This is a genomic window from Polaribacter sp. PL03 (assembly GCF_033875165.1).
In the GTDB taxonomy this organism is placed as follows: Bacteria; Bacteroidota; Bacteroidia; order Flavobacteriales; family Flavobacteriaceae; genus Polaribacter.
The window spans coordinates 403,701-461,371 of sequence record NZ_JAWZSV010000002.1 but is presented as its reverse complement, the minus strand read 5'-3'; the positions used below and the strand labels follow the sequence as shown (position 1 = coordinate 461,371).

Genomic DNA, 57,671 nt, shown 5'->3' with positions numbered 1-57,671 from the left:
AGGATATAACATAAGAAGTGTAACACCAGATGCTAGTTTGGTTACTGTAAATCAGCATCATTCTTTTGTAGAGTTACCAGATAATAAGTACAAACCAAGAAAATTCGATCCACGTTCTGGTGGTTATGCTATGTCTTATTTAGATTATGCGACCCCAGTTAATGAATCTATAACAAAACGATTTATTTACAGACATCGTTTAGAAAAGAAAAATCCAAATGCTTTAATTTCTGAAGCAAAAGAGCCAATTATTTATTATTTAGATAGAGGAACGCCAGAACCGGTTCGTTCTGCTTTATTAGAAGGAGGAAGTTGGTGGAACCAAGCTTTTGAAGCTATTGGTTATAAAGATGCATTTCAGATGAAAATGTTGCCAGAAGGAGCAGATCCTTTAGATATTCGTTACAATATGGTACAATGGGTACACAGATCTACGCGTGGTTGGAGTTATGGAGGAAGTATTTCTGACCCAAGAACTGGTGAGATTTTAAAAGGTCATGTAAGTTTAGGAAGTTTAAGAATTCGTCAAGATTTTTTAATAGCACAAGCTTTGCAAGCACCTTATAAAAACAATTCTGTAGAAGATGATTTTGCTTTACAAATGGCAATTGCAAGAATTAGACAACTATCTGCTCATGAAATAGGACATACTTTAGGTTTTGCACATAACTTTGCTGCCAGTACTAATGGTAGAGCTTCTGTGATGGATTATCCGCATCCTAAATTTACTTTAAAAGGTGATAAAATTGATTTTTCTAATGCTTATGATACTAAGATAGGAGCTTGGGACAAAGTAATTGTGGCTTATTTTTATCAGAACTTTAATGAAGATGAAGATAATAATCTAAATAAAATTTTAGAAGATGCAACTTCAAACGGATTAAAGTATTTATCTGACCAAGATGCAAGGTCTCAAGGAAGTGCAAGTGCTTCTGCACATTTATGGGATAATGGAGGTAATATTTATGACGAGTTGTATAACGTTCTTAAAATTAGAAAAAAGGCTATTACTAATTTTTCTACAGATAATATTAAAACAAATCAACCGTATTCTGTTTTAGAAGATGTTTTTGTACCGTTGTATTTTTTCCATAGGTTTCAAACAGAAGCAACTGTAAAATTAATTGGAGGTTTAGATTATTCTTATGCCGTTAAAGGCGATAACCAAACTATTGTAAAAAGAGTTTCTGGTACAACAGAAAGAATAGCTTTACAAGCAATTTTAAAAACAATTGCTGTAGATGAAATTGCAATTCCTAGAGAAAAGTTAGCATTATTTCCACCAAGAGCAATTGGTTTTGGTAGAACTAGAGAATCTTTTAAAAGTGATTTAGGAGCAGAGTTTGATGCTTTTGGTGCTGTTGAAACCGCCTCTGAAATGACATTGAATTTGTTATTGAATCCGCAAAGAACATCAAGATTAATAGCACATAAAAGTTTAAATAAAAACCAATTAGGTTTGGTCGAATTAATTGATGAATTGGTTTCTAAAACCATTAAAAAAACGCATAAAGATTCTTATTATCAAGAATTACAAAACGTAATAAATACAGCTGTTTTAGAGCAATTATTTTATTTGGCTGCTTATAAAAATCAGTATAAACAAGTAAACGCAATTGTATTCTTTAAATTAGAAGAAATCAAATCAATTTTAAAGAATAAAAATGCTGTAGGAATTCAGAAGATTTACGATAATTCTATGATTAAAATGATTGATAGTTTTGTGAAAAATCCTATTTCATTTAAAAAATCGAAAGCACCAAAAATTCCAGATGGTTCTCCAATAGGAAGTGGTTATTAATTATTTCTTGAATAAACCTTTAAAAATGTTAATTAAATAAGGAAAAGAGCTTTCATAATCTTCTTTTTGTTTGTCTAAATTCCCAGAATAATCGTGTTCTGTATGATTTACTTTTTTGAAGAAATAAACAAATAACACAATTATAAAAATTATTAGAAATAAGCCTAAAAGTGTTTCCATAATTAAAAATATAAAATAAATGATAATAGACCTAATTTCAGATACGGTAACAAAACCAACACCAGAAATGTTGAATGCAATGATGACAGCAAAGGTTGGTGATGATGTTTTTAAAATGGATCCTACAACAAATGAACTTCAAGAAAAAGCTGCAAAATTATTTGGAATGGAAGATGCATTATTTTTTCCTTCTGGAACCATGGCAAATCAAACTGCCATTAAATTACATACGCAACCTGGAGATAAATTAATTTGCGATAAATATGCACACGTTTATAATTATGAAGGCGGAGGAGCAGCATTTAACTCTGGTGTTACTTGTAAGTTAATTGATGGAAATAGAGGCATGTTTACTGCACAACAGCTAGAAGAAGCCATCCTAGAAGGTTTTGGTATTCATACACCATTTGCTAGTTTAGTTTGTATAGAAAATACCACAAATAAAGGAGGAGGAGCGTGTTGGGATTTTTCTGAATTAGAAAAATTGCAGAAAATATCGAAAGAAAATAATTTAGCATTTCATTTAGATGGCGCTCGTTTATTTAATGCCTTAGTAGCAAAAAATGAATCTGCAAAGCAATATGGCGAGTTGTTTGATACTATTTCTATTTGTTTGTCTAAAGGTTTAGGCGCACCAATTGGATCTATTTTACTTGGTTCTAAAGAGCATATTGCAAAAGCACTAAGAATTAGAAAGCTGCTTGGTGGTGCAATGAGACAGGTTGGGTTTTTAGCTGCTGCAGGTATTTATGCATTAAACAATCATATAGATAGATTAGCAGAAGATCATAAAAAAGCCAAAGAAATAGGAGCCGTTTTAGAGGCCGTAACTTATGTTACAAAAGTAGAAACCATAGAAACAAATATTGTTATTTTCTATGTTGATGCAAAAATAGGTGCAGATAATTTTATTGAAAAAATGAAACAAAAAAACATTCTATTAACTCCAATGGGACAAGGAAGAATTAGAATAGTTACACATTTAGATTATACAGATGAAATGCATAAAATTCTTTTAAAAGAGTTAAACCTTTTTTAGAAATAGAAACGTACAACAGGTGAAATTGGCGAACCAAAAACACTTTTTTTAGAGTCATATAAAACATCATAACGAACACCAACCGCAAATCTACCTTGGTTGTATGCAACTCCTAGATGTAAAGCAGGAAAGTTGGTGTTTATTGTACCAAATTGATCTTTTTGGTTCGCAAAATTATAATCAAATTCACCAGAAAGCTGAATACCTAATTTTGTTTGATACAAAGAAATGATACTTGCGCCATAAACACTGGTAGAGAAATCGTTAATTTCTGAATACAAGTAACTTAAACCTGTTCCTAAAGAAAAACCATTATCGAAGTTGTAAATAGCACTTGGTGAAATACCAATAGTAGTTTGACTTCCAAAACCTAAAGTAAAACCACCTCCATATTGTACATGGCTCCAAAAATCTGATTTCTGAGAAAATGAAACCAATGAAAAACTTAGAAAAATAAATAGTATAACTTTTTTCATAAAAATGTGTATTTAATTTACGTTGTCTAATTTAGCCAATTCTTTGTAGTTCTTTTTTAATTTTCTTAATAAAAAACCATACAGTAATCTGTAAAATAACCAAAAGACAACAAGTATTACCGTAATTAATAGAAGTATAAGTAAACAGAATAATAAAATTTGTTTTACACTTAAGTCTTCGAAGTTTACATTTATTTCAGCAAACATTATAATTATAGAAATTATTGCTGTGTAGGCCAAGTTAAATATAACGTAACTACGAACTGTTTTTCTTGTCTTAATAATTTTTTTCATTAAAACTCTAGTAGAGTCAGACGTTGATATTTTTTTATAATTTAAATAGAACTTCACTAAAAAGTATAAAATTATAACATAAAATATAGTTTGTGAAACGTAAATAAAATTTTCTAATCCTAATTTTTTATACTCCTGCAATGCTTCTTTAGCATCAATAAAAAGGTATAAAGAATTTAAAACTACAAATTCTAAAATACCAATAATAAATATCCATTTTACAATAGATATCGATCTCGATTGCGCTAATTTATATATTTCTACAGCAGAAAATTTATCTTCCTCTTCCGGTTGATTTTTCCAAGCTTTTTTATAGTTGTCTAATAAATCCATATTTATGGGTTTAAGATATTTTTTAATTTCTCTTTGGCTCTATTCATTTTTACTCTTGCATTTACACTAGTTATACCTAGTGTTTCCGATATTTCTTTATAAGGTTTGTCTTCCAGATATAAGAAAATGAGCGCTTTTTCTATGTCATTTAACAGATGTATTGCTTTGTAAAGTGATTTTAATTGCAATTCTTCTGTATCGTCATAATCTGTAGCTTTAATTTTAAATTGAACATCACTAAAATCTTGTGTTTTTACTCTTCTTGTCGATTTTCTATATAGTGATATTGCGGTATTTAAAGCCACTCTATACATCCATGTACTAAACTTAGAATCTCCCCTAAACTTTGGGTAGTTTTTCCAAACTTGTATGGTTATTTCTTGAAACAAATCGTTATGAGCATCTTTATTTGTAGTGTAAATTCTACAAATTTTATGTGCAATATTTTGGTTTGTTTCAAAGTCTAATAAAAATTTAGCTTCTAAATCTTTTTGCACTTTGTAAATAGGTTAGTTACTTATTAGTACGGTAAATGTATAAAATGTTACAATTATTATAAAAAATAATTTTTTGATGTTAAAATAATTATATTTGTTGAATAATAAATTATAAACATTGAACAATATTAAGCAAGATTTCACGATTAAAGACCTTGAAAATATTTCAGGAATTAAAGCCCATACAATTCGTATATGGGAAAAAAGGTATAATTTATTAGAACCACAAAGAACAGAAACAAATATTAGATATTACTCAAATCAAAATTTACAAAAATTATTAAATGTAGTTTTATTAAGTAAAAACAATTTTAAGATTTCTAAAATTGCAAAAATGTCTGATGAAGATATTATACTGCAATCTAGAGAGGTTGCTTTTGCTACTGGTATAAAAGATGATGCAATTAATGCTCTTAAATTATCGATGTTACAGTTTAATAAAACGTTATTTAATGAGACTTATAATAAATTGATAGAAATAAAAACTTTTAAAGAAGTTTTTAAAGAGGTCTTAATTCCTTTTCTAAACCACATTGGTTTACTTTGGCAAACAGATACTTTACTACCTGCTCATGAGCATTTTATATCTAATTTAATAGCGCAGAAAATACATATAAATACAGCAGATTTAGAACGTAAAAATAAAGACTTTAACAAAACGTATGTTTTATTTTTACCAGAAAATGAAATTCATGAACTTGGGTTATTGTATTTAAATTATGAACTTGTTTTAAAAGGAAATAAAACAATTTATTTAGGTCAAAACTTACCTTTAGACAATTTAAATTATTTTTTTGAGAACAAGAGTGAACTTACCTTTGTAACCTCTTTAACGGTGCAGCCTTATGATGATAAAATAGAAAGTTACTTTAATGAGATAGAAAGCATCTTAGAAAAATCTAAACATCAATTTATAGCTATTGGTAAAAAGACTTCTTTGATAAAAAATAATGATTATAAATTTAATATTTCTTTTTTTGACACTATAACAGATGTGTTAAAAGTGATATAAAATTTTTTATCATAAAGATTTTGTTTAGTTTTTTTATATATTTGTTAAACAATTAAAAAATTAATGAAAAAAGACATTCATATTATTGGTTCTGGTTTTTCTGCTTTGGCAGCATCTTGTTATTTAGCAAAACAAGGTTATAATGTTCATGTATTAGAAAAAAATGATACGTTAGGTGGAAGAGCAAGACAATATAAAAAAGAAGGATTTACGTTTGATCTTGGTCCGTCTTGGTATTGGATGCCAGATGTATTCGAACGTTTTTTTGCCGATTTTGGAAAAAAACCTTCAGATTATTACACATTAGATAAGCTAAGTCCTGGTTATGAAGTTTATTTTGGTGAAAATTCGTCATTAAAAATTTCTGAGAACTTAGAAGACATTTATAAAATGTTCGAAGCAGAAGAAAAAGGAAGTGCTAAACATTTGAAAACGTTTTTAGATTCTGCAAAATCTAATTACGAAACAGCAATTCTAGATTTAGTTTATAAGCCTGGTATTTCTCCTTTAGAATTAGTTACAACAACTACTATTGCAAGGGTTACCCAATTTTTCTCTACCATAAGAAATCAAGTTAGAAAAAATATTAAAAGCAGTAAATTAATTAAAATTTTAGAGTTTCCTGTTTTATTTTTAGGAGCTAAACCAAGTAATACACCTGCTTTTTATAATTTTATGAATTATGCAGATTTTGGTTTAGGAACTTGGCATCCAAGAGGAGGAATGTATAAAGTTATCGAAGGTATGGTTTCTTTAGCGACACATTTGGGTGTAAAATTTGAAGTAAATGCGAACGTAGAAAAAATTATTACAGACAACAATAATAACGTTTCTGGTTTATTAGTGAATGGAAAAGAAATTAAAACAAATTTAGTTTTAAGTGGCGCAGACTATCATCATACAGAGACTTTACTAAATGAAAACCTAAGGCAATATTCAGAGAAATTTTGGAACAAGAAGACTTTTGCACCATCATCTCTATTATTTTATGTTGGTTTTGATAAGAAAATAGAAAATGTAAGTCATCATACTTTATTTTTTGATACAGATTTCGATTTGCATGCAGAAGAAATTTACGATAAACCTAAATGGCCTACAGATCCTTTATTTTATGCAAATTTTACTTCTATGACAGATAAAACTTCTGCACCAGAAGGTAAAGAGGCTGGTTTCTTTTTAATTCCTTTAGCACCAGGAATTGAAGATACAGAAGCATTAAGAGAAGCATATTTTCATAAAATTTTAGATAGATTCGAGAAATTAACAAACCAAGAGGTTAAAAAACACGTATTATTTAGTAGATCATTTTGTGTAAATGATTTTAAAGAAGAATATAACTCTTATAAAGGTAATGCATACGGAATGGCAAATACTCTTTTACAAACGGCTTTTTTAAGACCAAAAATTAAAAGTACTAAAGTAAATAATTTGTATTTTACGGGCCAATTAACAGTTCCTGGTCCAGGAGTTCCACCAGCATTAATTTCTGGTAAAATAGCATCAGAGTTAATTATTAAAAATCAAAAATAATATGAAAGAACTATTTGATAGTGTTTCTAATGATTGTAGTAAGTTGGTTACTAAAAAATATAGCACTTCGTTCTCTATGGCAGTAAAAATGTTATCGCCAACAATTAGAACAGATATTTATAATATTTATGGTTTTGTTCGTTTTGCAGATGAAATTGTAGATACTTTTCATGATTATAATAAAGAACAATTAATGGAACATTTTGAAAGAGATTATTATCTTTCAAAAGAGCAAGGTATTAGTTTAAATCCTATTTTAAACTCTTTTCAGCAAACGGTAAATAAGTATCAAATACCAGATGAAATGGTACAAGCTTTCTTAAAAAGTATGAAAGCAGATTTACACAAAACAGAATACCAAACCAAAGAAGAATATGATGCTTACATTTATGGTTCTGCAGATGTTGTTGGTTTAATGTGTTTAAAAGTTTTTGTAAATGGAGATAATGAAAAGTATGAAGAGTTAAAAGATGCTGCTATGCGTTTAGGATCTGCTTTTCAAAAAGTAAATTTTTTACGTGATTTAAAAGATGATTTTGAAGTTTTAAATCGTTCTTATTTTCCTAATATAGATTTAGGAAAATTAGATGCTGCTTCTAAGCAAATTATTATCGATGAAATTGAAGCAGATTTTGATTATGCTTATATACACGGTATTTTAAAATTACCTGTTGAAGCAAAATTTGGAGTTTATACAGCATTTAGATATTATAGAAGATTGCTTAAAAAACTTAAAATGGTTCCTTCAGAACAAATTATGGATTCTAGAGTTAGAATCTCTAATCCTATGAAGATAAATTTATTAGCAAGAAGTTACGTGAAGTATAAATTAAATATTATTTAATGATTTTACCATTTATAACATTAGCAGTTTTTTTATTAATGGAATGTGTTACTTGGTTAACACACAAGTATGTAATGCACGGTTTTGGCTGGTTTTTACATGAAGACCACCACAAACCAAAATATAGTGGCTTCGAAAAAAACGATGCTTTCTTTGTTGTTTTTGCAATACCAAGCATTGCCTTGTTTTATTTTGGTACATATACAGAGCACACATATTTATTTTTTATAGGTCTAGGTATTTTGTTTTATGGTATTGCTTATTTCTTAGTTCATGATATTTTAATTCACCAAAGATTTAAGTGGTTTAAAAATACGAATAATAATTATTTAAGAGGTTTAAGAAAAGCACACAAGATTCATCATAAAAATATGGGGAAAGAGGAAAGTGAATGTTTTGGAATGTTGTTTGTTCCTTTAAAATATTTTAAACAACCTAAATTGAAATAATCAATTTAAGATTCAATAAAAAAAAAGCAGCTATTTTCTAAATAGCTGTTTTTTTATGATTTTTTTTTCTACAATATTTATAAAAGTATTTTTAGTTTTTCACAAAGTATTCGCATAATAACGATGTTAGTGTTATTATTTAATCTTTCTTTTAAAGAACTTTTACTCTTTATAATTTATCGATAATATTTAGCTATTAAAGGTAATAATACAATATTTAATATTGACTATAACTGTGCCTTTAAGTCTATGGAATCAACATTAATTTTGCTTTATTTTATATAATTGTAAGGTCATATTTTTTTATCGTCTATACAATCAATAAATTTGTTCTAACTTAAAAAATAGAGATAAAATAAATGAAAATATTAAAAATTATAGCATTAATTGCTATTACATTAACCTTTACAAATTGCGATCATTTATTTGAGTTTAGCGTTTATGAAGCAAATGTAAAACCAGGACAAAAAAATACTACTGCAAAAAATTTAAAATTATTAGAAGATATTAAAGCTGAATCTCAAGATTTTAAATTCGCCTTTATTACAGATGTTCATTACTTTTATGATGATCTTAAAGCAGTAATAGACGATATTAATAAAAGAGACGATGTTTTATTTGTAATTTTTGGAGGCGATATTGCAGATCAAGCATTATTAAAAGAGTATGATATTTTTCATGAGATTATGACAAAACTGAAGAAACCATACTTTACCGTTATTGGAAACCATGATTATAACTCGAACGGAGCTTTTATCTACAAACAAATGTTTGGTGATTATAATTACTCTTTCGAATTTAATAATAACAAGTTTGTTCTTTTTGATAATATATATTTAGAAAGTGATGAAGAACCAGATTTTGATTGGCTATCATCTGAGTTAAGTGATAACAGTAAATTTAATCAAGTATTTTCTTTTGCTCATATTCCTCCTATAAGTGATGATATTACACCAGAAATGCAAGAAACATATAAATCTACAATGATTGATAATAATGTTTCGCTTTCGGTACATGGTCATACTCACACTTATTCTTATGAACAAGGTGATGTTAGTTATTTAACAATACCTGCTCTTAAAGATACTGCTTATGGTATAATAAGTGTACAGAACAATGCTTTTAATGTTGAACTTATTGAATTGTAAATAGAAATGAAGATTAAATATATTTTAATAGTACCCATAATAGTATTGTTTTTTATAAACACTCATGCACAAGAATCTAGTGTAGTGAAAACTAAATCTTGGTACGTTCCAGATTACGTAAAAGCTCAATTTGCAGGTAACATAGGTCTTCTTTCTGTTGGTGCTGGTTATCATGTTTTTAATGATGTATTATATACAGAGTTATTATACGGTTTTGTACCAAAATCAATTTCTAAAGCAGAGAATATTCACTTAATTACTATAAAAAACACATTTCCTATTTATAGAAAAAAAATAGGAAAGAACTTAACAATAACACCAATAGCAGGTTTTGCAGCAACTTTAGATATTGGTACAACTACTTTTACAACGCTTCCAAGTAAATTTCCTGACGGGTATTATGTTCCTACTGCTTTTCATGCGACTCTTTTTGGTGGAGTTATGGTGCATAAAGATTTTATTAAAGCTAAAATTTTTAAAGGAGCAGATTTTTATATAGAATTTGGTACTGTAGAGTCTTATTTATGGTATGCAATTACATCTAAAGAAGTTAGTTTAAATAATATTTTTAGTGCAGATATTGGTGTGAATTTTTATTTTTAATAAAGAGTAAAGTTTCATTAAATAAAAAGCCTTGTTTACAAATAGTAAACAAGGCCTTTTATTTTAATATTCTTAGTAGAACAGTTCTTAGTTTTTTGGATATTTCTCTTTAATTTTATCTAAAGATAAATTATGAATACTACCCACATGAGAATGTTGTTTTCCTAAATCTGGTTTATAAGTTCCTGCTTGTACTTGACCACCAATTTGTTGATATGCTTCTCTAAAAGACATTCCTTCCACTACTAAATTGTTAATGCTATCTACTGTAAATAAGTATTGATATTTTTCATCATTCAAATCGATATCTTTTACAATTACTTGCTGAATAGAGTAGTTAAAGATGTCTAAAATATCTTTAACATCTTCAAAAGCTGCAATAATATTTTCTTTTAATAATTGATAATCTCTGTGATAACCTGTTGGTAAGTTATTTGTAATCATTACCATTTCTGTATGTAAAGCCTGAATTTTATTACATTTTCCACGGATTAATTCAAAAACATCAGGATTTTTCTTGTGCGGCATAATGCTACTTCCTGTTGTTAATTCATCTGGAAAAGAAATAAAATTAAAATTCTGACTCATATACAAACAAACATCCATTGCAAAACGAGACATGGTGTTACACAATCCGCCTAAAGCAGATGCTATAGAACGCTCACTTTTTCCTCTACTTAATTGTGCAGCAACCACATTGTATTTTAACGTAGCAAAATCTAATTCTTTGGTTGTTAATTCTCTGTCTATCGGAAAAGAAGAACCATAACCAGCAGCAGAACCTAAAGGATTTTGATCTACAATTTTAGCAACTGCATTTAACATATATACATCATCAATTAATAATTCTGCGTATGCAGAAAACCATAACCCGAATGAAGATGGCATTGCAACCTGTAAATGTGTATAACCGGGTAATAAACTTTCTTTGTGTGTTTCTGCTAAGCCTAAAAGTGTATCAAATAAGGTCTTCGTTTTATCATTTATAATGGCTAAGTTCTCTTTATAATATAATTGAAGAGCTACTAAAACTTGATCATTTCTAGAACGAGCTGTGTGAATTTTCTTACCAACCTCACCTAATTTATTTGTTAATTCCCATTCAATTTTAGAATGAACATCTTCAAAAGAAGCTTCTATAACAAATGTACCGTTTTCAATATCTTCAGCTAATTCTTGCAAGCCTCTTTTTAAATCTTTTAGTTCATCAGCAGTAATAATACCAATAGATTCTAGCATTATTGCGTGTGCTAAAGAAGCCTGAATATCATATTTTGCAATATGTATATCAATTTCTCTATCATTACCAACGGTAAATTTTTCTATTTGTTGATCTATTGAAAATCCTTTATCCCAAAGTTTCATATTTTTAAATTTTATTTTTAAAATCTAGAATTAAAACCAAATTAGTCAGTCTTAATAATTTTCTCTTCTTGCGCCTTAATTCTTGTTTCTATTTATATTCTCTATTTAATTACTCTATTCAGCAACTCAACATAAATTTGTATTCCTTCTTCAATTTCAGCTAAGTAAATAAATTCATTAGCAGAATGTGAACGTGTACTATCTCCAGGGCCTAATTTTAAAGATTGACAAGTTAATACAGATTGATCAGATAATGTAGGAGAACCATACGTTTCTCTTCCCATAGCAATACCTGCTTTTACCAAATCGTGCTCTGTTGATATTGATGACGAATTTAAGCGTAAACTTCTTGGTGTTATGGAGGTACAAGGAGATTCTTTTTGTAAAATGTCTGCAATTTCTTGATTAGAATATGCATCATTTACACGAACATCCACTACCAAATCTACATGTGCAGGTACAACATTATGTTGAGAACCAGCAGAAATTTGAGTAACCGTCATTTTTACATCACCTAAAGCAATAGAAGGTTTATCAAATTTAAAATCTTTAAACCATTGTAAAACTTCAATAGTGTTGTAAATGGAATTGTTATTATTTGGGTGTGCAGCATGACTTGGAGTTCCTGCTACTACGGCATCAAAAACTACTAAACCTTTTTCTGCAACCGCTAAATTCATTAAAGTTGGTTCACCAACAATAGCCACATCAATATGAGGTATAATTGCTAACATACTATTTAATCCATCCGGACCCGAATTTTCTTCTTCTGCAGAAGCTACAATAACGATGTTGTATTTTAAGTTTTCTTGTGCGTAGAAATTAGTAAAAGTTGCTATTAAAGAAACTAAACAACCACCAGCATCATTAGAACCTAAACCGTATAATTTACCGTCTTCTACAAATGCTTTTAAAGGATCGTTTGTGTATGCCGAATTAGGATACACAGTATCATGATGAGAGTTTAGCAATAAGGTAGGTTTGCTTTCATCAAAATATTTGTTAGTTGCCCAAATATTATTTTTAGTTCTTTTAAAAGGTATTTTATTTTCTATAAACCATCCTTCAATAAGTTTGGCTGTGTTTTCTTCTTCTGTAGAAAATGATTGAGTTTCAATCAAATTTTTTAAAAGAGAAATTGCGTTTTCTGTTAATTTTTCGATCATCATTTTTATAATGTAATGGTTGTAAAATTATCGTTTTCTTTTGTCAACATAGACGTGTTTCCAATATGCACTTTTGATACTCCATTGTTTAAAGCGTCAAAGCAATTGTCTATTTTAGGAATCATTCCGTCAGTAATAATTTTAGCAGCTAATAATTCTTTATATGTTTTAGAATTGATAAGTTTTACTACAGATTCTTTATCGTTAAAATCTTTTAAAACACCATTCAATTCAAAACAGTAATAAATGGATGTTTCGTATATTTCACTCATTCCAACAGCAATGGTACTTGCAATTGTATCTGCATTTGTGTTTAATAATTGTCCGTTTCCATCGTGCGTAATAGCACAAAAAACGGGTGTAAAAGCTGCTTTAATTAATTTATCAATAGAATTAGAAGCTACTTGTTTTACATCACCAACAAAACCAAAATCGACGTCTTTTACCGGTCTTTTTTCTGATTTTATACTGTTGATATCTGCACCTGTTAAACCAATGGCATCAACATGTAAAGCTTGTAATTTAGCGACTACATTTTTGTTGACTAATCCTCCGTAAACCATGGTGATTACTTCTAGAGTTTCAGCATCCGTAATACGTCTACCATTAACCATTTTAGATGCTATGCCTAATTTAGAAGCAATATGTGTAGCACGTTTTCCGCCTCCATGAACTAAAATTTTATTTCCCTCTAAATTAGAAAATAATTTTAGAAAAGCATTTAAAGAAGTTTCATCTTCTATAATGTTTCCCCCAATTTTTATGATTGATAGTTTTTCCATTTTTATATTGAATTTGTCATTGCGAGGTACTAAGTAATCTCTCTATTATTAAACAGATTGCTTTGTAACTTGTAATTACTTTATAAATTTTCTAAAATCTTCTTTAAAACTAATTGCGCTGCATACGTTCTGTTATTTGCTTGTTCAATTACTAAAGAAGCATCGCTATCTAAAACGGCATCTTCAACGACAACGTTTCTTCTAACGGGTAAACAGTGCATGAATTTAGCATTAGCTAATTTTTCTTTTGTAATCATCCAATTAGGATCAGTATTTAGTACTTGTCCGTAATCTTCATAAGAGCTCCAGTTTTTTGTGTACACAAAATCGGCATCTTTAAACGCTTCATTTTGGTTATGAGAAATAGTAGTATCTTTTGTAATTGCTGGGTTTAAGTTATATCCTTCCGGATTAGCAATAACAAATTCAACATCCATTTTTTGCATTGCCTGTACAAAACTATTTGCAACGGCATGTGGTAAAGCTTTTACGTGTGGTGCCCAACTTAGTACAATTTTCGGTCTCTTTTTAGTGGAGTTTTCAGCAATAGTAATTGCATCTGTTAGTCCTTGTAATGGATGGCCTGTAGCACTTTCCATACTTACAACAGGTACAGAAGCAAATTTTACAAATGATTTTAACACTTGCTCAGATTCGTCTTTTTCTTTGTCTGTTAAAGAAGGAAAAGCTCTTACAGCAATAACGTCACAATATTGAGAAACAACAGCAGCAGCTTCTTTTATATGCTCTGCAGTATTGCCATTCATAATCGTTCCATCGCCAAATTCAATTCCCCAAGCATCTCCAGAAACATTCATTACAATAGGATCCATGCCTAAGTTTAAAGCAGCTTTTTGTGTACTTAAACGGGTACGTAAACTAGAGTTAAAGAATAATAATCCTAAGGTTTTGTTTTTTCCTAATTTTTTATTTTTTAAAGGATTTTCTTTAATTTCTTTAGCCTCTTTAATCCAAGAATTAATATTGTCAATGTCGCTAATGGAGGTGTAATTTTTCATTCTCTATTTTTTTACAAGGGGTTGAAACCCCTTGTTATTTATTATTTTATTTTTGTAAACGCAACCTTATTTTCAAAAGCATTGGTAATAAAATTATCTTCTAAACCGTTTACAATCCATGTTTCTATGTTTGCTTTTTTTGCAAGTTCTGCAGCTTCAATTTTAGAAGCCATTCCGCCACTTCCGTGAGATGACTTAGAACTTACAACTTCTTTTTTTAAGCCCTCAAAGTCATCAACCTCTAAAATAGTTTCTGGCGTATTATTTTTAAAAGATTCTTTGGTATAAATACCGTATGTATTTGTTGCAATTATTAATAAATCTACATCTAACAAAACCGCTGTTAGAGCCGCTAATTTATCATTGTCTCCAAATTGAATTTCATCTGTTGCAACGGTATCATTCTCATTAATAATAGGAATGTAGTTATTGTTAACCAACACATTTATAGTATTTACAATATTGGTTTTACTTTGTTGTTTTTCAAAATCTGAGTAGGAGAGAAGACATTGAGAGCTTAATAAACCATATTCTCTAAAAATTTCTTGATAAATTCTTATTAAATGTGGTTGCCCAATAGAAGCCAAAGCCTGTTTTACAAAAACTTCCTCGTGTTTACTTTCTAATTTTACAAACTGTTTAGCTACGGCAATTGCACCAGAACTTACAATAATAAACTTGCAGGTATCTTTTAACTTTGCAATCTGATTTGCTAAGTCTTCAATTTTTCCTCTAGAAATATTATCGGTTTCTTTTGTAAGTGTGTTAGAACCTATTTTTAGTAAAATGCGTTTCTTTTTTTGCATTGTTTTTAATTACGATTTTTACTTCTTAATTTCTCTATTTATATTTTATAGTAGTTAATCGTTACAGTTTTTTACTGCTAACTGACACTGTAAAATTGTTAACTTCTTACTTGTCCATTTCCATGAACATACCATTTGTTGGTTACCAAATGTTGTAAACCAATTGGCCCGCGTTGGTGTAATTTATCTGTACTAATTGCTAATTCGCCACCTAAACCTAGTTGCCCACCATCTGTAAAACGAGTAGAGGCATTATGATAAACAACAGCTGTATCTACGTTTTCCATAAATACTTTAGCAGTATTAATTTCTTTTGTAATAATTACAGATGAATGTCCGCCAGCATATGTATTAATCATTGTAATTGCATCTGCATTTGAAGCAATTTCTCCAATCACAATTTTATAATCTAAAAACTCTTCATACCAAACTTCGTTAGATGAAATTTGTTCTAACTGATGGTTTTTAGCCACAGTTTCATCTCCTAAAACCTTAATTTTAGCTTCTTTCAATTTTGAAATTAATTTATTTATGAAAATTTCTTTATTCGAAAGGTTTGCATCAATTAAAACTTTATCAACCGCATTACACGCAGATATTTTAGATTTTCCGTTAAGAATTACATCAATAGCAATCTCTAAATCGGCTTCTTTTTCTACATACACAAAGTTGTTTCCTCGTCCGCTAATAATAACTGGGCAAGTAGCGTGTTTTTTTACAAAAGCAATTAAACGCTCGCCACCACGAGGTACAATTAAATCTACTTTCTGTGTTGGTTTTTCTAAAAAAGCCTGTGTTTCTGTTCTGTTAAATTGTAAATATTCTACCCAATCTGTAGCTGCATTGTGCTCTTTTAAAGCCTCGTGCCATAATGCTACAATTTTTAAGTTCGAATTTAAAGACTCTTTTCCGCCTTTTAATAATATTTTATTTCCAGATTTAAACGCAATTCCTGCAGCTTCTACAGTAACATCTGGTCTCGATTCATAAATGATTAGAATTGTACCAAAAGAAGCCGTTTTATTATATACTTGCATTCCGTTATCATGCTTAAAACTAAAACGTTCTACACCAACAGGATCTTCTTGAGAAGCTAAATGCTTCGCAGCAGCAATCATTTCATCAACTTTTTTATCATCTGCTTTTAAGCGATCAAACATAGAAATGTCATCACCTTTATAAGCGTCTAAGTCTTTTTTGTTAATATTAATAATTGCTTGTCTTTCTTTATTAAGAAGTCTTGCCATTGTTAGTAAAACAGCATTTCTAGTTTCTATAGATAATAAGGTCTTCATGTTCTTTTAGTATTCAATTTTCAGTTTCGGTCTTCAGAAATTCTAATTAACTTAGCCAAAAATAGTTGCGTTTAATTTTCTATGCTCTATATTTCTATTCCCCTAAAGCATCAACTAATGCTTCAAAAAACTGATCTATATGATCTTTTCTAACAGTTAAAGGAGGTAAAATTCTTAATAGACTTTTATTCATTGCACCACCCGTAAAAATATGATAGTCGTAAATTAATTTCTTACGTAAATCTCCAACTTCAAAATCGAATTCTAACCCAAGCATTAATCCTCTTCCTTTAATATTTTTTATCTGCGGAATTGTCTCTGCAATTTTTATAAAATATGCAGACATTTCATTAACATTCTCTATTAGATTTTCTTCTTCAATTACTTTTAAAACAGACAAACCTGCAACACAAGCCAAATGATTTCCACCAAAAGTGGTTCCTAACATTCCAAATTTAGCTTCAATATCTGGGTGAATTAAAATTCCTCCAATAGGAAAACCATTTCCCATTCCTTTGGCAATTGAAATAATATCTGGCGTTACATTATAATGTTGAAACGCAAAGAATTTACCAGATCTCCCATAACCAGACTGAACTTCATCAGCAATTAAAAAAGTGTTATTTGCTTTACAAAGTATATCAACTTGTTCAAAAAATGCTGCAGTTGCTTGGTCTAAACCACCAACACCTTGTATAAATTCTACAATAACAGCACAAACATCTCCTTTTTCTAATTCTGTTTTTACAGCATCTATATCATTTAAATCTAAAATAGTAACTTTTTGTTGCGCATTAATTGGTGCAATAATATTCTTATTATCTGTTGCGGCAACTGCGGCAGAAGTTCTACCATGAAAACCATTTTTAAAAGCAATAACTCTAGACTTATTCGTTTTAAAAGAAGCTAGTTTTAACGCGTTTTCATTTGCTTCTGCACCAGAATTACATAAAAACAATTGGTAATCTTTACAACCAGACATTGTTTCTAATTTATTTGCCAATTCTACTTGTAAAGGATTCTGAATAGCATTCGAATAAAAACCTAGTTTTTCAACCTGTTTTGTTATCGCCTTTACATACTTAGGATGTGCATGTCCAATAGAAATTACAGCATGACCACCATATAAATCTAAATATTCTGTTTTATTTTCGTCATAAACATAAACTCCTTTAGCTTTTACAGGTGTAACATCGTACAATGGATAAACGTTAAATAATGGCATGTTGTTAGTTTTTTATTTGGTTTATTTTATCAAATGATTTGTTTATTCCTTTAATTAAAGAAGAACTTAAACCTTGGTGTTCCATTTCGTTTAAGCCTTCAATAGTACAACCTCCAGGAGTTGTAACTCTATCTATTTCTGCTTCTGGGTGATTGCCAGATTCTTTTAATAAAGTAGCAGCACCAAAACAAGTTTGCATTGCTAATTTATGCGCTTCATCTGCTTCGAAACCTAACTGAATAGCACCTTGGGTTGTTGCACGTATTAAACGCATCCAAAAAGCAATACCACTTGCACAAATAACCGTTGCAGCCTGTAATTGTTCTTCTGGTATTTCCATAGATTCTCCTAAGCTATTAAAAATAGTTTTGGCTAAAGCAACTTTTTCTTTCCCCTTTGTATTGGGTGAAATACACGTCATAGATTGCCCAACAGCAGCAGCAGTATTTGGCATCGAGCGGATAATGTATTTATCTGCACCAACAATAGCTTCTATTTTAGCAATAGAAAAGCCAGTAATTACAGTTATTAAAACATGATTTTCTTTTAAAAGATGCTTTATATCTTTTAAAATATTTTCTAAATGCCTTGGCTGAACAGCGAATATTAAAATGTTAGAATTTTTAATAGCTTCTTCATTGTTCGATGTTAAAATTACTTCTTCATGAATATTAAAATCTGTAATCGATTTTGTATTTCGTTTTGTTAAATACAAAGAACTTACCACCTTGTTTTTTAATAAACCTTTGGCTATAGATTGTCCTAAACTTCCTGCTCCAATAATTGCTGCTTTCATACTATTTTTTTTTTTGGCGTTACCTAAAGGTCGCTCTATACACTATATCTTTTTTTTTCGTACCTCTAAAAAAAGGATGCCGTTTCTATCGCTAACGCGAGCTAGTAAATAATAAACAACTTACTTCTTATATTAATAGGTAATCGTTTGTTTAATAAACATTTAAATATTTTTATTTCAATTAAAAGTAAGTTGCTTTTAATTTTAAACCTAGTGTTTCTTCAAAGCCATACATTAAATTTAAATTCTGAATTGCTGCTCCAGAAGCTCCTTTTAAAAGATTATCAATAGTACTTGTAATTAATAATTTGTTACCGTGTTTTTCTAAACCAATTAAACACTTGTTTGTATTTACTACTTGCTTCATGTGCACATCATTTTCAGAAACAAACGTAAAAGCTGCATCTTTATAATAGGCTTTATACATTTTTATAGCTTCTTCAATAGCGCCATCAAACTTAGTGTAGGTTGTTGCAAAAATCCCTCTAGAGAAATTACCTCTGTTTGGCATAAAATTAATTTCAGAATTAAAATCACTTTGTAACTGATTCACAGTTTGATTAATCTCCCCTAAATGCTGATGATTAAATGCTTTGTAATGAGAGAAATTATTATCTCTATAGGTAAAATGAGTTGTTGCAGACAAAGAAGTTCCTGCACCTGTTGCGCCAGTTACCGCATTAATATGAATATCGTTTTTTAACAAACCATTTGCCGCCAAAGGCAAAATTGCCAATTGTAAAGCAGTTGCAAAACAACCAGGATTTGCAATATATTTTGCCGTTTTAATACTTTCTTTATCTAATTCTGGTAAACCGTACACAAAGTCTTTTCCTTCGAAATTTTTATCAGCAAGTAATCTAAAATCGTTACTTAAATCTATAATTTTTGTTTTGTCAGAAAAAGTAGTTTTTTCTAAAAATGAAGTAGAATTTCCATGACCTAAGCATAAAAACAACACATCAACATCTGTATTAATTTCACTTGTAAAATCGATTTCTGTATCACCAATTAAATCTTGATGCACTTTATACAATTTGTTACCAGCATTAGAGGTACTGTACACAAAATTGATATTTGTTTCTGAATGATTCAATAATAATCTTATTAATTCACCAGCGGTATAACCTGCACCACCTATAATTCCTACTTGTAACATAATTATGAGTTGTTTACTTGTCTATATATTTTATTCTGATTTCCTAAGATTTTAATAAAACCTTTAGCATCATCTGCAGTCCACGCTTTATTTTCTTCACCATAGGTGCTAAATGCGCTAGACATTAAATCATGGTCAGAAATAATTCCGTCTAAAGAAAAATGATAAGGTTTTAAAGAGACTACCACATTACCAGAAACCATTTTCTGTGAACTTTGTAAAAAAGCTTCCGTATCTCTCATTACAGGATCTAAATACTGGCCTTCGTGCAAGTGCATTCCGTAGAAACTAGACAAATATTCTTTGTGTTGTAATTGCCATTTTGTTAAGGTATGTTTCTCTAACAAATGGTGCGCTTTTACGGTAATTAAAGCTGCAGCAGCTTCAAAACCAACTCTACCTTTTGTACCAACAATGGTATCACCAACATGAATATCTCTACCAATAGCAAACTTAGAAGCAATATTATTTAGGTTTTCAATATTTACTTCAGGTAAGTTTTCTTGCCCGTTTAAAGCAACAAATTCACCATTTTTAAAAGTCAATGTTACTTTCTCTTCGCCTTTTTTTTCTAATTGAGAAGGATATGCTTCACTTGGTAAAGGCAATTCAGATTTTAAAGTTTCTACACCACCAACGCTTGTTCCCCAAAGCCCTTTGTTTACAGAATATTTAGATTTTTCCCAAGGCATATCAATTCCTTCAGCTTTTAAATAATCTATTTCTTCTTGTCTTGTTAATTTTCCATCTCTAATTGGTGTAATAATTTTAATACCAGGAGCCAATGTCTGAAAAATCATATCAAAACGAACTTGGTCATTTCCTGCACCTGTACTTCCGTGTGCAATATATTCTGCACCAATACTTTTTGCATATTCTACAATTTCAATTGCTTGAATAATTCTTTCTGCACTAACAGAAAGCGGGTACGTACTGTTTTTTAATACATTACCAAAGATTAAATACTTTACTACTTTATTGTAAAAAGTAGCAACAGCATCGATGTTTTTATAAGTAGAAACGCCCATTTTATAGGCGTTGCTTTCTATGTGTTTAATTTCTTCTGTTGTAAATCCGCCAGTGTTAACACTTACGGCGTGTACATCATATTCTTTTGATAAACTTACTGCACAATACGAAGTATCTAAACCACCACTATAAGCAATTACTAATTTTTTCATTATTTATCTTTTTTTAGAAACAAGTTCTGTTTAATATTTTTTAATTTTTGAAAAACGTTCTCCTTAACTTCTTTAGACGCTTCTTTATTATTGTTTTTTGGATCAAATAACATTCCTGTACACAAGCACATTTTTCTTTCTGTTCTTGTTAAAATATCAAAATTTCTACACGTTTTACAACCATCCCAAAAACTTTGGTCGTCTGTAAGTTCCGAGAAGGTTACAGGTTTATAACCTAAGTCGCTATTTAATTTCATAACAGCTAAACCCGTAGTAATACTAAAAACTTTAGCATCTGGAAACTTGGTTCTAGAGTGATTAAAAATTACAAGTTTAATTTTTTTAGCAAGCCCAATATTTCTATAATCAGGATGAACAATTAAACCAGAATTGGCAACAAATTTTCCATGTCCCCATTGTTCTATATAACAAAATCCAGCAAATTTACCGTCATCTAATGCTATTACAGCATTACCGTTTTCCATTTTAGTGGCAACGTATTCTGGTTTTCTTTTTGCGATACCTGTTCCTCTTACTTGAGCAGCATCTTCTATTGTTTGGCAAATAATATCTGCGTAAATAGTATGTGATTTGTTAGCAATTACAATTTCCATTGTATTGATATTTTAAAGTTGAATGTATTTAATTTTTTGCTTTGAAATGCAGAATTGGACTCACCTAATTCCATAATAGTTAAACACCCAAAGGGCGTGGTGAGAAAAAGCGGCGTACAGAGTTTGTATTATCTTTTAAAATAATATGTTTTTGTAGGCTTTTAAGTTTTTTTGATTGGTACATGATAAAAAATAAAAATTATAGTTTCAGTTTATTGCTAGATCTAGCATTAGCGTATAGCATTGCGAAAGCGCAACCTGGGAACCATATTATTTGTTTTATTTTTTGTAGTAAACATGATGTAAATGTATATTATTTTTTCAATCGATGATAAAAAAAGAAAGTTATTTTAAAACTTTTATCAATTTTGTAATAAATCAATTTATTATTTATGGAATCTGTAGTAAACGCTTTTTTTAATCTATCGATTTTATAGATTGTGTTTCTTAAAACTTTAGTAATGTTATGATATTAAAGTAAATACTTCTTTTAAACGTTGCTTTTTACAGTTCGTCCTAAAAAAAATACAGTTGGGTATTGTTTAATTTAAAAAACCTTGGTTGTGTTGCATCTTTGAACCATCATTAACCATTAAAACAAAATATTATGAAATTATTATTATCAATTATAGTAGTAGCAATGTTATCAATTACTAATTCGTTAACTGCTCAAAACAATAAAATTACTGTAACTGTTGTAAACGCAACTTCAGATGCAGGAAAAATAGGATATGCTTTATATACGAAAGACAATTTTATGGGAATACCTGTTGCAGGTACAAACGGTAAAATTGTAAATGGAAAAAGTACCATTGTTTTTGAAAACATACCTGCAGGAGAATATGCAGTTATTTGTTATCATGATAAAAATAACAACGATAAAATGGATTTTGCTAAAAACAGAATGCCATTAGAAGATTACGGAGCCTCTAATAACGTGATGGCTTTTGCGCCACCTACTTTTGAAAATGCTAAATTTGTAGTGAAGGATAAAGAAGTATCTTTAGAAATAAAATTTTAGTAAATTTATTTTCATATAAATTATCAATAATGACAACATTAAACTCAAGTATTTTCAAAAAAATAAAAAGCGATTTTGTAGTTAGTTTAAAACTTACAATTATTTTAGGAATCGTTTTTATATTTATATATCAAAGATTTTCTTTGAAAGGCATGAGTTTAATTTTTTTAATGTCTGCGATGTATTCTTTTGTATTAGGACTTGGAAATGGAATTGTTAACGAGTATTTAAATACTAAATGGGATTGGGTTAAACAAACCAACCAGAGAGTTTGGGCAGGAATTATAGGAACAGTTATCTATACAGTTATTGCGGTTTTAATAATTCATTATGTACAGTATATCTTAATTTTTGAATATAAACTAGAGAACTTTTTTAGTGAAACTTTAATCTGGGTACATTTATTTGCCATTATATTTTCATTAGGTGTGGCTGCTTTCTTTCATGCAAAAGGCTTTATGGTCAATTGGAAATCTGCAATGACACAAGAAACTACAAAACAAGAAATTGTAGCTAAAACAGAAACAGCAAAATTTGAATCTTTAAAGAATCAATTAGATCCTCATTTTTTATTTAATAGTTTAAATGTTTTAACGAGTTTAATTGGTGAAAATCCACATCAAGCTGAAAGGTTTACAACAAAACTATCTAAAGTTTATAGATACGTTTTAGAGCAAAGAAATAAAGATTTAGTACCTATTGAAGAAGAGCTAAAATTTGCAAAAACCTATATGGAATTGTTAGGAATGCGTTTTGAAGATGCCGTACAATTTAATATTCCGGATGCTATTAGTACTAACGAATTAAAAATAGTACCGTTATCTCTTCAACTTTTATTAGAAAATGCAGTAAAACACAATGTGGTTTCTACTTCTAAACCATTAACAATTAATATCTATGAAGAAGATAATTATTTAATTATAGAAAATAACATCAATCCTAAAGAAGCAATAGGAAAAAGCACCAAAGTTGGTTTGCAAAATATTGCCGATAGATATGGATTAATTACAGATAAAGGAGTGAAAATAGAAAACAATAACAAAATATTTAAAGTGAGTTTACCTCTCTTATATAAAATGAACAACATTATGTACACAGACGATTTAGAAAATAGCAAATATGTAAAAGCTGTAGAAAGAGTAGAAAAATTGAAAGAGTTTTATCAGAATTTAGCATCTTACTGTTTAGTTATCCCTTTTTTAATATTTATAAATTTAAAATTCTCACCAGGTTTTCACTGGTTTTGGTTTCCAATATTTGGTTGGGGAATGGGGTTAACTTTTCATTTTTTAGAAGTAAATAATTACAGTATTTTCTTAGGAAGTAATTGGGAAGACAAAAAGATTAAAGATCTGATGGATAAGGAGAATAAGAAGAACAACTACAGGTAATGGAAATAAATAGAACACAACAACAACGATTTATTTTAGCGAAAAACCGAGTAGAAAAAATTAGTAAATTTTATAAACACTTGGCTACTTATATTGTAGTTAATACATTTCTATCTGCTATTTTTATTTTTGGAGATGTAAATGAAGGCGACACTTTTAAGGAAGCTTTATTTAATTATAATAATTTTAGAATTTGGTTTTTCTGGGGAATAGGAATCGCTTTTCAAGCATTTAATACTTTTGGATTTAATATACTTATGAGCGAAGACTGGGAAGACAAAAAGATTCAAAAATATATGGATCAAGAAAATAAAAGGAGATAGAAATGGAATTAGATTTTATAGAACAACAGCGTTATTTAAAAACTAAGAAAAGAGTAAAAAGAATAAAAGGGTTTTATACACATCTATCTATTTATTGTTTAGTAATACCTATAATTATTTTTGTTAATTTAAAATATGAACCACACTTTCATTGGTTTTGGTTTTCTGCTTTGGGTTGGGGTACTGGTCTTTTTTTTCACGGGTTATCTGTTTTTGGATTTAATTTAGTAGGTTTTGGAAAGGATTGGGAAGAAAAGAAAATTAAAGAGTTAATGAAAAAATAAATATTATGGAAAATAACTTTACACAAGAACAAAATTATATTCGGGCAAAAAAAAGAGTAAAAGCTATAAAAGGTTTTTATGTACATTTAATTGTTTACATCTTGGTAAATATCTTTTTAAGTGGAATTATTATTTTTGGTTTGTCTAATAGTGGCGATAGTTTTGAAGAGATTATTTCTAATTTTGGAGTTTATTCTACATGGTTTTTTTGGGGAATAGGAATGTTTTTTCATTGGTTAGGTGTTTTTGGTTTTAAATCTTTAGGTTTAGGAAATGATTGGGAAGAAAAGAAAATTAAAGAATTGATGGAGCAAGAAGACCTTAAAAAAAGAAAATTTTAAAACCATGGAAAACTTAGGCAACAAGAAATTAATTAGGGCAAAACATAGAGTAGATGAAATTAAGAAATTTTATAAACACATTGTTGCTTACATCTTGGTAAATTTATTTTTAGCATTTGTATGGAATTTTTCTTTTAAACTTTTTGGAAACTTTATAGTTAGTAATCAGTTTGATGGAGACAGTTTTACACACATACCAATTTGGTTAATTTGGGGAGTGTTTTTAGCACTTCATGGTATTAAAACGTTTGGTTTTCCTAATTTATTTGGTAAAGATTGGGAGCAAAAAAAGATTGATGAATTTATGAATGAGTAACCCTTTTTTTTTCAAACAAAAAGAATTGTATTTCAAACAAAAAGAAGAAACGAATAAAAACAAAATTAAAAATGAATGTATTAATTATTGAAGACGAAAAGCCAGCAGCAAGAAGATTAAACAGAATGTTGGCTACTTTAAATATCGAAGTACAACAAATGTTGCATTCTGTAGAAGAGTCTTTAAACTGGTTACAGAATAATGAACATCCAGATTTAATATTTTTAGACATTCAATTATCAGACGGATTATCTTTTGAGATTTTTGAAGAAATTGAAGTAAAATCTGCCATTATTTTTACAACTGCTTATGATGAATATGCATTAAAAGCTTTTAAATTAAATAGTATAGATTATTTGTTAAAGCCTTTAGATGAAGATGAACTTAAAGTTGCGGTAGATAAGTTTAAAGAACATCAACCAAAACAAACAGACGTTCAGGTAAATCTAGATGATATTAGAAAATTATTAATAAATCCTGTTGATAGAAAATTCAAAAAAAGGTTATCAATTAAAGTTGGTCAGCATATAAAAATTATTTCTATAAATGATATTGAGTGCTTTTTTAGTGAAAATAAATCAACCTATATTCATACTTTAGAAAAGCGAAACCATTTGTTAGATAACTCATTAGAAACTTGGGAAGAACAATTAAATCCAGAACATTTTTTTAGAGTGAATCGTACTTTTATTATTCATATTAATTCAATAAAAGATATAATTTCTTATACCAATTCGCGTTTAAAATTGATTTTAAATTCTTACTCAGAAACTGAAATTATTGTAAGTAGAGAAAGAGTAAAAGATTTTAAAAATTGGATTGAGTAAAAATTAAATTTTAAAAAGATGACTTTATTAGAAGCGCAAAAAGATATGCGAAAATCTTATTTTGGTGGTGGTCCAGGAGCATTAGTGTCTGGGTTTGTGTGGTTATCAGCAGGAATTACTGCTTTAATTAGTACAGAAAAACTAAGTGTAATTATCTTCTTTTTTGGTGGAATGCTAATTCATCCTTTAGGAATTGTTTTATCGAAAGCTTTAAAAAGATCTGGTAAGCATAAGAAAGAAAATCCGTTATCTCACCTTGCTCTAGAAAGCACTATCTTATTATTTATTGGGTTGTTTATAGCATATTCTATACTTCAAGTTCATGCAAATTGGTTTTTCTCAATCATGATTTTAATTATAGGTGCACGCTATTTAATTTTTAGTTCTTTATACGGAATGAAGATTTACTGGGTTTTTGGAGCGGTATTAATTTTAGCTGGTATTTTAGGAATATCATTTCATAATGAATTTTATTTAATCGGAATCTTAGGTGGAACTATCGAAATTGTCTTCTCAATTATTATTTTGTTTTTAGAAAGTAAATCAATTAATAGTATAGTAATTAAGTCTTAACTCCAACGGAAATAATTTTATTAGCCAACATCTTTACAGAAATTTTTAAAATATATGTGAATATATTTTTTTGTTACTAATCAAGTGATTAGTTTTGTGTTCTAATTAAGTTTTATGCCTAGAGAAAAACAATATAATGAAGCAGAAGTAATAGAACGTGCCATGGTTTTATTCTGGAAGAATGGCTATAAAAATACATCTTTACGTATGTTGTCTAAAGAAATGGGCATTAATCAATTTTCTATAAATGCTAGTTTTGGTAATAAGAATAACCTTTTTTTAGAAAGTTTAAAATTATATAGAAATAAACTACAACAAGTATTAAAAAAGTTTGAAGATTCTTCTATTGGTAAAGAGAGTATAAAGAATTTCTTTTATGCATTTGCTGCATTTTCAAATGAAGATAATAATAAAAGAGGTTGTTTAATGGTTAATACTATGTCAGAATTTGGCTTAGAGATAGATAAACAAGCTGGAGCACTTATTTCTAATTATAGTGAAAAATTAAGAGTTCTATTTAAAAAGAACCTAGAATTTAATACTACAACAGATAGCGTTACTATTAATAAGCAAGTAAATTTTCTAGTCTTAGCTATTGGTGGGTTAGGTTTGGCAAGTAAAATACAAGACAATACTGTTATTGAAGATTATATAGAAATGACATTTAAAAATCTGTAACATTTTTTTACCCCATAACTAATCATGTGATTAGTTAAGTTTGAAGACATTAAAATTATAATAATTATGAAAAACAATATGCTGAAATTGGAAATATTCAATAAAGATGAAACGAACAAAAAACAGCGACCATTTATAGTTGACAAAGCTGAATATCCTTTTAAAAGTAATTGGTTTGAAAAAGAAGGAATTTCTATGCATTATATTGATGAAGGCGAAGGAGTACCTATTGTTTTAACTCACGGAAACCCAGACTGGTCTTTTTTAAATAGAAATATAATTAAAGAACTATCTAAAGAAGCTAGAGTAATAGCCTACGATTTACCTGGTTTTGGTTTTTCTGATACTCCTAAAAACTTTGGCTTTACACCTCAAGAGCATGTAGAATGGATTAGTGCACTTCTTTTTGATCATTTAAAGTTAGACAAGTTTATGATCGTTGTTCAAGATTGGGGCGGACCAACAGGGTTATCTGTAGCAACAAGTAACCCAGACAAAGTTATAGGTGTTGTAATTAGCAATACTTGGGCTTGGAAAGCAGAAGGTAAGTTAGAAGGTTTTTCTATGCAAATGAGCTCTAAAGAAATGGAGAACAAAATTTTAGAAGAGAACTTTTTTGTAACAGGAATAATGCGTGGTTCAATCAACAAAAAATCTAGCAGTAATAAAGCAATTATGGATGCTTATGAAATGCCTTTTCCTACAAAAGAATCTAGAATAGGAACTGCAGTATTTCCCCAACAAATTACAATTGCAACAGATTGGTTAGTAGATCTAGAGAGTAAACTACATACATTAAAAGACAAGCAAGTAGAGTTTATTTTCGGTTTAAAAGATGTTGCAGTCGCTTCGCAAGATATTCAAGACAAATGGCGTTCTATTTTTCCTAATGCACCAGTACAATTACTTTCTGATGCAGGTCATTTTACACAAGAAGATAGTCCAAAAAGTTTTGTTTTTTCGTTAAGAAGAATACTAAAAAATATGAATGTAAAAAAATAGATTCTATGGCTAGTTCTACTAATTATTTGAATTTTATTCTGGACCAATTGTTCAATTGGAAAAAGGTTTACACGAAACGAATGTTTGGCTGTATAGGTTTGTATGCAGATGGTTTAATGTTTGGTATAATTGCTAAAGAAACGATATTTTTTAAAGTAGATAAAAGCAATATTAATAATTGTTTAGAAGCAGATTCAAAACCTTTAACCCTTTTTAAAAGAAATAATATTGTAGCTTCTTTTTATGAGGTTCCTATCGAAATTATCGAAAATACAAATCAATTTGTTCTTTGGACAGAAGCATCATTAAATATTCAATAAAATAAAATAAATAATAAAAATGAAAAACATATTTAAAAAATTCGTTCTAATTACAAGTATATTAAACTTCCCGATTGGTATAGGAATGATAATACAAGCTATTACAACCAAAACAGGAGAAGCACTAATAACAAATTCTATAGCAGGTGCTTTTATTATATTTGCTGGAGCATCACTTATTTGGGCAGTACAAGAGGTAAATACTAGGTCGTCTATTATCCTTTGGAATGGTTTAGTTCGTTTATTTAATGTGTTTCTAGTAACTTATGCTACAACTGTTGGCGAAGTTCCGCAAGCAATGATTATAACTACAGGAATGGATTTATTATTAGCAATAGTCTTTATCTTTGGTAGTATTAAAATTACGGGTATACCATTTTCGAAATTAGTTATCGGGAAAATAAAATAACTTAAATAGTTGTCTTATTTATTAGATTTGTTTTTAAACTAGTTGCCTTATGAAATACAATTTGCCAACAATGCACATGAAAGCCAATCACCAAAATGAGTCGACTAATAAAAAGAATCAAACAAATCAACTTTTAGATACAGAGTCCAATCCCCAAGAAAATGAAGAATTGACTGAAGAGAAACCAGCTAAACGAAAAAGAAGAAAAGCCACTGAAGAACAATTAAACAATCCGTTTCATGGAGTGAAACTAGTTCAGGTTTTAGAACGTTTAGTAGCTTACTATGGTTGGGAGTATTTAGGAGAACGTGTAAATATTCGTTGTTTCAAGAATAACCCTACAATGAAATCGAGTCTCGGGTTTTTAAGAAGAACAACTTGGGCTCGAGAACATGTTGAGGATGTTTATTTAGAGATGCTAGAAGAGAAAAAGAACAAAATTGATTAATGAAAAAGTAAACGATTTTTTGATGTTTTTGTTTAAAAGATATAATTTCTTATACCATTTTACTCTTAAAATTGATTTTAAGCTCTTATTCTGAAAATGAAATTATTGTAAGTAGGGAACGTGTAAAAGATTTAAGAGTTTGACTGAGTAAAATTAGTTTCAAAGTAATAAAGTTTCATAATTCTAACGATTGTCATTTCGACTTTATGGAGAAATCTCATAGAGAAACAACATTTGGCCTACAATTCACTTACACAATATAACAATTCACTATATTTCTTTTTTTATTAATGATGATAAACTTCATTTTTGATAAAAATTAGAAATTATGAAGAAATTATTTAAGTCATTTTACATATCGTTTGCGTTATACCTATTAATAATCTTATTTTTTTTGTTAATTCAAGTTGCTTTTAAAGGTTATAAAGATGTGGATCTATTAAAGTCTTATTTACCAACTTTATTTATTTTCTATATACCGATGTATTTCTCTTTTTTATATTTTAAAAAAGAAAAATATAAATTTAAAATCTTCAAATCATCAGTAATTTCTTTTGTTATTACTTATGTTTCGGCTTATTTATTTTATAAATATATTGATCCCAATAATTATAAAACCTTCTTTAGTACAAACTGGCTTTTTTTGGCAATTTTAAGCCTATTTACTAATTTATTTATAAGCGTAATTTTGATTTTAATTGATAAAAACAAAAATATCATAGTATCAAAATTTGAATTATACCATTCAAATAAAATATTATTAGTTATACCTTTTATTGGAGTAATAATTTACACGATAATTATTTTTATAAGCTTACCAAGTTTTTTTAATTCATTTACTGTTTGGAGTCGTTTTTTGCCTTTCGGAATTATATTATCATTTATTTCATTTTATTTTTTCAAATATATTTACACTAATTTTTCTACTACAAAAAGAATAATTTTAATAATTAGTTATTATATAATTATTACTTTATTTTTTATTTTTGTTAGTAATATATCAATATTTGTTTCTGTTTACAGATTTATGAGTTCTGAAAAAAATTATCAGAATACCCTACATTCAATTGTATTGTTTGGTCCATTTTTTATGTATGTGATTACTTTAGTGCATCTATATTATTTAAAGCTAGTTTCAAAACAAGAAAAAGAACAATTAACTCAAGAATCTTTAGAATCTCAATTAAATTACCAACAATTAAAAAATCAATTAAGTCCACATTTTTTGTTTAATAACATTAATGTTTTAACTAGTTTAATTGAAGAAAACCCTAAAAAGGCAGTTGCCTATTCTGAAAATTTATCACATATTTATCGCTATTTCTTGGAGCAAGAAAAGCAAGATGTTGTTTTGGTAAAAGATGAAATTAACTTTGCAAAAAGTTATTTAGAATTGTTAAAAGACAGATTTGAAATTGGTTTAAATTTTACAATTAATATTGATGAGATCGGTGGAGAAAAATACATTGTTTCTACTATTTTACAACAAGTTTTAGAGAATGTGGTAAAGCATAACACGATTAATGAAACCAATATTGTTAATGTGAAAATTACATCCGAAGAAAATTATTTAATTATTGAGAATAATAAGAATCAGAAATTAAAAACAGTTTCAGAATCTAAAAAAGGGATTGAAAATATTAAAAAAAGAATCGCTTTTTTTACAGATAAAAAAGTAATCATTGAAGACTCCGAAACTCGTTTTATAATTAAATTACCAATTCTAGAAACTGTTTAATGAAAGCAATTATTATAGAAGACGAATTACCATCCGCAAGAAGATTAGAACGTTTATTGCAAGATTTTGAAATAGAAATATTAGAAAAACTGAATTCTGTAAAAGCTTCTGTTTTATGGTTTCAGAAAAACAAACAACCAGATCTTATTTTTTTAGATGTGCAGCTTTCTGATGGTTTGTGTTTTGAAATATTTAATCAAGTAAAAATTACTTCAAAAATAATATTTACAACAGCTTTTAGTAATTATAGTATTAAAGCGTTCGATTATAATAGTGTTTCTTATTTGCTTAAACCTATCAATAAAGAAAAATTGAAAGAAGCTATTTTAAAAGCTAAAAAAGTGCAACAAAAAGAAATAGATTTCGAGCAGTTTAGAAAATTAGTCAGTAATTATAAGAGCTACAATTATAAAAAATCTTTTACAATAAGAGTAGGCAAGAAGATAAAAATAATCAATTCAGATAATATTGCGTGCTTTTATAGTTTTGAAAACGCTACATTTTTAAATACTTCTAATGGTAATTATATTATAAATAATTCTTTAACTAGTTTAGAAAGTGATTTAGATTCTAAAAAGTTTTTTAGAGTAAATAGAACTTTTATTGTCCGTAAAGATTTCATTAAAGAAATTATTGCTCATTCTAATTCACGCTTAAAATTGATTTTAATTTCTTATTCTGAAACAGAAATTATTGTAAGTAGAGAGCGAGTAAAAGATTTTAAGAGTTGGATTAATTGATTTTAAATCTGATTCATCTTTATTCACTTCAATAATAAACCTAACTTCGCAACTTCAAAAAAAAAAATACAATTGCTATAATAAATGGCAATTGCAAAAAGACACTACATGAATATTTTCAAAGAAATAGAAGCAGAAATTTTAGCTGCTTCAAACATCGTTATTACAGCACATAAATCTGCAGACGGAGACTCAATTGGTTCTTCTTTAGGTTTGCTTCACTTTATAGAAAAATTAGGTAAAAAAGCAGTTGTTTGTCACCCAGATAAAGCACCAGATTTTTTATATTGGTTAGACACTTCTGCTATTCTTTTAATGGAAGAAAACCCAGATGAGGTAACTGCAGAAATGCAAAAGGCAGACTTAATTTTCTGTTTAGATTACAATACAACTAATAGAGTAGGACCAGAAATGCAAGCATTGTTAGAAGCAGCAACTTGTAAGAAGATAATGATAGATCATCATTTGAACCCAGAAGAATTTCCTACAATAACGGTTTCAGAAACAACAGCATCATCAACATCACAACTAATTGTAGATTTAATAGAAGAATCTGGAAATTTAGAATTGTTAGATGAAAAAATAGGAACGCCTTTGTATTTAGGAATCTTAACAGATACAGGTAGTTTTAGATTTAATTCTGTAAAACCAAGAACGCACGAGGTTTTAGCTAAGATATTAGCAGCAGGCGTAGAACATCATTTAATTCATGAGAAATTAAGCGATAATAATACAGAAACTCGTTTGCGTTTGCAAGGTTATGCAATGAGCGAGAAGTTAGAAATTTTATACGATTATAATGTTGCTATCATTTCTTTATCTAAAGAAGAATTAGCAAAATATCATTACAAAAAAGGAGATACAGATAGTTTAGCAAACTTAGTCTTGTCTATTAAAGGAATGAAAGCTGCTATTGTGTTTACAGAAAGAGATGGAATTATGAAAATTTCTTTCCGTTCTAAAGGAGCAGAAAACCCAGTAAATGTTTTAGCAAAAGAACACTTTAACGGTGGTGGACATGCAAATGCTTCTGGTGGAATGAGCGATTTAACTGTTGAGGAAACAGTTGATAAATTAAAAGGATTAATTCCAGAATATTTTCAAAAATAAGAACAATTAAAATATTAAAAAATAGGAAGAGGTTTTAGCTTTAATATAAAGTTAGAACCTTTTTTTGTGCTTTCTTTTAATTTTAGGAAAAACTATTTCAAACAAATTCTTCAAATAATTTCCTAACAATTAAAGTTTGATTATTTTTATCAAAATTTAGTTTTAATGAGTAGAAAGGAAGAGTTCTTTGAATACATAAATAACGGTTACAAAACCAAAGGCGATTTTATAGAATTAGGTGCTGCAATGTTGGGAGAAGAAACCATAACAGATGCTATTGTTAAGGTTCCTTTAAAGACATTAAATAGGCATGGTTTAATTGCTGGAGCAACCGGAACAGGAAAAACAAAAACACTTCAAGTTTTAGCAGAAAACTTATCAGAAAAAGGAGTTCCTGTTTTATTAATGGATATAAAAGGAGATCTTTCTGGCTTAGCACAACCAAGCCCTGGACACGCAAAAATAGACGAACGTCATGCAAAAATTGGGTTTCCGTTTACCGCTCAAAAGTTTCCAATAGAAGTTCTTACAATTTCTGAACAGGAAGGAACAAGAATGCGTGCTACGGTTTCAGAATTTGGACCCGTTTTGTTATCAAGAATTTTAGATTTAACAGAAACGCAGAGTGGTATTGTTTCTATTATTTTTAAATATTGCGACGATAATAAGTTTGCTCTTTTAGATATTAAAGATTTTAAAAAAGTATTACAATATGTAACCAACGAAGGTAAAGAAGAAATTCAAGCAGAATATGGGCGAATTTCATCTTCTTCTACCGGTGCAATTTTACGTAAAATTGTAGAAATAGAACAACAAGGTGGCGATTTATTCTTTGGTGAAAAATCTTTTGAAGTAGAAGACTTAACAAGAGTAGATGAAGACGGTAAAGGTATAATATCTGTTTTAAGATTAACAGATATACAAGACAAACCAAAGTTATTCTCAACATTTATGTTGCAATTATTAGCAGAGGTTTATGAAACGTTTCCAGAACAAGGAGATAGCGGAAGACCAGAGTTAATTATCTTTATAGATGAAGCACATTTGGTGTTTGAAGAAGCGTCTAAAGCCTTATTAAACCAAATAGAAAGTATTGTAAAATTAATTCGTTCTAAAGGTATTGGTCTTTATTTTGTTACACAAAACCCTAAAGATGTGCCAGAAGATATTTTAGCACAATTAGGTTTAAAAATTCAGCATGCATTAAGAGCTTTTACTGCAAAAGATAGAAAAGCAATTAAGTTGGCAGCAGAAAACTATCCTTCTTCAGAGTATTACGATACAAAAGAAGTTTTAACACAATTAGGAATTGGAGAAGCATTTGTTTCCGTTTTAAACGAAAAAGGAATTCCAACACCATTAGCCAGAACCATGTTGCGTGCGCCAATGAGTAGAATGGACGTGTTAACAGCTAAAGAATTAAAGCAAGTTATAAATAACTCTAGATTGTTTTACAAATACAATGAAAACCTAGATAGAGAAAGCGCTTACGAATTATTAAATGCTAAAATAGAAAAAGTAAACCTAGCAGAAGCAAAAGCTATAAAGACGGCAGCAGATGAAAAAGAGAGAGAAAAAGTAGCAAAAGAAAAAGAAAAGGAAAGGCAAAGAGATGAAAGAGCTTCTAGAAGTTCTTCTCGAAGACGAAGTACTGCACAAAACCCTATAGTTAAAGTACTTACAAGTGCTACTTTTATTAGAGCTGCTTTTGGCATATTAAAGAAGATTTTAAAGTAACAAAATTGAAAATTGAACGTTATAAAACGTATAAACTACCAAAAATGATTAAAAAAAATATAGTATCTATAGTAATAATTGCATGTGCATTCTTAATTATAAGTTGTGGCGATGGAGGTAAATTTAATATAGAAAAAGGTAAAGTTGGGCATTTAACACCAAAAACTACTATTCAAGAATTAGAAGATATTTTCGAAAATGATTCTATTGTAAAAAACTTAAGTGAAGGTGCATTAGGCGATAACTACTTTCAAGATGATGACGAGTATTTAGTATTCGAAAAAGGAGGAAAGCATTTATTAACTATTGTACCAAAAGAACAATTAGACTCAGTTTCTACAATTAAAAGTATAGAAATTCATGATGCAAGATTTAAAACAGTAACTTCTATAAATGTAAATTCTAGCTTTTCTGAAATTAATGCGAATAATAATATTAACAGAATAGAAACTACATTAACGTCTGCTACCTTATTTATAGACGATTTAAATACAACAATAGCAATTGCCAAAGAACAATTAGGTTTAAAAGATTTTACGAATCAGAAAGTTTCTTTAGAGCAAATTCCAGATTTAGCTAAGATGAAATCTTTTATTGTTTGGTTTAATTAAAATAAATTTTAGTGCAAATTTTGTGCGTTTTATTTTAAACACAAAACCGCGCTTTACATTATATCTTTTTTTCGTTCCTCTAAAAAGGATGCCATTTCAATCGCTTACGCAAAACCAATTATTATGATTAAAAAATATACAATTCAGAAAACTCCATTTGTTGTACCAACAACAGATGGTAAAGTTATAGAAGAACATTTCGGACAAGCTACAGATGGTAATTCTCAGATAAGTATTGCACACATGGTTGCACCTTCTGGTTGGAGCGAGCCTTTTCAAACACCCGCGTTTGAAGAATATACATACATTATAAAAGGAAAAAAACAATTTATAATAGAAGATGAAACTATTGTTTTAGAGGCAGGAGAATCTATTAAAATTGAAAAGAATACAAGAGTTCAATATTCAAATCCGTTTGAAGAATCTTGTGAATATTTAGCAGTTTGTTTACCTGCTTTTTCTATAGATTTAGTGAATAGAGAAGAGGCTTAATTCTTCTTTCGAGTTAAATAAAAAGGTAGATACAATAAAAGAAAATACGGAATCACAATTAATTCTACTACAAAAATGTATTTAGGCCATTCACCAAAAAGGTCTAATAATGTTGCTGCATCTGGTTTTCTATTAGTATAAAAATAGTTAGAACCTAAAAAATAATTAAGTGTAAACATTAAAAGCATGTATGCTTGCATTGCTAAAAACGATTTTGCTACACTTTTAAGGTTTGGTCTCATTTTATAAATAAAAGTAGCAAAAAGCATAAAAATAACTAAGCCTGCATGCACAAACCAATATCTAAAAAAAGGAAAGTTTAAAAAATTAGATTCATCTGGTGTAATTAAAGATTGCATTGTTCCTGCTAAAATCAAAAAAAAGAAAACTTCATAATAGATAAACTTTCTAGTACATGATAAAATAGGAATTATAATTGCTAAAAAACTACACAAGTGTAATGGTAAATCTTCTTGATAATTAAAATTACCTTTATATAACTTTATAAAGGTTCCTAAAATAACAGTTATCGATATTGAAAAGGCAAAGATATTTCCAATTTTTATTTGAGTTTTTTTCGTTTGTTGTTTTGTTATAGATATTAAAATAATTCCAACAAAGATAAAAAAGAGCACAGTTAATAAGTGTTCTGTAGAGAAAGGCGTAAAATTGCTGTTTTCTTTTAGAAAAAAATCCATCAATAAAAATTTATAAATTAAAGCAGTAATTAATATTTAAAACCCTTTTTAAATGAGTTAATTAAATAATTGATTTTTACAATATATAGATTATTTATTTAATAAATTGCAGAAAATCGATTCTATGAAAGATACAATTGCACCCAAAACGATTAGGCAAGTTTTTGTTTTACTTCTAATCTTATTTATTGGTATTCTCATTTTTAAAGAAATGATGCCTTATTTGTCTGGTGTTTTAGGAGCAATTACTATTTATGTACTTCTAAGAAAATGGATGGTTCTTTTAGTGAAAAAGAAATGGAAGCCAGATTTTGCAGCAATTTTTTTAATGTTAGTCTCATTTGTTTGCATTTTACTTCCTGTTACAGGTCTAATTATGATGTTAGGTAATAAGGTTGGTGATGCCGTTACAAACTCAGAGCAAGTAACCCAAGCTTTAAAAGATTTGTTTGGTAAAATTGAAAGTAGGTATGGTTTTGATTTGGCAGAAAGAATAAATGTTTCTGAAGTTTCTACATGGGTTACAGATAATTTAGAAGGTTTTGCAGGCGGAACCTTCAATATTTTTATTGCAATTGGTATTATGTATTTTCTATTGTTTTATATGTTAACAAACAGATCAGAATTAAAGAACTCTCTATACGAATACATTCCTATTAGCGATAAAAATTTAAAAATAATTGGAGAAGAATCTCAAGCAATGGTGCGCTCTAATGCAATTGGTATTCCTTTAGTGGCAATTGCACAAGGTATTATTGCCTTAATAGGTTTTTTAATTTTCGATATTAACGATCCTTTCTTTTGGTTTATAATAGTAACAGTAGGTTCTATGATTCCGTTTGTAGGAACTTTAATAGGAATATTACCTGTATTTATTTTAACACTTTCTACAGGGAATAATTTCGCTGCTTGGGGAATTCTAATTTACGGTTTGGTAGTAGTTGGTTCTACAGACAATATTATTCGTCTTTTTGTATTGAAGAAGTTAGATAATGTACACCCATTAATTACTTTAATAGGTGTTATTGTTGGTGTTCCTTTATTTGGGTTTATTGGTTTAATATTTGGGCCACTTTTAATAAGTTTATTTCTAGTAATTGTAAGAATATATAGAAAAGAATTCGGAGCCCATAAAGATGATAAGAAAGTACTTTAGTCGATCGTCTTCTTTACAGGACTTAATTTTTTATTTTTTTTCTTGTCGATATAATGACGTAGAACACCACCTTTTACACTGTTTACATCAAACTCTACAATAAAAGCTTCTGTATCTATTTCTTGTACAATTCGATACATTTTTTTTATATCTATTCTATTTACTATAGAATGAATAATATCAAAATCTTCTGCTTTACCGTTATGGCCAAAGCCAGAAGAACCTTTGTAAATAGTTAAACCAACACCAAGTTCTTCTAAAATAGCTTTCTTAATAAGACTATGTTGCCTCGAAACAATGGTTACACCAATAAAGTCTTCGAAACCTTCGATAACAGTATCTGTAACTTTTGCAGCAATAATATAAGTTAAAATAGAGTAGAGTGCAACCTCTACAGAAACTACAAAAGCAGTTATACTGAACAAAATAATATTAAAGAATAATACAATTTTACCAATACTAATTCCGAATTTATCATTTAAATAAATACCTAGAATTTCTGAACCATCTAATACAGAGCCATTTCTAATAGCAATTCCAATTCCAGAACCAACTAGCAAACCTCCAAAAATTGAAATTAATAACTTGTCGTTGGTTATTGTTTGAAAATTCTCTAAATGAATAAAAAAAGCAACACCTAAAATACTAATAATCGACTTTATAACAATTCTTTTAGAAACTGTAAAATACCCAAGAATTAAAAACGGAATACTAAAGATTAGTAACAAATAAGACATGTTTATGTCTACTTGTGTTCTTACTAAAAGAGCAATACCGGTTACACCGCCATCTAAAAACCCATTAGGTAATAGAAAGGCTTTTAAACCTAAACTAGTTAATACAATTCCAATAAATATTTGAAAATATTCGCTAAAATAGTTGGTTGTTTTTTTAGAATCCACAGTTTAGTTATTTCTTTTACAAGCTAATAATGTGTTTTTTAGTAGCATAGCAATTGTCATTGGTCCAACTCCACCAGGAACAGGTGTAATAAACTCAGATTTTGCAGCAACTTCATCAAAAGCAACATCACCAACTAATCTAAAGCCACTCTTCTTAGAAGAATCTGGTAAACGTGTAATACCAACATCTATAACGGTAACATTATCTTTTACCATATCTGCTTTTAAAAACTCTGGAATACCTATTGCAGCTACAATAATATCTGCTTGTAATGTAATTTCTTTTAAGTTTTTAGTTCTACTATGGCACATTGTAACAGTTGCATTACCAACTTTTCTTTTCTGTGAAAGTAAAATACTCATTGGGCTACCAACAATATGACTTCTTCCTAAAACAACAACATGTTTTCCAGAAGTTTCTACATTATACCTATCTAATAATTCTAAAATACCAAACGGAGTGGCAGAAATAAAAGTAGGTAAGTTTAAAGCCATTTTACCAACATTAGTTGGGTGAAATCCATCAACATCTTTGTTAGGATCTACAGCCATTAAAACTTTTTGCTCGTCTATATGTTTTGGTAACGGAAGTTGTACTATAAAACCATCAATATCATTATCAACATTTAAAATTGCAATTTCATTTAATAATTCTTCTTCAGTTGTATTTTCTTCTAGTCTAATTAAAGTAGATTCGAAGCCAACACGTTCACAAGCTTTTACTTTTGCATTTACATATGTAATACTTGCACCATCATTACCAACAATAATAGCAGCCAAATGAGGCGTTTCTAAACCCTTGTCTTTTAAATCTCTAACTTCTAAAGCAATTTCTTCTTTAATATCCGAAGCTGTTTTTTTTCCGTCTAATAAAATCATTCTTGTTTGTGTTGTTGTGTTGTTTGTTGTATATAAAAAGAGATAAACAATTTGTTTATCTCTTTTAAATTTTATTTCATTCCTTGCATCATTTGCATCATCTTTTTGCCACCACCACCTTGCATCATTTTCATCATTTTGCTCATCTGGTTAAATTGCTTCATTAATTGGTTTACTTCATTAACAGAAGTTCCAGATCCTTTTGCAATTCTCTTTTTTCTACTTGCATTAATACTTGTTGGTGTACTTCTTTCTTCTGGAGTCATAGAGTGAATTATTGCTTCTATTCCTTTAAAAGCATCATCGTCTATATCTACATCTTTCATTGCTTTACCAGCACCAGGAATCATACCCATAAGGTCTTTCATACTTCCCATTTTTTTAATTTGCTGAATTTGCGTTAAGAAATCATCAAAACCAAACTGGTTTTTAGCAATTTTCTTTTGTAGTTTTCTTGCTTCTTCTTCGTCATATTGGTCTTGTGCTCTTTCAACAAGAGAAATAACATCTCCCATTCCAAGAATTCTGTCTGCCATCCTATCTGGATGAAAAACATCTATTGCATCCATTTTTTCTCCAGTACCAATAAACTTAATTGGTTTGTTTACTACAGACTTAATAGATAATGCAGCTCCACCACGTGTATCTCCATCTAATTTTGTAAGAACAACACCATCAAAATTTAAGATGTCATTAAAGGCTTTTGCAGTGTTTACAGCATCTTGTCCAGTCATAGAATCTACCACAAATAATGTTTCTTGTGGTTGAATTGTTTTATGAATGTTAGAAATTTCTGTCATCATTTCTTCATCTACTGCCAAACGACCAGCAGTATCAATAATAACTACATTTTTACCATTTGCTTTTGCATGCTTAATTGCGTTTACAGAAATTTCTACAGGATTGTTGTTACCAACCTCTGCATATACTTCTACACCAATTTGTTCACCAACTACTTGTAATTGATTAATTGCTGCAGGTCTATAAACATCACAACCTACTAAAAGTACTTCTTTAGATTTTTTAGTTTTTAAGAAGTTTGCTAATTTTCCAGAAAAAGTAGTTTTACCAGAACCTTGTAAACCAGACATTAAAATTATAGTTGGAGAACCACCTAGATTAACACCAACAGTTTCACCACCCATTAATAATGTTAGTTCGTCTTTAACCAACTTAACCATTAATTGCCCTGGGTTTAATGTTGTTAAAACATCCTGACCAAGTGCTTGGGTTTGTACTTTCTTCGTAAAATCTTTGGCAATTTTAAAGTTAACATCGGCATCTAGTAACGCTCTTCTAACTTCTTTTAAAGTTTCTGCAACGTTAACTTCTGTAATTTTACCGTGTCCTTTTAAGGTATGTAAGGCTTTATCTAATTTATCGCTTAAATTATTAAACATAATTTGTGTCTTTTTTTGGAAACACAAATATAATAAATTAACAAGTATTTATATTAAGTTATTATCGCCTTTTTTAGATTAGTTTTTCTTTAGGAATAGCGTAACAAAGAAGTTTATAAGATGGATAAATATTGATAGGAAAAAGAGTACAATTGAGATGGCGATTATAACTTGAGAATTATCATTAATTAATGTTAATTCTTTAGGATATTGTTTCCCTATCCAATTCCAATTATGCTTTGTAATTAAAAGGAATAACGACAATAGTTGTAACAAAATATGAAATATTGTTAACCATTTTTTAGGTTGTTTTTCTGCCCAAATTATAGAAAAATAGTTAAAACCAATTAATGTAAAATAAATTGCAGAAAGGTAAAACCAAAAATTAATTGTAAAAACATAATAACTGTCTCCAATGTTAAAATCTATGCTTTCGGTACTGTTAATAATACCTAAAATGATAAAAGAAAGTGTTAATCCGAAGAAAAAAAGATGTGGTTTTGCAATTATTTTTGTCATAAATAGAATTACTTATTTTTATAAAACGTTATTATACTTGGTTTTTAATATTGAAGTATGATGTTCTGTGTGATGGGCAGTCCACATAATAATTTCTCTAATTGTCATTTTGCCCATTAAGGGATGTGGAATAACAAGAGTGTCTAAATTAAGATCGCTTATTTTTCTAATTTTATATTGTAATTTTTTATTCTGAATTTGAAGTTTATTTATTAGTATTTCTCTATCTTTTAAAATAGGTTTTTTAAGTTTTCGATTAAATAATTTAGCTCTTTCTTTATTTTCTTCTAATTTCTGGTGATAGTTTTTAACAACCGTTTCATAGTTTCTAATTTCTCTATTACAAAGGCCAAATTTATATTTCAGGAAAAATCTAGGGTAACTTAATGCATTGTTTAAAAGTTGTAAGCTAGCGGCTAAATGTTTTACTTGTTGGCCAATTGTCCATTTATCTTTTGGTCCTTTTTCCCAGTTTTCTTTTGGTTTATTTTCTAACCACTTAAATAAATCTAAATGCTTTTCTTCTAATAAATTTATAATTTCTGCTTTTGTCATTTAAAATGATATAAACTTGAATGTACAATAAAAATAACTTTAATTAACTGAAGCGTTACTTAATTGTCTCTGAATTTATAAATTTAAATGATTAAAAGAGTATTGTTATAAAAGTTTCTCTTATAACTATCTATATGCAGTATATAAAATGACGACACTTTCTTTTAGAATATCTGTAGGATCTATATTTAAAATTAAATCTGTTGGTAATAAATTTGTTACTGTACCTAGAGTGTAAGATATATTAAGAGTAAAACCGTTTGAATCGAAGGTATTTAGTGAAGCAATTATTTTCCCTAAATCGAGGCCATCTTGGTCTCCGTATCTTAAACCTATGCAATTTGAACTAGACGCATACCTAGAAATATCGTTTATAGAATTACCATGACCTCCAATGTATATTGTTTGTTGTGTTTTAGTTGTTCCAATTAATCTAGCAAAGCCATTCATAGTGCCATAACTATTATTTAAACCTCTTGCATTCTTTCCAGAACTATTATTATCATCAATATTTAAACTTTCTATATTTGTATTGGCAACAAAAGTTATTTGAGAAGGTTTAAAAGGCAATCCTGTAATAGATTTAGTATATGTAGTTGCTGTTGTTCCGTTTGGAGCATCTATTATAAAAAAACCAGAATAGACAGTTGCACTAGTTTCCCATTGCGAGCTCGAGCCATTATAAACTAATACTTGGCCATCTGTAGGCATGGTTTCTGAAACCGTTATATTTTGAATTTTTTCAACTTTATTTATTGCTAGTGTACCAGTAACATCACCTTCTAACTTTAATGCAGATAGATCTGTTTGTTTTGTTATTTCAGTATCGCTTTCTAAAGAAAGTTCTAAGTTTTTACCATCAGTATTTAAAGTGAATTCATCAATTTTTTGGTCATCTGTATCTATCGTAGAAGAATCTACCCATTTTGTCCCTGTAGATGTTGCTGTTAAAACTTGCCCTGTTGTGCCTACAGTATTATTTTCGTCTAATATTTGCCCATTTAATTCTAAGGTTTGGTTTATTGTAACTTTTGTACTTCCAATAGTAGTTTCATCAATATGAATGGCTTCAAAAGCACCTACAACAAAACCAAGTTCATCTGCTGCGGGTCTATACATACCTGTATTTGTGTCATTAGAAAATCTATAAGATGGTTCATTAACGGTTCCGTTTGAGTTTAATATTCCTTGAGACCTCATGGCTCCTGAAACTTCTAATTTATTAGTTGGAGAACCTGTTCCAACACCCAATCTATTATTATTGTTATCCCAAAATAATTGATTAACATTTTCTGTAGGACTGCCATTTGTGCTAGCGAAAAAGACAGAGCCAGTTGTTGCCGTATGTGTTAATACAACCCAACCACTAAGGTCATCAAAAACTTTAATTGTTTTAGGTGTTGTACTAGTATCAAACCAAACATCATTTTCTACTGGATTAATAGGTGTTATATTTGATGTTGTTACTTGATTATTTCTTACTGTAATTTTTGTCCCTTTATTATCTATTACTCTAACTTTTTGGGCGTAGATATTAAGTAGCATTGTTGTAAAGACAAAAAGGATTAATTGTTTTTTCATTTTATTGAGGTAGAGAGTTTAGAGTATTATAAAGCCTCTTTTAGTACATGTTTTTATATTGCTATTTAAAGAATAGGTTTTTTACAGCCAACTCTTTATATAGCAAAATCTTTATTTTTAGAATAAATTTTAACAGTTTACTATATTATATTTAGTAAATCCATTGTACTTCAATAATATCACCTGCATAAGTTGTCCAATCATTAGGCGATGCAGCACCAAAATCTAATGTAATTGTATCTGCAGCAGTTAAAGTATAGTCTACACCAGCTCTTAATTTAGCTCCGTTTCTATATACAGATATTTTGTTTATTGATGTTCCCATAGCTAAACCAGTAGCAGTTACAGCAGCATCGTCATCTGCAGCTATAGGAAATTCTGCACGACCTGTTGTAATTAAATCTGTAGCTAATAATTTTTGAACTTCACCAGAAGCTTCATCTCTAATTAAAACTGTCCATCCAGTTTCTACAGCGGCTGTACCTGCGCCAGATATGGTTGTTGTATTTGTTCCAATAGACTGTGTAGTTGCCGTAGTTGCCGCTGAACTTGTTGGTGCAACTAATTTTAAACCATCTAAAGAGAATACTTTACCAGTAGCATCTATATAAGTATTATCTGTTAATGCACCACCTAGTTGCCATGTAGATATAATACCTCCAGCCGGTGTTGTATCAGTAAGTAATGTTAGTCCATTTTTTACTTGTAAGAATTTTTTAGTCCCTTTATTATCTATTACTCTAATTGTACCATTAAGTGGTTTAGATTTACTAACATCTTCTGTTTTTGTAACATCTCCAGAGACTTGTTGAGCATTTATAGTAGTTCCTACCATTATCATAAGTCCTAAAGCACCTGTTTTTAAGTAATTTTTTTTCATTTTTTTCATCATTTGCAATTTTTGAAAATTAATAATTATTTAGTTATTGTTAATCTATTTACTTTATTCTCATTTTTTTCTAGTTAATATAATTGTACAATTCTAATCTTATCATTTTTATAACATCTGGCTTCTGACTCTAGCTTTATGGTAGTGTTGTTTATTGCCGTAAAACTTATACGAACACCATTTCTATAAACATCTATTTTATCTATACTTGTTATGTTTAAAGGTGTAGGGAACTCTAGTTGACCATCGATAGCAAAAATAATTAGTTGCTTTTGTTGAATGATAGCTGATAAAGATTGTTGCTTTAAGATACCAGTATCTTTATTAGCTACAATTATTTGATCATTATTACTTGTACTTTGCTGTAAGCCTTTTAAAGCTAATGTGTTTACTGTGTTCGTTGTAATTTCTGTTGGTTGAATTAAAACTCCGCCTAATTTAGTAGTATTACCATCTTTATATAGTCCGTTTATAGCTTTTGTAGTTATTGTAGCCCAATTAGAACCATTAAAAACCTGTAAGCATTCGCAGCTTTTATTCCACACTTGGTCTCCAATTATTGGTTTAGTAAATTCAGCGTCTCTCGAAGTAGTATTTGTAACAACTATAAGTCCTAATTCATTTGTAGGATCATAATCTTGATTAACAGGAACCCAATTTGCTCCATTCCATATCATTAATGTTGGGTTTTTATTAGAGCCAAAACTAGTAAGCCAAATTAAATCACCATAATTATATGGAGGTGTTAAATTACCTATGGTGTTAACAATATTGATGTTTCCTGTGCCGCTTGAAGGATGTGGTATGTATAATATTTTTTGAGTATCTAAAAATACAAAACCATCTGTATTTCCTGTAATCTTTAGTTCTACATTCAAAAATTTTAATTTTCCATCCCAAATAATATTACTAAAGGTGTAATTTGTAGGAATTCCTTCACCAACAATAACGGAAACCATTCCATTTTCATCAGTAGTAATAGTATGTTCTTCTGTATATTCTATGCCAACATCATTTGTTATTGTAAAACGTAAAATAACATCTTGTAAGCCTAACGGAACTTTATTTTCTGTAACATTAGTTCCAGGTATCTGAATTTCTTCAGTATTTAAAATTAATGCTTGATAATTAAAACCTGGCGTTTGCGCACAAAGAATTGTTGTGCCAAAGAGGAGGATTAGGAGCCATATTTTATTTAGATACAACATTATCTTGTAGTTTGAATATTAAAAAGGAGTCCGATAGAAAAAGCATTTGTGTGTAACGAGTACTTTTCTTCGATGTTACTATCTTCATTTTTATCTTTAAAACTGTCTGCTACGTTATAATTTATATAGGCAGATATTTTATTTGAAATAATATATTCTGCGCTTATACCTCTGTGATAACGTAGTAAAGTTCTGTCGAATGTGTTTTCTCTATAAAGGTCGTTAACAACATTTTTATAGCTGCTTGTACCTGCTATAAGCCAATCGTATGAAATGTGACCGTGAACCTGTAATTTGAAATCAAGTTCATTTATAATAGCAAAGTTTATACCTGTTTTTAACGCAACATAATTTAAATTATATGTTAATGGAATACTTATTTTACCACTATAAAAACCTGTATTAATTTTATATTTGTTGTAACTTAATGCAACATCGCATTTTAGTCTATTCTTACGTAAATTAAATCTAAAACCACCTTCAATAAAAATCTCTTGCGATTTTGTATAGTTTACGTCTAGTGTGTTTTCTCCTAAGTTATTTACATAATTCTTAAAATTAGCGCTTTCAAAACCAGTTTCTATAAAAATTTGTTGTGCATTTATTGTTGATATAATACCAGTAAAAAAGAACAGAAAGCTATATTTAATCTTATTCTTTAACATCCTAATTATTCTATTTTAAGTATTTTCTTAGTCACTATATTTTTACCACTTTTAATCTGTATTAGATAAGTTCCAATACTATATTCTTTTAAAGGAATTATAATTTTATCTGAAGGAGTATATGTGTTAGAAGAATGAATTTTACCAGTTACATCATAAATTTTAATGAGAATAGGATGTGTTGTTTTTTTTAGAAAATCTATTTTTATATGATTTATAAAAGGATTTGGAGAGATTACAAAATCGAAGTTTTCTTTAAAAGAATTGTTGGCAGAATTATCTATCTTAAAAAACAGATAATTGTTAAGAAAACCCTGTTGCAAAGTAATTGTATGTATTTCTTTTTTTCCTACAATACCAGATTGCCCAATACTTTGTTGCACACTAAACTTGTTTGTTTTAGTGTAAACAGTTGATGAACCTACAGAGGTTTGTGTAGATTTTAGTACAGAATATTTCTTACTTATTGTTTGCTGTGAAAAAGCAAAACATTGATTAAGAAATAAAAAAGCTATAGCAATTCTTTTCAATTCTTTTTCTTTAATAAGTACCACATTAATGCTCCTATTTTATACAAATAGAAGTATTAAAAAGCATTTTTTTTTCTCTAATGTACAAAGAAAATATAATTAAAGTGTTATTGTATTAAAATTATTTTTAATTCAAGGTGTTGAAAATGTGTTGATTGTATTTTTTTTTCTTATAAATAAACACTTATTGTTAAGAAAACCATAGAGACCGCTGCTAGGATTATTACTAAAGGCATTACGAATTTTAGCCATTTATTATACCCAACTTTTACAATTGCAAGAGAAGCTAAAATTAAACCAGTAGGATTTATAAAATTGAATAAACCGATACCGAATAAATAAGCATTAACAACAGACTCTCTACCAATGCCAATACCGTCTGCAAGAGGAGACAAAATTGGCATTGTTAAAACGGCCATTCCAGAAGATGAAGGAATAAAAAATGACAAGCCGCTATAGACAAATAACATAGAGTTTATAAAAAAACCTTTATTCATACCTTCTGTTAAATCGCTAGAATAGTACAATAGAGTATCGCTAATTAAACCATCTTCCATAAGTATAGTAACACCTCTAGCAATACCAATTATAAAAGCAACACTTAGCAAATCATTAGCACCTTTTATAAAAGTTTCTACAAAAACAGTTTCATTTATTTTACATATAAAACCTATTAAAAGTGCGCCAATAAAGAAAATACCTGTCATTTCTAAAAACCACCAATCTAAATTGCTAACACCATAAACCATTATGATAAAACATAAAATAAAAATGAATAAGACCATTTTTAAGCGAAATGTAAAGTTTATTTTTTCTGAAGAATTATTGAAAAGAAACATTTTCTCAATCATTTCTTTCTGACTAAAAATAATAGATTTTGAAGGGTCTTTTTTTACCCTTTGAGCATATCTAGTAATGTATGAAATGCAAATAGTTAAACCAATTATAAGCATGGTTATTCTTCCGTAAATACCGGTTGTCCAATTAATACCAGCAGAATTAGATGCTATTATAGTGCTAAACGGGTTTATTGTAGATGCCATTGTACCAATAGAACTTCCAATATAAATACAAGCCAATGCTACAATTGCGTCATATTCAGCTGCTAAAAAAATAGGAATTAAAATAGGGTAGAAGGCAATGGTTTCTTCAGCCAATCCAAAAGTTGTACCACCAGCAGCAATTAAAGAAGTTACAATAATTATAAGAGTATATTCTTTTCCTTTTAAAAGTTTAGAAAGTCTAGAAATACCAGCTTCAAAAGCACCCGTGTAATTAACAATAGCTACTAAGCCACCAATAAAAAGCACTAAAATTATAATATCTGCAACTTGTATTATTCCTTTTAAAGGAGCTAAAATAAATTCTTTAAAACCTTGAGGTTTTGCTTCTAACTCTTTATATGTTTTAGGAATGCTAATGGGCTTGTAAATAGCGCCAGAAGTAAAATTTTCTAAAGGAATTTTAATTTGTAAACCATCTAAGGTTTTTTGTGTTGCTTCTAAAGAAACAGCATTCCCATTACTGGTTTTTATAAAAGTATTTTCATCTTTATTGTATGCTAATCTATCAAATTGTCCTGATGGTATTAACCATGTTAAGATAGCAACAAAGGCAGCTATTAAAAGTAAAACTGTTTGTGCACTTGGAAATTTTATTTTATTCATCTTTAAATTTAAAAAATATAAAGATAATTTTTTTGCATTAGAAATATCTATCTAATCCTTAGGAATAAATTCTAATGCCACACCATTAATGCAATGACGTTTTCCTGTTGTTTTTCTAGGACCATCATCAAAAGAATGCCCTAAATGACCACCACAAGTGTTACATTTTAGTTCAGTTCTAGCATATCCAATTTTATAATCAACGTCTAATTCTACGTTTTCTTTAATAGCTCTATCAAAAGAAGGCCAACCTGTACCAGAGTCAAATTTATATTTAGATTCGTATAACGGTGTTTTACATGCTGCACATACAAAAGTACCATTTGTTTTACTATCATTAAACGGACTAGTAAATGCTCTTTCAGTACCAGATTCACGTAATACGTAATATTGTTTATCGGTTAGCTCTTTTTTCCATTGCGCATCTGTTTTATCAACTTTATATTTTTTATTTTCTTTTGAAGAATTTTGGGCTGTACTAGAGCAGCTCATTAAAAAAACGATTGCTAAAAGAGAGAATATCTTGTTCATTTGTATATTTTTATATTTAGACGAATATTATATGATTAACTTACACAAAGGTATTCATCATTTATCTAATTTTAATTCAAAGTATGCTAATTTTCTTGTCAGTTATTTTTAAAATGAATTGAGCACTTATATTATTTATAAAATTTATAAATTGCATACTTTAAATAAGAACTATAAAACAATAAATAAATATGAAAAAAATAGCCATTTTATTATTAACTGTATTACTTTTTTCTGAATGTAGTACAGTGCCAATTACTGGTAGAAGTAGAGTTAATTTTGTGAGCGATTCGCAAGTATTACCTGCAAGTTTTGCACAATACAAAGGTTTCTTAGAAGAAAATAAATTATCTACAAACAGACAAATGACTAACCAAATTAAAAGTGTAGGAAAGAATATAGCTGCAGCGGTAGATCGTTTTATGAGAGCAAACAATATGACATCAGAAGCAGAAGCTTACAGATGGGAATTTAACTTAGTAGATGATAATACTGTAAATGCTTGGTGTATGCCAGGAGGAAAAGTAGTTTTCTATACAGGTATTATGCCAATTTGTGCAAATGAAAATGGAGTAGCAGCAGTTATGGGGCATGAAGTTGCACACGCGTTTGCAAAACATGGTCAAGAAAGAATGTCTCAAGGGCAATTACAACAAATAGGTGGTTTAGCAGTTGCATTAGGAACTTCTGGTAAAGATGCTGAAACGCAACAAATGTGGAATACTGCTTTTGGAGTTGGTTCTGGTTTAGGGATGTTAAAATTTAGTAGAACACATGAACAAGAAGCAGATAGATTAGGTTTGGTTTTTATGATTATGGCAGGTTATGAAGGTACAGAGGCTGCAGAAGTTTGGGTAAGAATGAGTCAGAAATCTGGAGGAAGTTCTCAGCCAGAAATTTTAAGTACGCACCCTTCAAATGCATCTAGAATTCAAGATTTAAGAACCTATTTGCCAACAGCAAAAAAATATGCAGCACAATTTAATAATGTTGCTGGTTCTAAATAATAAGAAGTAGTTAAAACTTTTACTATATTGTATGCCGTTCAAGAATAATTGAGCGGCATTTTTATTTAAAAAAAAATCTATGTTAAAAATTGGAGATAAAAAATTAATAAACGCTTGGGCTTTTTATGACTGGGCAAACTCTGTATATTCATTAGTAATTAGTACAGCTGTTTTTCCTATTTATTATGCAGGTTTAACTACTTCGGAAGGTTTTGCAAATGCCGAGGGGAAAATTTCATTTTTAGGAACACTTTGGAATCCGACAACATTATATAACTACGCTCTTGCTTTTTCTTTTTTAGTTGTTGCATTTTTGTCTCCTATGCTTTCTGGTATTGCAGATTATTCTGGTAATAAAAAGAAATTTTTAAAAGGTTTTTGTCTATTAGGTTCATTATCTGTAATGTGTTTGTTTTTCTTTACAGGAAAAGATACACTTTGGGTAGGAATTGTTTTTTCTATTTTAGCAAGTATTGGTTTTTGGGGTAGTATTGTTTTTTACAATGCATATTTACCAGAAGTTGCAAAACCAAAACAACAAGATAATGCCAGTGCAAAGGGTTTTATGTTGGGGTATTCTGGTTCTATATTACTATTATTACTATGTTTAGTTTTAATAGAAACAGAGGTTTTTGGTTTTTATGACAAACAATTTGGTTCTCAATTATCATTTGTATTAGTAGGTTTGTGGTGGTTGGGGTTTGCACAAATTACGTATGCAAAACTTCCAAATTCAAAAAAAGTGAGTTTACCAAAAGATAATTATTTTACAAAAGGAATTAAAGAAATAAAAAAAGTAGGTAAAGAATTGTTTGCTTACAGAGAATTAAAAATATTCTTAATCTCATTTTTTTTATTAAGTATAGGTGTGCAAACAATTATATTAATGGCTGGTATTTTTGGAACAATTTTGGGTTTAGAAACATTAAACCTTATTGGTACCATTTTACTCGTTCAATTTGTAGGTATTTTAGGAGCTTTTTTGTTTTCTAGATTATCTAATAAAATAGGAAATATTAAGACGCTTAAAATTACTATTGTAATTTGGGGATTGGTTTGTTTTATTGGTTTTAACTTAACAAAAGAAACTCCAAATATAGAATTGTATTTTTATATTTTAGGTGGTTTAATTGGCTTGGTAATGGGAGCAATACAATCTTTAGCAAGGTCTACATATTCAAAGTTATTACCAAAAACAGAAGACACAGCTTCTTACTTTAGTTTCTTTGATGTAACAGAAAAAATAGCATTGGTTATCGGAATGGTAACTTTTGGCGTTTTAAACTCTATAATATCTATTCAATCGAGTGTATTGTCTTTAGCAGTCTTCTTTTTAGCTTCATTTATTACTATTAGTAGAATGAAACAAACAGAACATGTACGTTAATAAAATGCTTTTCTTATAAATATAAAAACAAATATCATTACAGAGTATCCTATAAAGAAAGGAATGATGAATGTTTTTAAACCAAGAACTAAGAAAACACTAATTATTAAAAGTTGAAAACCTAAACCAAAAGTAGAAATAAGTGTCATTAACCAATTAGGAAAAGGTTTTCCTTTTGGTGCATTTTTATCTAAAGCATATATTATTTCATCGTAAATACCATAAAGGGCTTTATAGATAAAAAATAAAATAGCTACGTTTTTTTGTTTTTCACCGGGTAAAGCAATTGGAGTTTTGTCTTCAAAAACTCTACTTGTAGTATCGCCTTCAAATCTATTTCTTAGAATTACGTAGTAATAATTGTACAGAGTACCTTGTAATTGAATTCCGAAGAAAGCTAATAGTGCATAAACTAAATGTATATCTGTTAAATGCCAGATAGTCATAAAAATAATGAAGTTTAAAATAATGTCTGAAATAGAATCTAAAAATCTACCCGTATAAGAAGGAGTTTCTTTTACTCTTGCCAATTCACCATCTGCAGCATCTAAAACAGATTTAAAAATTAAGAAAAATGCAGCTGCCCAATAATAACCTTCAATAATAAAATAGATACCAATTAAGCCAGAAATAACAAAGGCAATTGTAACATCTACAGGTGTAAATTTTGTTGATTTTAAGGAGTTTGCAATAATTCTTGCAATGGGTCTGCCATAATCTGACAAGTCTATAAATTGATGTTCTTTAGGTAATTTAGACATAAAAATGCTTTTAATGAGCATTTTTATCACTTATAGAAAGATATAAAACAGCACAATTTAATTTTTGTCAAAAGTAAAAAAAGCATTACAATAAAGTAACACTTTTTTTACAATTCTTTAAAGTACAAGTTTAGAAAGTAAAGTTTACTTCTAAAACCTTGTTTCTACTTTTTATTAAAAAACACCATTGTTTTTAAGGCGAGGTAAATGTTAATAGTTAAAGTTTAATTTATACATTCTGTAATTGATTGTTTAACGGAAGCAATACAATCTACAGCTTCTTTTTATAATTTTAAGTGGATTTTTTTTTTTTTAAAAAGTGCTGAGTTTTAAACTCAACACTTTTTAATAAATGATTAAAAATGATTATTGGATTGTTAAAGGAAAAGTTACTTCAACATCAGATTCTCCATCAGCATTTGTAATACTTCCCTCTACAACACCAGCACCACTTTTATTTGGTTCGTGTATCAAAGAAATTGTTACGTTTTCTGAACCTGTATCTGTAGTACTTAAAGTAAAATTAATACCTATTGGATTTCCATTTGCATCAGAATCTGTATAGCTTGTAGAAACAGTATTACCAGAAAAAGTATAAAAGAATTGGTGATCTATACCTTCTTCTAAAACCTCTACAGTAACATTTTCTGCAGGATCTTCTGTTTCATTTAAAACTTTTGTAACTCCAGTATAAGTTGTATTTATTGCTAAATTATTAGAAACTGTAATTACAGGTGCATTTGGTCCGTCTCCATCTAAATCTACACTATTTAAAGTAATTGCAGCTCCGCCATCTTGTGGAGTTAAGGTTACTGTTAAAGTTGTAATTACTTCTTCTTCGTTTACAGCAATTGGATCATCATCTGAACATGATGCTGCTAAAATAATGATTGATGCTAATACTAATATGTGTTTTATTGATTTCATAATGTTTGTTTTAATAATTAATTTTTAATTGTAGGCTATAATTTCTTCCTAAATCATCAGCGTAATATCGCAATCTATTTAAGTTATCTCTATATTTTGTATTTAAGAGATTTGTTACACTTGCAGATATTTGTAAATCTGTTTTTTTCGATAGATGAAAAACGGCATCTGTATTTAAATTTAATAAATGATAACTCTGCGGCGTGGTACTAATGTCTACAAGTACATCTATACCTTGTGTTGGTAAATAAGCTGTAAAGTTGTTGTCTGGATAGTTTGTTTGCTTCAAAACTAACTCACTTTCTAAACGAACTCCTAATTGATGCCAATTTTTATTTCTATACTCTAAAGAATTTTTAAAATTTGGAGCAGGAATATCTATTAAATCTCTCTTCGTTTTAGTTTCATAACCAAAAGTTAAAGAAGATTTATTTTGAAAAGAAAAAGCATCATTAAGTTGTTGTTGCAACGTTACGTCTATTCCGTATAAATTTGCATTTGTAGCTTTATAGGCCCAAACCGGAAAAGCACCTCGAATTGTTTGCTCTGTTCCCGAAGGTTCTATGTAAATAAAATTATGAATGTTGTTTAAAAAGACTTCTGCTAAAAATATTGTTTTGTCTGATTTAAATGAATATGAAGAAGAAATTCTGTTAGAAACCTCTTGTTTCATAGCTAAATCTCCCAATTCAATTCTTGCGGCAGAATGATGTAAACCGTCACTAAATAATTCTGATGCATTTGGCGCTCTATTAGAAAGACCATAGTTAAAAAGAACAGCGTTTTTATCATTAATTTGATAAGAAACTCCTGCAGAAACAGATACATTATGAAATGAAAATTTAGGATTAACCAACCATTGTGTTGGCTCTTCACTAATAATTAAATCATTATAAACGGCATCATAACCTCTTTCTATCCATCTACTTTTTAAATAGAACTTTTTAGCATTTATGTAATTAAAATCATATCTTAAACCAACATTTGCTGTTGTTTTATCATTTAAAACATAATTACCAATTGCAAAAATACCTGCGTCAATTTTATTATAATCTGGTATTAATCGTCTAACACCAGTTAATGGGTTAGCAAAATTATTTTGATAAACTCCTTTTACACCAACTTTATAAGTTTGCTCTAAGTTGTTGTTAAAATTAAAAGTAGCACTAATTGAATGTGTTGTTAAATCTAAATCAATTGCAGCTTTATCTTTATCATCGCCAACTCTTATATCATACTCAAAACGTTGGTTTTTTTGAAAATCGTATTGAACCTCTAGTTTACCTAAGTTTTTAAATCTCTTGTAGTAATCAACTTTAAAAATATGATGATTTATTTCTTGTCTTGGAGCATTAATAGCATAACTAAAATCCCTTACAATTAAAGGCTCTTTATTATTTATTGCGCTTACCAAATCATCTATATTACCAATATGTGATGCTCTTAAAATACCAATATTGTTATTTACAAAACTATAATTAACTGTAAATCCTTTTTCATACTTTTTCAATCCTGTTTGAAAAGAAAAAGCTTTTGAAGCCAAACCTGTGTTTGTTAAATTATAATCCGGACTTTTAAAATCTCCAAACCTTTTTATGGTAGTTTTAGCATTTAAAAACCAACCTTTTTTAGTTGTTTTTGTAATACTACTATGTAAATTACCACCACTACCATTGCTTTGTAAACCTAAAATTGTTTTACCATAGAGGCTGTCTTTTAAAGCATATTTAGAGGGTTCTAAAACAATAACACCACCAATAGCATCTCCACCAAATTCTAGAGAATTCGCACCTTTAATTACAGAAATTCTATTAGCATTATTTATATCTACAGTAGGTGCGTGTTCTATACCCCATTCTTGGTCTTGTAGCCTAACACCATTTGTAATTACAATAATTCTACTACTATGTAAGCCATTTATTATTGGTTTTACAATAGTGTTTCCTGTATTTATAGATGAAACTCCTGCCACGTTTTTTAAAGCATCACCCAAACTTTTACCACTGTATTGTTCGATAACCTTGTTATCTATTTTTGTAGTTTGGGTTGTTTTAGACGTAACTTTATATGGAGACTCTATAATTACTTCTTTTAAATCTTCTATATGATGTTCTAACGTAATTTCTTTAAATGTGTTTTTATCTAAAGAAATTGTAATTTTTTTAGTTTCACATGCAATATGATTTATTACAACAGTAATTTTACCTTCACACAAATTTTTAAATTCAAAATAGCCATCAAAATCTGTGGTGGCAAATTTTTTAGAATTCTCTATTTGTAAAGAAGCTCCAATAATTGTTGTATTGTCGTGAAAATCAGTGATTTTTCCTTTAAAGGATAACTGGCAATCTTGTGAAAATGCAGACGTAGTTATACATATTGCAAGTACACATTTACAAAATAATTTTATCATTTTTTATTTTCAAAATTTAAATTAAATAGAACTTAATTTAAATACATAGAGGAGGACCTCTTAAAGAAAACGATAGTTGATAATGATTTTTTAAGAAATTATACTGTAAACTACTATCTGTAGAGATAATAGGTTTTTTTTGAAAATTGAAATTATTTTCTACTAAGTAAGAATTACTTGTTTTAAGAATATGAAGTTTACAATCAACATTTTGCTCATGTAAATGTTTTTCTACTTTAGATGTACAAACAACATGTTCATGACCACTAAAGGCATGAGCAGATAAAGCAAATATTGGTAGTAAAAATAATACCAATAATAATATACTTATATGTTTATTTAATTGTTTAATATGCTAAGGTTTTTGTAAAAGAAGGCAATGTTACAAATATACTTTTGATTTTTGTTATTATATTTTGTTAAAACTATACCTTATAAATATTAAATTTTTTGATTACCGTTGCTTGTAAAATTAAAAAATTAAGAAAAAAATATTATTTAACTTTATAAATTGTGCCATCCGTAAGAAATTTACTGAATCCTATTTTGGCAGAAAACTGATAAGAATTATCTGTTATTTTAGTTATTTGTACATAAATAGCGTCTTTATCTAACTGTTTCTTAGGTGATTTCATTTTTAGAGAATAAAAGAAGTTGTTTTTCCATTTGATATACAATGTATCAACATGTTTAATTCTTCTTTCTTCAGATAAACTATCGTTTGAAACACTTATAATTTTATCATACTCTTCAATCTGTAAACTATCTATTCTAGTTATAATAGTTTTACTGTAGCCATCTCCTGCAGGAATTTCGAAAACACCTTGTTTAAATCTATCTGGATCTCCTTTTTCCGAAGAACACGAAGAAAGTATTAATAATGAGAATAAAGAATAAAGAAAATATTTATTATTCTGTAAATTAAAACTAAAAAAACCTTTATTCTTTACGCTCATTTTTGTAAGATTATATTCCTGTATAATTAGCAGGTGTAATTGCTTTTAATTCTTCTTTTATTTCTGTAGAAACCTCTAAAGTATCAATAAAATTCGCAATAGAATTTTGATTGATTTTCTCGTTAGTTCTTGTCAACCCTTTTAATGCTTCATAAGGGTTTGGGTATGCTTCTCTTCTTAAAATTGTCTGAATAGCTTCTGCTACAACAGCCCAATTGTTTTCTAAATCTTGTTCAAACTTTTCTTTGTTTAACAACAATTTATTCAATCCTTTTAAGGTTGAAGTAAATGCAATAATTGTATGTCCAAAAGGTACACCAACATTACGTAAAACAGTACTATCTGTTAAATCTCTTTGTAATCTAGAAATTGGTAATTTAGCAGAAAGATGCTCGAAAATTGCATTTGCAAGTCCTAAATTTCCTTCAGAATTTTCAAAATCTATAGGGTTTACTTTGTGTGGCATTGCAGAAGAACCAACTTCACCAGCTTTAATTTTTTGTTTAAAGTATTCCATAGAAACGTACGTCCAGAAATCTCTATCTAAATCTATAATTATATTGTTAATACGTTTTAAAGTATCAAACAAAGCAGCCATATGATCGTAATGTTCTATTTGCGTTGTTGGAAAAGAATGTTGTAAACCTAACTTTTCTTGTACAAAATTGCTTCCAAATTCTTTCCAATCTATTGTTGGGTATGCAACTTTATGAGCATTAAAATTACCTGTTGCTCCACCAAATTTAGCCGCACTTGGTATATCATTTAATAAATTGAATTGTTCTTTTAAACGAACCACAAAAACATCTATTTCTTTTCCTAAACGAGTAGGAGAAGCTGGCTGCCCATGTGTTCTTGCCAACATAGAAATGTCTTTCCAATCGATTACTAATTCTTGTAATCTTTCTAAAAGTTCGAAATATTGAGGAACATAAACGTCATTCATTGCTTCTTTAATAGAAAGCGGAATTGCAGTATTGTTTATATCTTGTGAAGTTAAACCAAAGTGAATAAATTCTTTATGTTTTTGTAAACCTAGAAGATCAAATTTTTCTTTGATAAAAT

At 28.9% G+C, this 57,671-nt stretch carries 64 protein-coding genes (2 of these 64 cut by a window edge); 30 read left to right on the top strand and 34 right to left on the bottom strand.

Going from position 1 to position 57,671, the window contains the following annotated elements:
* Positions 1-1,801, top strand: the 3' portion of a protein-coding gene (locus tag SHK09_RS05410) for a zinc-dependent metalloprotease (protein WP_319809759.1). It extends 614 nt beyond the left edge of the window; only the last 1,801 of its 2,415 coding nucleotides appear in the window; its start codon lies beyond the left edge, outside the window; its stop codon occupies positions 1,799-1,801.
* Here SHK09_RS05410 and SHK09_RS05405 read toward each other — a convergent pair whose 3' ends face one another.
* Positions 1,802-1,981 (bottom strand): hypothetical protein, encoded by a 180-nt coding sequence (locus SHK09_RS05405; protein WP_319809758.1) that lies wholly within the window; start codon positions 1,979-1,981, stop codon positions 1,802-1,804.
* Between the two features lie 19 nt (positions 1,982-2,000).
* Here SHK09_RS05405 and SHK09_RS05400 point away from each other — a divergent pair, with 19 nt between their 5' ends.
* Entirely contained in the window at positions 2,001-3,020 is a 1,020-nt protein-coding gene (locus SHK09_RS05400; RefSeq protein WP_319809757.1) for a GntG family PLP-dependent aldolase, read from the top strand.
* Here the strand turns inward: SHK09_RS05400 and SHK09_RS05395 are convergent.
* Genes SHK09_RS05395 through SHK09_RS05385 form a run of 3 tightly spaced genes read right to left on the bottom strand, consistent with a single transcriptional unit; the run spans position 3,017 to position 4,620 of the window.
* The gene (locus SHK09_RS05395; RefSeq protein ID WP_319809756.1) at positions 3,017-3,496 is read right to left on the bottom strand and encodes a hypothetical protein; all 480 of its coding nucleotides are present in this window, start codon (positions 3,494-3,496) and stop codon (positions 3,017-3,019) included. The two genes, SHK09_RS05400 and SHK09_RS05395, sit on opposite strands and share 4 nt — an antisense overlap.
* Before the next feature lie 12 nt (positions 3,497-3,508).
* Positions 3,509-4,123: a hypothetical protein gene (locus SHK09_RS05390; protein ID WP_319809755.1), complete on the bottom strand. Its 615-nt coding sequence runs from the start codon at positions 4,121-4,123 to the stop codon at positions 3,509-3,511.
* A gap of 2 nt (positions 4,124-4,125) precedes the next feature.
* Entirely contained in the window at positions 4,126-4,620 is a 495-nt protein-coding gene (locus SHK09_RS05385) for an RNA polymerase sigma factor (RefSeq protein ID WP_319809754.1), read from the bottom strand.
* A gap of 118 nt (positions 4,621-4,738) precedes the next feature.
* Between SHK09_RS05385 and SHK09_RS05380 the strand changes: the two genes are divergently transcribed.
* From SHK09_RS05380 to SHK09_RS05355, 6 genes are all read left to right on the top strand, one after another.
* Positions 4,739-5,632, top strand: a complete 894-nt coding sequence (locus tag SHK09_RS05380; protein WP_319809753.1) for a MerR family transcriptional regulator — start codon at positions 4,739-4,741, stop codon at positions 5,630-5,632.
* A 63-nt stretch (positions 5,633-5,695) separates the two neighbouring features.
* The gene (locus SHK09_RS05375; protein WP_319809752.1) at positions 5,696-7,162 is read left to right on the top strand and encodes a phytoene desaturase family protein; all 1,467 of its coding nucleotides are present in this window, start codon (positions 5,696-5,698) and stop codon (positions 7,160-7,162) included.
* Between the two features lies 1 nt (position 7,163).
* On the top strand, positions 7,164-8,006 hold the full coding sequence (locus tag SHK09_RS05370) for a phytoene/squalene synthase family protein (RefSeq protein ID WP_319809751.1): 843 nt from the start codon (positions 7,164-7,166) through the stop codon (positions 8,004-8,006).
* Complete coding sequence (locus tag SHK09_RS05365) at positions 8,006-8,455, top strand: sterol desaturase family protein (protein ID WP_319809750.1); 450 nt, start codon at positions 8,006-8,008, stop codon at positions 8,453-8,455. Before SHK09_RS05370 ends, SHK09_RS05365 begins: the two co-directional genes overlap by 1 nt.
* Positions 8,456-8,814: 359 nt before the next feature.
* Complete coding sequence (locus SHK09_RS05360) at positions 8,815-9,603, top strand: metallophosphoesterase (protein WP_319809749.1); 789 nt, start codon at positions 8,815-8,817, stop codon at positions 9,601-9,603.
* 6 nt (positions 9,604-9,609) lie between these two features.
* Complete coding sequence (locus SHK09_RS05355) at positions 9,610-10,206, top strand: hypothetical protein (RefSeq protein ID WP_319809748.1); 597 nt, start codon at positions 9,610-9,612, stop codon at positions 10,204-10,206.
* Positions 10,207-10,293: 87 nt separating this feature from the next.
* Here SHK09_RS05355 and argH read toward each other — a convergent pair whose 3' ends face one another.
* From argH to SHK09_RS05300, 11 genes are all read right to left on the bottom strand, one after another.
* On the bottom strand, positions 10,294-11,571 hold the full coding sequence (gene argH / locus SHK09_RS05350; RefSeq protein ID WP_319809747.1) for an argininosuccinate lyase: 1,278 nt from the start codon (positions 11,569-11,571) through the stop codon (positions 10,294-10,296).
* A 101-nt stretch (positions 11,572-11,672) separates the two neighbouring features.
* The gene (locus SHK09_RS05345; RefSeq protein WP_319809746.1) at positions 11,673-12,740 is read right to left on the bottom strand and encodes a M20 family metallo-hydrolase; all 1,068 of its coding nucleotides are present in this window, start codon (positions 12,738-12,740) and stop codon (positions 11,673-11,675) included.
* Between the two features lie 2 nt (positions 12,741-12,742).
* Positions 12,743-13,519, bottom strand: coding sequence for an acetylglutamate kinase (argB, locus tag SHK09_RS05340; RefSeq protein WP_319809745.1), 777 nt, complete (start codon positions 13,517-13,519; stop codon positions 12,743-12,745).
* Positions 13,520-13,599: 80 nt separating this feature from the next.
* Positions 13,600-14,538, bottom strand: coding sequence for an N-acetylornithine carbamoyltransferase (locus SHK09_RS05335; RefSeq protein WP_319809744.1), 939 nt, complete (start codon positions 14,536-14,538; stop codon positions 13,600-13,602).
* Between the two features lie 41 nt (positions 14,539-14,579).
* On the bottom strand, positions 14,580-15,344 hold the full coding sequence (proB, locus tag SHK09_RS05330) for a glutamate 5-kinase (protein WP_319809743.1): 765 nt from the start codon (positions 15,342-15,344) through the stop codon (positions 14,580-14,582).
* A gap of 98 nt (positions 15,345-15,442) precedes the next feature.
* Positions 15,443-16,639: a glutamate-5-semialdehyde dehydrogenase gene (locus SHK09_RS05325; RefSeq protein ID WP_319809742.1), complete on the bottom strand. Its 1,197-nt coding sequence runs from the start codon at positions 16,637-16,639 to the stop codon at positions 15,443-15,445.
* A 94-nt stretch (positions 16,640-16,733) separates the two neighbouring features.
* Complete coding sequence (locus SHK09_RS05320; RefSeq protein ID WP_319809741.1) at positions 16,734-17,864, bottom strand: aspartate aminotransferase family protein; 1,131 nt, start codon at positions 17,862-17,864, stop codon at positions 16,734-16,736.
* Positions 17,865-17,868: 4 nt separating this feature from the next.
* Positions 17,869-18,660 (bottom strand): pyrroline-5-carboxylate reductase, encoded by a 792-nt coding sequence (gene proC / locus SHK09_RS05315; RefSeq protein WP_319809740.1) that lies wholly within the window; start codon positions 18,658-18,660, stop codon positions 17,869-17,871.
* Positions 18,661-18,841: 181 nt separating this feature from the next.
* Positions 18,842-19,819 (bottom strand): N-acetyl-gamma-glutamyl-phosphate reductase, encoded by a 978-nt coding sequence (argC, locus tag SHK09_RS05310; protein WP_319809739.1) that lies wholly within the window; start codon positions 19,817-19,819, stop codon positions 18,842-18,844.
* A 2-nt stretch (positions 19,820-19,821) separates the two neighbouring features.
* Complete coding sequence (locus SHK09_RS05305) at positions 19,822-21,000, bottom strand: argininosuccinate synthase (RefSeq protein WP_319809738.1); 1,179 nt, start codon at positions 20,998-21,000, stop codon at positions 19,822-19,824.
* On the bottom strand, positions 21,000-21,614 hold the full coding sequence (locus SHK09_RS05300) for a GNAT family N-acetyltransferase (protein WP_319809737.1): 615 nt from the start codon (positions 21,612-21,614) through the stop codon (positions 21,000-21,002). The genes SHK09_RS05305 and SHK09_RS05300 overlap by 1 nt, the downstream gene beginning before the upstream one ends.
* Before the next feature lie 607 nt (positions 21,615-22,221).
* Between SHK09_RS05300 and SHK09_RS05295 the strand changes: the two genes are divergently transcribed.
* From SHK09_RS05295 to SHK09_RS05205, 19 genes are all read left to right on the top strand, one after another.
* Positions 22,222-22,635 (top strand): DUF2141 domain-containing protein, encoded by a 414-nt coding sequence (locus SHK09_RS05295; protein ID WP_319809736.1) that lies wholly within the window; start codon positions 22,222-22,224, stop codon positions 22,633-22,635.
* A 29-nt stretch (positions 22,636-22,664) separates the two neighbouring features.
* Positions 22,665-24,026 carry a 2TM domain-containing protein gene (locus SHK09_RS05290; RefSeq protein WP_319809735.1) on the top strand — a complete coding sequence of 454 codons (1,362 nt, stop codon included), beginning with the start codon at positions 22,665-22,667 and terminating at the stop codon, positions 24,024-24,026.
* Entirely contained in the window at positions 24,026-24,349 is a 324-nt protein-coding gene (locus SHK09_RS05285) for a 2TM domain-containing protein (protein ID WP_319809734.1), read from the top strand. The genes SHK09_RS05290 and SHK09_RS05285 overlap by 1 nt, the downstream gene beginning before the upstream one ends.
* A 2-nt stretch (positions 24,350-24,351) precedes the next feature.
* Positions 24,352-24,633 (top strand): 2TM domain-containing protein, encoded by a 282-nt coding sequence (locus SHK09_RS05280; RefSeq protein ID WP_319809733.1) that lies wholly within the window; start codon positions 24,352-24,354, stop codon positions 24,631-24,633.
* A 5-nt stretch (positions 24,634-24,638) separates the two neighbouring features.
* Entirely contained in the window at positions 24,639-24,974 is a 336-nt protein-coding gene (locus tag SHK09_RS05275; protein ID WP_319809732.1) for a 2TM domain-containing protein, read from the top strand.
* Positions 24,975-24,978: 4 nt separating this feature from the next.
* Positions 24,979-25,290: a 2TM domain-containing protein gene (locus SHK09_RS05270; protein ID WP_319809731.1), complete on the top strand. Its 312-nt coding sequence runs from the start codon at positions 24,979-24,981 to the stop codon at positions 25,288-25,290.
* 71 nt (positions 25,291-25,361) lie between these two features.
* Positions 25,362-26,117 (top strand): LytTR family DNA-binding domain-containing protein, encoded by a 756-nt coding sequence (locus tag SHK09_RS05265; RefSeq protein WP_319809730.1) that lies wholly within the window; start codon positions 25,362-25,364, stop codon positions 26,115-26,117.
* A gap of 18 nt (positions 26,118-26,135) precedes the next feature.
* The gene (locus SHK09_RS05260; RefSeq protein WP_319809729.1) at positions 26,136-26,690 is read left to right on the top strand and encodes a DUF7010 family protein; all 555 of its coding nucleotides are present in this window, start codon (positions 26,136-26,138) and stop codon (positions 26,688-26,690) included.
* Between the two features lie 114 nt (positions 26,691-26,804).
* Complete coding sequence (locus SHK09_RS05255; protein ID WP_319809728.1) at positions 26,805-27,368, top strand: helix-turn-helix domain-containing protein; 564 nt, start codon at positions 26,805-26,807, stop codon at positions 27,366-27,368.
* A 66-nt stretch (positions 27,369-27,434) separates the two neighbouring features.
* A complete protein-coding gene (locus SHK09_RS05250; protein WP_319809727.1) occupies positions 27,435-28,370 on the top strand; it encodes an alpha/beta fold hydrolase in 936 nt (311 codons plus the stop codon).
* Between the two features lie 5 nt (positions 28,371-28,375).
* A complete protein-coding gene (locus SHK09_RS05245; protein WP_319809726.1) occupies positions 28,376-28,690 on the top strand; it encodes a TfoX/Sxy family protein in 315 nt (104 codons plus the stop codon).
* A gap of 19 nt (positions 28,691-28,709) precedes the next feature.
* Positions 28,710-29,099 (top strand): hypothetical protein, encoded by a 390-nt coding sequence (locus SHK09_RS05240; RefSeq protein ID WP_319809725.1) that lies wholly within the window; start codon positions 28,710-28,712, stop codon positions 29,097-29,099.
* Between the two features lie 49 nt (positions 29,100-29,148).
* Positions 29,149-29,547: a VF530 family protein gene (locus SHK09_RS05235; protein WP_319809724.1), complete on the top strand. Its 399-nt coding sequence runs from the start codon at positions 29,149-29,151 to the stop codon at positions 29,545-29,547.
* Positions 29,548-30,574: 1,027 nt separating this feature from the next.
* The gene (locus SHK09_RS05230; RefSeq protein WP_319809723.1) at positions 30,575-31,285 is read left to right on the top strand and encodes a sensor histidine kinase; all 711 of its coding nucleotides are present in this window, start codon (positions 30,575-30,577) and stop codon (positions 31,283-31,285) included.
* The gene (locus SHK09_RS05225; protein ID WP_319809722.1) at positions 31,285-32,025 is read left to right on the top strand and encodes a LytTR family DNA-binding domain-containing protein; all 741 of its coding nucleotides are present in this window, start codon (positions 31,285-31,287) and stop codon (positions 32,023-32,025) included. The genes SHK09_RS05230 and SHK09_RS05225 overlap by 1 nt, the downstream gene beginning before the upstream one ends.
* Positions 32,026-32,133: 108 nt before the next feature.
* Positions 32,134-33,135, top strand: a complete 1,002-nt coding sequence (locus tag SHK09_RS05220) for a bifunctional oligoribonuclease/PAP phosphatase NrnA (RefSeq protein WP_319809721.1) — start codon at positions 32,134-32,136, stop codon at positions 33,133-33,135.
* A gap of 165 nt (positions 33,136-33,300) precedes the next feature.
* Positions 33,301-34,872 carry a helicase HerA-like domain-containing protein gene (locus SHK09_RS05215; RefSeq protein ID WP_319809720.1) on the top strand — a complete coding sequence of 524 codons (1,572 nt, stop codon included), beginning with the start codon at positions 33,301-33,303 and terminating at the stop codon, positions 34,870-34,872.
* A 44-nt stretch (positions 34,873-34,916) separates the two neighbouring features.
* A complete protein-coding gene (locus SHK09_RS05210) occupies positions 34,917-35,483 on the top strand; it encodes a hypothetical protein (RefSeq protein WP_319809719.1) in 567 nt (188 codons plus the stop codon).
* 123 nt (positions 35,484-35,606) lie between these two features.
* Positions 35,607-35,975 (top strand): cupin domain-containing protein, encoded by a 369-nt coding sequence (locus SHK09_RS05205; protein ID WP_319809718.1) that lies wholly within the window; start codon positions 35,607-35,609, stop codon positions 35,973-35,975.
* Here SHK09_RS05205 and SHK09_RS05200 read toward each other — a convergent pair.
* The gene (locus SHK09_RS05200) at positions 35,972-36,673 is read right to left on the bottom strand and encodes a TIGR02206 family membrane protein (RefSeq protein WP_319809717.1); all 702 of its coding nucleotides are present in this window, start codon (positions 36,671-36,673) and stop codon (positions 35,972-35,974) included. The genes SHK09_RS05205 and SHK09_RS05200 overlap by 4 nt on opposite strands.
* 124 nt (positions 36,674-36,797) lie before the next feature.
* Between SHK09_RS05200 and SHK09_RS05195 the strand changes: the two genes are divergently transcribed.
* Complete coding sequence (locus SHK09_RS05195; RefSeq protein ID WP_319809716.1) at positions 36,798-37,829, top strand: AI-2E family transporter; 1,032 nt, start codon at positions 36,798-36,800, stop codon at positions 37,827-37,829.
* Here the strand turns inward: SHK09_RS05195 and SHK09_RS05190 are convergent.
* From SHK09_RS05190 to msrB, 12 genes are all read right to left on the bottom strand, one after another.
* Positions 37,826-38,731, bottom strand: coding sequence for a YitT family protein (locus SHK09_RS05190; RefSeq protein ID WP_319809715.1), 906 nt, complete (start codon positions 38,729-38,731; stop codon positions 37,826-37,828). The genes SHK09_RS05195 and SHK09_RS05190 overlap by 4 nt on opposite strands.
* 3 nt (positions 38,732-38,734) lie before the next feature.
* Positions 38,735-39,610, bottom strand: a complete 876-nt coding sequence (gene folD, locus SHK09_RS05185; protein WP_319809714.1) for a bifunctional methylenetetrahydrofolate dehydrogenase/methenyltetrahydrofolate cyclohydrolase FolD — start codon at positions 39,608-39,610, stop codon at positions 38,735-38,737.
* A 71-nt stretch (positions 39,611-39,681) separates the two neighbouring features.
* Positions 39,682-41,010 (bottom strand): signal recognition particle protein, encoded by a 1,329-nt coding sequence (gene ffh, locus SHK09_RS05180; RefSeq protein ID WP_319809713.1) that lies wholly within the window; start codon positions 41,008-41,010, stop codon positions 39,682-39,684.
* 78 nt (positions 41,011-41,088) lie between these two features.
* Positions 41,089-41,529 (bottom strand): hypothetical protein, encoded by a 441-nt coding sequence (locus SHK09_RS05175; protein ID WP_319809712.1) that lies wholly within the window; start codon positions 41,527-41,529, stop codon positions 41,089-41,091.
* Between the two features lie 18 nt (positions 41,530-41,547).
* Complete coding sequence (locus SHK09_RS05170) at positions 41,548-42,084, bottom strand: DinB family protein (protein WP_319809711.1); 537 nt, start codon at positions 42,082-42,084, stop codon at positions 41,548-41,550.
* 126 nt (positions 42,085-42,210) lie between these two features.
* On the bottom strand, positions 42,211-43,665 hold the full coding sequence (locus SHK09_RS05165) for a hypothetical protein (RefSeq protein WP_319809710.1): 1,455 nt from the start codon (positions 43,663-43,665) through the stop codon (positions 42,211-42,213).
* Between the two features lie 151 nt (positions 43,666-43,816).
* A complete protein-coding gene (locus SHK09_RS05160) occupies positions 43,817-44,545 on the bottom strand; it encodes a hypothetical protein (RefSeq protein ID WP_319809709.1) in 729 nt (242 codons plus the stop codon).
* A gap of 83 nt (positions 44,546-44,628) precedes the next feature.
* On the bottom strand, positions 44,629-45,762 hold the full coding sequence (locus SHK09_RS05155; protein ID WP_319809708.1) for a hypothetical protein: 1,134 nt from the start codon (positions 45,760-45,762) through the stop codon (positions 44,629-44,631).
* Complete coding sequence (locus tag SHK09_RS05150; protein WP_319809707.1) at positions 45,762-46,427, bottom strand: hypothetical protein; 666 nt, start codon at positions 46,425-46,427, stop codon at positions 45,762-45,764. The genes SHK09_RS05155 and SHK09_RS05150 overlap by 1 nt, the downstream gene beginning before the upstream one ends.
* Positions 46,428-46,432: 5 nt before the next feature.
* A complete protein-coding gene (locus tag SHK09_RS05145) occupies positions 46,433-46,957 on the bottom strand; it encodes a T9SS type A sorting domain-containing protein (RefSeq protein ID WP_319809706.1) in 525 nt (174 codons plus the stop codon).
* A 170-nt stretch (positions 46,958-47,127) separates the two neighbouring features.
* A complete protein-coding gene (locus SHK09_RS05140; RefSeq protein ID WP_319809705.1) occupies positions 47,128-48,624 on the bottom strand; it encodes a YfcC family protein in 1,497 nt (498 codons plus the stop codon).
* Between the two features lie 51 nt (positions 48,625-48,675).
* On the bottom strand, positions 48,676-49,155 hold the full coding sequence (gene msrB, locus SHK09_RS05135) for a peptide-methionine (R)-S-oxide reductase MsrB (RefSeq protein ID WP_319809704.1): 480 nt from the start codon (positions 49,153-49,155) through the stop codon (positions 48,676-48,678).
* 191 nt (positions 49,156-49,346) lie between these two features.
* Between msrB and SHK09_RS05130 the strand changes: the two genes are divergently transcribed.
* Positions 49,347-50,162 (top strand): M48 family metallopeptidase, encoded by an 816-nt coding sequence (locus tag SHK09_RS05130; RefSeq protein WP_319809703.1) that lies wholly within the window; start codon positions 49,347-49,349, stop codon positions 50,160-50,162.
* Positions 50,163-50,241: 79 nt separating this feature from the next.
* On the top strand, positions 50,242-51,549 hold the full coding sequence (locus SHK09_RS05125; protein ID WP_319809702.1) for an MFS transporter: 1,308 nt from the start codon (positions 50,242-50,244) through the stop codon (positions 51,547-51,549).
* Here the strand turns inward: SHK09_RS05125 and SHK09_RS05120 are convergent.
* The 6 genes from SHK09_RS05120 to purB all read right to left on the bottom strand — a co-directional run.
* Positions 51,546-52,310 (bottom strand): CDP-alcohol phosphatidyltransferase family protein, encoded by a 765-nt coding sequence (locus SHK09_RS05120; RefSeq protein WP_319809701.1) that lies wholly within the window; start codon positions 52,308-52,310, stop codon positions 51,546-51,548. The two genes, SHK09_RS05125 and SHK09_RS05120, sit on opposite strands and share 4 nt — an antisense overlap.
* Positions 52,311-52,676: 366 nt before the next feature.
* On the bottom strand, positions 52,677-53,237 hold the full coding sequence (locus SHK09_RS05115) for a type 1 periplasmic binding fold superfamily protein (protein ID WP_319809700.1): 561 nt from the start codon (positions 53,235-53,237) through the stop codon (positions 52,677-52,679).
* A 10-nt stretch (positions 53,238-53,247) separates the two neighbouring features.
* Positions 53,248-55,650 (bottom strand): TonB-dependent receptor, encoded by a 2,403-nt coding sequence (locus SHK09_RS05110; protein WP_319809699.1) that lies wholly within the window; start codon positions 55,648-55,650, stop codon positions 53,248-53,250.
* Positions 55,651-55,687: 37 nt separating this feature from the next.
* Positions 55,688-55,966 (bottom strand): hypothetical protein, encoded by a 279-nt coding sequence (locus SHK09_RS05105; RefSeq protein ID WP_319809698.1) that lies wholly within the window; start codon positions 55,964-55,966, stop codon positions 55,688-55,690.
* A 178-nt stretch (positions 55,967-56,144) separates the two neighbouring features.
* Positions 56,145-56,606: a hypothetical protein gene (locus SHK09_RS05100; RefSeq protein ID WP_319809697.1), complete on the bottom strand. Its 462-nt coding sequence runs from the start codon at positions 56,604-56,606 to the stop codon at positions 56,145-56,147.
* Positions 56,607-56,616: 10 nt separating this feature from the next.
* On the bottom strand, positions 56,617-57,671 hold the 3' portion of the coding sequence (gene purB, locus SHK09_RS05095; protein ID WP_319809696.1) for an adenylosuccinate lyase. The gene runs 289 nt beyond the window's last position; 1,055 of the gene's 1,344 nt are visible here — the last part of the coding sequence; the start codon falls outside the window, past its right edge; its stop codon occupies positions 56,617-56,619.

What these genes read in the sequence shown, in the direction of transcription:
- SHK09_RS05405 (WP_319809758.1), bottom strand. Translation starts at nt 1,981, where the DNA reads ATGGAAACACTTTTAGGCTTATTTCTAATAATTTTTATAATTGTGTTA.
- SHK09_RS05400 (WP_319809757.1), top strand. Translation starts at nt 2,001, where the DNA reads ATGATAATAGACCTAATTTCAGATACGGTAACAAAACCAACACCAGAA.
- SHK09_RS05395 (WP_319809756.1), bottom strand. Translation starts at nt 3,496, where the DNA reads ATGAAAAAAGTTATACTATTTATTTTTCTAAGTTTTTCATTGGTTTCA.
- SHK09_RS05390 (WP_319809755.1), bottom strand. Translation starts at nt 4,123, where the DNA reads ATGGATTTATTAGACAACTATAAAAAAGCTTGGAAAAATCAACCGGAA.
- SHK09_RS05375 (WP_319809752.1), top strand. Translation starts at nt 5,696, where the DNA reads ATGAAAAAAGACATTCATATTATTGGTTCTGGTTTTTCTGCTTTGGCA.
- SHK09_RS05370 (WP_319809751.1), top strand. Translation starts at nt 7,164, where the DNA reads ATGAAAGAACTATTTGATAGTGTTTCTAATGATTGTAGTAAGTTGGTT.
- SHK09_RS05365 (WP_319809750.1), top strand. Translation starts at nt 8,006, where the DNA reads ATGATTTTACCATTTATAACATTAGCAGTTTTTTTATTAATGGAATGT.
- SHK09_RS05360 (WP_319809749.1), top strand. Translation starts at nt 8,815, where the DNA reads ATGAAAATATTAAAAATTATAGCATTAATTGCTATTACATTAACCTTT.
- SHK09_RS05355 (WP_319809748.1), top strand. Translation starts at nt 9,610, where the DNA reads ATGAAGATTAAATATATTTTAATAGTACCCATAATAGTATTGTTTTTT.
- argH (WP_319809747.1), bottom strand. Translation starts at nt 11,571, where the DNA reads ATGAAACTTTGGGATAAAGGATTTTCAATAGATCAACAAATAGAAAAA.
- SHK09_RS05345 (WP_319809746.1), bottom strand. Translation starts at nt 12,740, where the DNA reads ATGATGATCGAAAAATTAACAGAAAACGCAATTTCTCTTTTAAAAAAT.
- argB (WP_319809745.1), bottom strand. Translation starts at nt 13,519, where the DNA reads ATGGAAAAACTATCAATCATAAAAATTGGGGGAAACATTATAGAAGAT.
- SHK09_RS05335 (WP_319809744.1), bottom strand. Translation starts at nt 14,538, where the DNA reads ATGAAAAATTACACCTCCATTAGCGACATTGACAATATTAATTCTTGG.
- proB (WP_319809743.1), bottom strand. Translation starts at nt 15,344, where the DNA reads ATGCAAAAAAAGAAACGCATTTTACTAAAAATAGGTTCTAACACACTT.
- SHK09_RS05325 (WP_319809742.1), bottom strand. Translation starts at nt 16,639, where the DNA reads ATGAAGACCTTATTATCTATAGAAACTAGAAATGCTGTTTTACTAACA.
- SHK09_RS05320 (WP_319809741.1), bottom strand. Translation starts at nt 17,864, where the DNA reads ATGCCATTATTTAACGTTTATCCATTGTACGATGTTACACCTGTAAAA.
- proC (WP_319809740.1), bottom strand. Translation starts at nt 18,660, where the DNA reads ATGAAAGCAGCAATTATTGGAGCAGGAAGTTTAGGACAATCTATAGCC.
- argC (WP_319809739.1), bottom strand. Translation starts at nt 19,819, where the DNA reads ATGTTACAAGTAGGAATTATAGGTGGTGCAGGTTATACCGCTGGTGAA.
- SHK09_RS05305 (WP_319809738.1), bottom strand. Translation starts at nt 21,000, where the DNA reads ATGAAAAAATTAGTAATTGCTTATAGTGGTGGTTTAGATACTTCGTAT.
- SHK09_RS05300 (WP_319809737.1), bottom strand. Translation starts at nt 21,614, where the DNA reads ATGGAAATTGTAATTGCTAACAAATCACATACTATTTACGCAGATATT.
- SHK09_RS05295 (WP_319809736.1), top strand. Translation starts at nt 22,222, where the DNA reads ATGAAATTATTATTATCAATTATAGTAGTAGCAATGTTATCAATTACT.
- SHK09_RS05290 (WP_319809735.1), top strand. Translation starts at nt 22,665, where the DNA reads ATGACAACATTAAACTCAAGTATTTTCAAAAAAATAAAAAGCGATTTT.
- SHK09_RS05285 (WP_319809734.1), top strand. Translation starts at nt 24,026, where the DNA reads ATGGAAATAAATAGAACACAACAACAACGATTTATTTTAGCGAAAAAC.
- SHK09_RS05280 (WP_319809733.1), top strand. Translation starts at nt 24,352, where the DNA reads ATGGAATTAGATTTTATAGAACAACAGCGTTATTTAAAAACTAAGAAA.
- SHK09_RS05275 (WP_319809732.1), top strand. Translation starts at nt 24,639, where the DNA reads ATGGAAAATAACTTTACACAAGAACAAAATTATATTCGGGCAAAAAAA.
- SHK09_RS05270 (WP_319809731.1), top strand. Translation starts at nt 24,979, where the DNA reads ATGGAAAACTTAGGCAACAAGAAATTAATTAGGGCAAAACATAGAGTA.
- SHK09_RS05265 (WP_319809730.1), top strand. Translation starts at nt 25,362, where the DNA reads ATGAATGTATTAATTATTGAAGACGAAAAGCCAGCAGCAAGAAGATTA.
- SHK09_RS05260 (WP_319809729.1), top strand. Translation starts at nt 26,136, where the DNA reads ATGACTTTATTAGAAGCGCAAAAAGATATGCGAAAATCTTATTTTGGT.
- SHK09_RS05255 (WP_319809728.1), top strand. Translation starts at nt 26,805, where the DNA reads ATGCCTAGAGAAAAACAATATAATGAAGCAGAAGTAATAGAACGTGCC.
- SHK09_RS05250 (WP_319809727.1), top strand. Translation starts at nt 27,435, where the DNA reads ATGAAAAACAATATGCTGAAATTGGAAATATTCAATAAAGATGAAACG.
- SHK09_RS05245 (WP_319809726.1), top strand. Translation starts at nt 28,376, where the DNA reads ATGGCTAGTTCTACTAATTATTTGAATTTTATTCTGGACCAATTGTTC.
- SHK09_RS05240 (WP_319809725.1), top strand. Translation starts at nt 28,710, where the DNA reads ATGAAAAACATATTTAAAAAATTCGTTCTAATTACAAGTATATTAAAC.
- SHK09_RS05235 (WP_319809724.1), top strand. Translation starts at nt 29,149, where the DNA reads ATGAAATACAATTTGCCAACAATGCACATGAAAGCCAATCACCAAAAT.
- SHK09_RS05230 (WP_319809723.1), top strand. Translation starts at nt 30,575, where the DNA reads ATGAGTTCTGAAAAAAATTATCAGAATACCCTACATTCAATTGTATTG.
- SHK09_RS05225 (WP_319809722.1), top strand. Translation starts at nt 31,285, where the DNA reads ATGAAAGCAATTATTATAGAAGACGAATTACCATCCGCAAGAAGATTA.
- SHK09_RS05220 (WP_319809721.1), top strand. Translation starts at nt 32,134, where the DNA reads ATGAATATTTTCAAAGAAATAGAAGCAGAAATTTTAGCTGCTTCAAAC.
- SHK09_RS05215 (WP_319809720.1), top strand. Translation starts at nt 33,301, where the DNA reads ATGAGTAGAAAGGAAGAGTTCTTTGAATACATAAATAACGGTTACAAA.
- SHK09_RS05210 (WP_319809719.1), top strand. Translation starts at nt 34,917, where the DNA reads ATGATTAAAAAAAATATAGTATCTATAGTAATAATTGCATGTGCATTC.
- SHK09_RS05205 (WP_319809718.1), top strand. Translation starts at nt 35,607, where the DNA reads ATGATTAAAAAATATACAATTCAGAAAACTCCATTTGTTGTACCAACA.
- SHK09_RS05200 (WP_319809717.1), bottom strand. Translation starts at nt 36,673, where the DNA reads ATGGATTTTTTTCTAAAAGAAAACAGCAATTTTACGCCTTTCTCTACA.
- SHK09_RS05195 (WP_319809716.1), top strand. Translation starts at nt 36,798, where the DNA reads ATGAAAGATACAATTGCACCCAAAACGATTAGGCAAGTTTTTGTTTTA.
- folD (WP_319809714.1), bottom strand. Translation starts at nt 39,610, where the DNA reads ATGATTTTATTAGACGGAAAAAAAACAGCTTCGGATATTAAAGAAGAA.
- ffh (WP_319809713.1), bottom strand. Translation starts at nt 41,010, where the DNA reads ATGTTTAATAATTTAAGCGATAAATTAGATAAAGCCTTACATACCTTA.
- SHK09_RS05175 (WP_319809712.1), bottom strand. Translation starts at nt 41,529, where the DNA reads ATGACAAAAATAATTGCAAAACCACATCTTTTTTTCTTCGGATTAACA.
- SHK09_RS05170 (WP_319809711.1), bottom strand. Translation starts at nt 42,084, where the DNA reads ATGACAAAAGCAGAAATTATAAATTTATTAGAAGAAAAGCATTTAGAT.
- SHK09_RS05165 (WP_319809710.1), bottom strand. Translation starts at nt 43,665, where the DNA reads ATGAAAAAACAATTAATCCTTTTTGTCTTTACAACAATGCTACTTAAT.
- SHK09_RS05160 (WP_319809709.1), bottom strand. Translation starts at nt 44,545, where the DNA reads ATGAAAAAAAATTACTTAAAAACAGGTGCTTTAGGACTTATGATAATG.
- SHK09_RS05155 (WP_319809708.1), bottom strand. Translation starts at nt 45,762, where the DNA reads ATGTTGTATCTAAATAAAATATGGCTCCTAATCCTCCTCTTTGGCACA.
- SHK09_RS05150 (WP_319809707.1), bottom strand. Translation starts at nt 46,427, where the DNA reads ATGTTAAAGAATAAGATTAAATATAGCTTTCTGTTCTTTTTTACTGGT.
- SHK09_RS05140 (WP_319809705.1), bottom strand. Translation starts at nt 48,624, where the DNA reads ATGAATAAAATAAAATTTCCAAGTGCACAAACAGTTTTACTTTTAATA.
- msrB (WP_319809704.1), bottom strand. Translation starts at nt 49,155, where the DNA reads ATGAACAAGATATTCTCTCTTTTAGCAATCGTTTTTTTAATGAGCTGC.
- SHK09_RS05130 (WP_319809703.1), top strand. Translation starts at nt 49,347, where the DNA reads ATGAAAAAAATAGCCATTTTATTATTAACTGTATTACTTTTTTCTGAA.
- SHK09_RS05125 (WP_319809702.1), top strand. Translation starts at nt 50,242, where the DNA reads ATGTTAAAAATTGGAGATAAAAAATTAATAAACGCTTGGGCTTTTTAT.
- SHK09_RS05120 (WP_319809701.1), bottom strand. Translation starts at nt 52,310, where the DNA reads ATGTCTAAATTACCTAAAGAACATCAATTTATAGACTTGTCAGATTAT.
- SHK09_RS05115 (WP_319809700.1), bottom strand. Translation starts at nt 53,237, where the DNA reads ATGAAATCAATAAAACACATATTAGTATTAGCATCAATCATTATTTTA.
- SHK09_RS05110 (WP_319809699.1), bottom strand. Translation starts at nt 55,650, where the DNA reads ATGATAAAATTATTTTGTAAATGTGTACTTGCAATATGTATAACTACG.
- SHK09_RS05100 (WP_319809697.1), bottom strand. Translation starts at nt 56,606, where the DNA reads ATGAGCGTAAAGAATAAAGGTTTTTTTAGTTTTAATTTACAGAATAAT.